General features: G+C 63.9%; 40 protein-coding genes, 17 pseudogenes and 1 other annotated feature. Of the genes and pseudogenes, 26 read left to right on the top strand and 31 right to left on the bottom strand.

Translation table 11 applies throughout. The features are described from left to right. Positions 1–79 precede the first annotated feature (79 nt). Entirely contained in the window at positions 80–1,588 is a 1,509-nt protein-coding gene (locus QR64_RS07090) for a sigma-54-dependent Fis family transcriptional regulator (RefSeq protein ID WP_228044734.1), read from the top strand. Between the two features lie 327 nt (positions 1,589–1,915). On the opposite strand, the pseudogene QR64_RS07085 reads toward QR64_RS07090, so the two are convergent. After that, positions 1,916–3,080: pseudogene (locus tag QR64_RS07085) on the bottom strand (serine hydrolase domain-containing protein); the annotation flags it as partial. Positions 3,081–3,207: 127 nt separating this feature from the next. Here QR64_RS07085 and QR64_RS07080 point away from each other — a divergent pair. The 5 genes from QR64_RS07080 (at position 3,208) to QR64_RS07055 (ending at position 8,089) form a co-directional block, all read left to right on the top strand. Next, positions 3,208–4,104: an alpha/beta hydrolase fold domain-containing protein gene (locus QR64_RS07080; protein ID WP_039584680.1), complete on the top strand. Its 897-nt coding sequence runs from the start codon at positions 3,208–3,210 to the stop codon at positions 4,102–4,104. A 14-nt stretch (positions 4,105–4,118) separates the two neighbouring features. Then, entirely contained in the window at positions 4,119–5,207 is a 1,089-nt protein-coding gene (locus QR64_RS07075; protein WP_037215951.1) for a helix-turn-helix domain-containing protein, read from the top strand. Between the two features lie 891 nt (positions 5,208–6,098). Next, positions 6,099–6,713, top strand: coding sequence for a TetR family transcriptional regulator (locus QR64_RS07065; protein WP_039584677.1), 615 nt, complete (start codon positions 6,099–6,101; stop codon positions 6,711–6,713). Between the two features lie 459 nt (positions 6,714–7,172). Next, complete coding sequence (locus QR64_RS25675) at positions 7,173–7,703, top strand: MarR family winged helix-turn-helix transcriptional regulator (RefSeq protein ID WP_072740544.1); 531 nt, start codon at positions 7,173–7,175, stop codon at positions 7,701–7,703. A 26-nt stretch (positions 7,704–7,729) separates the two neighbouring features. Continuing rightward, a complete protein-coding gene (locus tag QR64_RS07055; protein ID WP_255312755.1) occupies positions 7,730–8,089 on the top strand; it encodes a DUF5313 family protein in 360 nt (119 codons plus the stop codon). A 275-nt stretch (positions 8,090–8,364) separates the two neighbouring features. Here the strand turns inward: QR64_RS07055 and QR64_RS07050 are convergent, their stop codons facing one another. The 6 genes and pseudogenes from QR64_RS07050 to QR64_RS26470 all read right to left on the bottom strand — a co-directional run. Then, positions 8,365–9,699 (bottom strand): alkaline phosphatase family protein, encoded by a 1,335-nt coding sequence (locus QR64_RS07050; RefSeq protein WP_039584674.1) that lies wholly within the window; start codon positions 9,697–9,699, stop codon positions 8,365–8,367. Continuing rightward, positions 9,696–10,241 (bottom strand): adenylyltransferase/cytidyltransferase family protein, encoded by a 546-nt coding sequence (locus QR64_RS07045; RefSeq protein WP_006553299.1) that lies wholly within the window; start codon positions 10,239–10,241, stop codon positions 9,696–9,698. Before QR64_RS07045 ends, QR64_RS07050 begins: the two co-directional genes overlap by 4 nt. After that, positions 10,238–11,314, bottom strand: coding sequence for a selenide, water dikinase SelD (gene selD / locus QR64_RS07040; protein ID WP_039584672.1), 1,077 nt, complete (start codon positions 11,312–11,314; stop codon positions 10,238–10,240). Before selD ends, QR64_RS07045 begins: the two co-directional genes overlap by 4 nt. After that, positions 11,311–12,561 carry an acyl-CoA dehydrogenase family protein gene (locus QR64_RS07035; protein ID WP_039584671.1) on the bottom strand — a complete coding sequence of 417 codons (1,251 nt, stop codon included), beginning with the start codon at positions 12,559–12,561 and terminating at the stop codon, positions 11,311–11,313. Before QR64_RS07035 ends, selD begins: the two co-directional genes overlap by 4 nt. A gap of 22 nt (positions 12,562–12,583) precedes the next feature. Further along, the gene (locus QR64_RS07030; RefSeq protein WP_006553302.1) at positions 12,584–13,222 is read right to left on the bottom strand and encodes a TetR/AcrR family transcriptional regulator; all 639 of its coding nucleotides are present in this window, start codon (positions 13,220–13,222) and stop codon (positions 12,584–12,586) included. Between the two features lie 1,593 nt (positions 13,223–14,815). Next, positions 14,816–15,133 (bottom strand): annotated as a pseudogene (locus QR64_RS26470) (helix-turn-helix domain-containing protein); the annotation flags it as partial. Between the two features lie 109 nt (positions 15,134–15,242). Between QR64_RS26470 and QR64_RS07025 the strand changes: the two are divergent. Beyond that, a complete protein-coding gene (locus QR64_RS07025; RefSeq protein ID WP_039584670.1) occupies positions 15,243–16,556 on the top strand; it encodes an IS256 family transposase in 1,314 nt (437 codons plus the stop codon). A 7-nt stretch (positions 16,557–16,563) separates the two neighbouring features. Here QR64_RS07025 and QR64_RS07020 read toward each other — a convergent pair. Both QR64_RS07020 and QR64_RS07015 read right to left on the bottom strand, forming a co-directional pair. Then, a pseudogene (locus QR64_RS07020) lies at positions 16,564–17,247 on the bottom strand (cupin domain-containing protein); the annotation flags it as partial. 355 nt (positions 17,248–17,602) lie between these two features. Then, complete coding sequence (locus tag QR64_RS07015; RefSeq protein WP_230826513.1) at positions 17,603–18,778, bottom strand: carbon-nitrogen hydrolase family protein; 1,176 nt, start codon at positions 18,776–18,778, stop codon at positions 17,603–17,605. A gap of 1,268 nt (positions 18,779–20,046) precedes the next feature. On the opposite strand from QR64_RS07015, the gene QR64_RS07010 reads away from it, so the two are divergent. The 3 genes and pseudogenes from QR64_RS07010 to QR64_RS07000 all read left to right on the top strand — a co-directional run. Next, entirely contained in the window at positions 20,047–20,709 is a 663-nt protein-coding gene (locus tag QR64_RS07010; protein WP_006554888.1) for a ParA family protein, read from the top strand. Beyond that, positions 20,709–21,623: pseudogene (locus QR64_RS07005) on the top strand (ParB/RepB/Spo0J family partition protein). Before QR64_RS07010 ends, QR64_RS07005 begins: the two are co-directional and overlap by 1 nt. 150 nt (positions 21,624–21,773) lie before the next feature. Beyond that, positions 21,774–22,115, top strand: a pseudogene (locus tag QR64_RS07000) (IS5 family transposase); the annotation flags it as partial. A 20-nt stretch (positions 22,116–22,135) separates the two neighbouring features. Here QR64_RS07000 and QR64_RS25665 read toward each other — a convergent pair. Beyond that, positions 22,136–23,374: pseudogene (locus QR64_RS25665) on the bottom strand (IS110 family transposase). An 89-nt stretch (positions 23,375–23,463) separates the two neighbouring features. Between QR64_RS25665 and QR64_RS25660 the strand changes: the two are divergent. Further along, positions 23,464–24,144: an IS5 family transposase gene (locus tag QR64_RS25660; protein WP_081263418.1), complete on the top strand. Its 681-nt coding sequence runs from the start codon at positions 23,464–23,466 to the stop codon at positions 24,142–24,144. 126 nt (positions 24,145–24,270) lie between these two features. Here QR64_RS25660 and QR64_RS06980 read toward each other — a convergent pair whose 3' ends face one another. The 5 genes from QR64_RS06980 to QR64_RS06960 form a co-directional block, all read right to left on the bottom strand. Continuing rightward, positions 24,271–25,227, bottom strand: coding sequence for a 3-carboxyethylcatechol 2,3-dioxygenase (locus tag QR64_RS06980; RefSeq protein ID WP_039584686.1), 957 nt, complete (start codon positions 25,225–25,227; stop codon positions 24,271–24,273). Positions 25,228–25,363: 136 nt separating this feature from the next. Then, the gene (locus QR64_RS06975) at positions 25,364–26,233 is read right to left on the bottom strand and encodes an alpha/beta fold hydrolase (RefSeq protein ID WP_006551096.1); all 870 of its coding nucleotides are present in this window, start codon (positions 26,231–26,233) and stop codon (positions 25,364–25,366) included. Further along, a complete protein-coding gene (locus QR64_RS06970) occupies positions 26,230–28,134 on the bottom strand; it encodes an FAD-dependent monooxygenase (RefSeq protein ID WP_039584664.1) in 1,905 nt (634 codons plus the stop codon). The genes QR64_RS06975 and QR64_RS06970 overlap by 4 nt, the downstream gene beginning before the upstream one ends. 1 nt (position 28,135) lies before the next feature. Continuing rightward, positions 28,136–29,503, bottom strand: a complete 1,368-nt coding sequence (locus tag QR64_RS06965; RefSeq protein WP_052227225.1) for an MFS transporter — start codon at positions 29,501–29,503, stop codon at positions 28,136–28,138. 370 nt (positions 29,504–29,873) lie between these two features. Next, positions 29,874–30,614: a GntR family transcriptional regulator gene (locus QR64_RS06960; protein ID WP_006551093.1), complete on the bottom strand. Its 741-nt coding sequence runs from the start codon at positions 30,612–30,614 to the stop codon at positions 29,874–29,876. 264 nt (positions 30,615–30,878) lie between these two features. Between QR64_RS06960 and QR64_RS06955 the strand changes: the two genes are divergently transcribed. The 3 genes and pseudogenes from QR64_RS06955 to QR64_RS06945 all read left to right on the top strand — a co-directional run bounded on the left by QR64_RS06955 (position 30,879) and on the right by QR64_RS06945 (position 33,998). Further along, positions 30,879–31,952 carry an LLM class flavin-dependent oxidoreductase gene (locus tag QR64_RS06955; protein WP_006551092.1) on the top strand — a complete coding sequence of 358 codons (1,074 nt, stop codon included), beginning with the start codon at positions 30,879–30,881 and terminating at the stop codon, positions 31,950–31,952. Between the two features lie 29 nt (positions 31,953–31,981). After that, positions 31,982–32,602, top strand: coding sequence for a cysteine hydrolase family protein (locus QR64_RS06950; protein ID WP_039584661.1), 621 nt, complete (start codon positions 31,982–31,984; stop codon positions 32,600–32,602). A gap of 158 nt (positions 32,603–32,760) precedes the next feature. Continuing rightward, positions 32,761–33,998: pseudogene (locus QR64_RS06945) on the top strand (IS256 family transposase). 66 nt (positions 33,999–34,064) lie between these two features. On the opposite strand, the gene QR64_RS06940 reads toward QR64_RS06945, so the two are convergent. The 12 genes and pseudogenes from QR64_RS06940 to QR64_RS28655 form a co-directional block, all read right to left on the bottom strand. Next, the gene (locus QR64_RS06940) at positions 34,065–34,505 is read right to left on the bottom strand and encodes a DUF1931 family protein (protein WP_174556302.1); all 441 of its coding nucleotides are present in this window, start codon (positions 34,503–34,505) and stop codon (positions 34,065–34,067) included. Between the two features lie 13 nt (positions 34,506–34,518). Continuing rightward, on the bottom strand, positions 34,519–36,240 hold the full coding sequence (locus QR64_RS06935; protein ID WP_039584658.1) for an FAD-dependent oxidoreductase: 1,722 nt from the start codon (positions 36,238–36,240) through the stop codon (positions 34,519–34,521). Then, positions 36,218–36,484, bottom strand: coding sequence for a UBP-type zinc finger domain-containing protein (locus tag QR64_RS25655; protein ID WP_072740546.1), 267 nt, complete (start codon positions 36,482–36,484; stop codon positions 36,218–36,220). Before QR64_RS25655 ends, QR64_RS06935 begins: the two co-directional genes overlap by 23 nt. Beyond that, positions 36,481–36,933, bottom strand: a complete 453-nt coding sequence (gene trxA / locus QR64_RS06930; RefSeq protein WP_033097415.1) for a thioredoxin — start codon at positions 36,931–36,933, stop codon at positions 36,481–36,483. Before trxA ends, QR64_RS25655 begins: the two co-directional genes overlap by 4 nt. A gap of 14 nt (positions 36,934–36,947) precedes the next feature. Continuing rightward, the gene (clpB, locus tag QR64_RS06925; protein WP_039584656.1) at positions 36,948–39,578 is read right to left on the bottom strand and encodes an ATP-dependent chaperone ClpB; all 2,631 of its coding nucleotides are present in this window, start codon (positions 39,576–39,578) and stop codon (positions 36,948–36,950) included. Beyond that, entirely contained in the window at positions 39,560–39,889 is a 330-nt protein-coding gene (locus tag QR64_RS06920) for a chaperone modulator CbpM (protein WP_039584654.1), read from the bottom strand. The genes clpB and QR64_RS06920 overlap by 19 nt, the downstream gene beginning before the upstream one ends. After that, a complete protein-coding gene (locus QR64_RS06915) occupies positions 39,886–40,818 on the bottom strand; it encodes a DnaJ C-terminal domain-containing protein (protein WP_039584652.1) in 933 nt (310 codons plus the stop codon). The genes QR64_RS06920 and QR64_RS06915 overlap by 4 nt, the downstream gene beginning before the upstream one ends. 5 nt (positions 40,819–40,823) lie before the next feature. Then, entirely contained in the window at positions 40,824–41,348 is a 525-nt protein-coding gene (locus QR64_RS06910) for a nucleotide exchange factor GrpE (RefSeq protein WP_039584651.1), read from the bottom strand. Positions 41,349–41,356: 8 nt separating this feature from the next. Beyond that, positions 41,357–43,237 carry a molecular chaperone DnaK gene (gene dnaK / locus QR64_RS06905; RefSeq protein WP_039584650.1) on the bottom strand — a complete coding sequence of 627 codons (1,881 nt, stop codon included), beginning with the start codon at positions 43,235–43,237 and terminating at the stop codon, positions 41,357–41,359. A gap of 3 nt (positions 43,238–43,240) precedes the next feature. Further along, a pseudogene (locus QR64_RS28820) lies at positions 43,241–43,761 on the bottom strand (general stress protein). Positions 43,762–44,202: 441 nt separating this feature from the next. Then, positions 44,203–44,310: pseudogene (locus QR64_RS26465) on the bottom strand (ATP-binding protein); the annotation flags it as partial. Beyond that, positions 44,298–44,746: pseudogene (locus tag QR64_RS28655) on the bottom strand (IS21 family transposase); the annotation flags it as partial. The pseudogenes QR64_RS28655 and QR64_RS26465, both read right to left, overlap by 13 nt. 136 nt (positions 44,747–44,882) lie before the next feature. Between QR64_RS28655 and QR64_RS06890 the strand changes: the two are divergent. The 4 genes and pseudogenes from QR64_RS06890 to QR64_RS25640 all read left to right on the top strand — a co-directional run. Then, a pseudogene (locus QR64_RS06890) lies at positions 44,883–45,179 on the top strand (transposase); the annotation flags it as partial. A 162-nt stretch (positions 45,180–45,341) separates the two neighbouring features. Then, positions 45,342–46,302, top strand: a pseudogene (locus QR64_RS06885) (IS110 family transposase); the annotation flags it as partial. Positions 46,303–46,425: 123 nt separating this feature from the next. Continuing rightward, positions 46,426–46,547: a sequence feature (AL1L pseudoknot), on the top strand. Between the two features lie 46 nt (positions 46,548–46,593). Then, entirely contained in the window at positions 46,594–46,983 is a 390-nt protein-coding gene (locus QR64_RS28815) for an IS3 family transposase (RefSeq protein ID WP_081263343.1), read from the top strand. Next, positions 46,980–47,459 carry an integrase core domain-containing protein gene (locus QR64_RS25640; protein ID WP_081263344.1) on the top strand — a complete coding sequence of 160 codons (480 nt, stop codon included), beginning with the start codon at positions 46,980–46,982 and terminating at the stop codon, positions 47,457–47,459. The genes QR64_RS28815 and QR64_RS25640 overlap by 4 nt, the downstream gene beginning before the upstream one ends. 114 nt (positions 47,460–47,573) lie before the next feature. On the opposite strand, the gene QR64_RS06875 is transcribed toward QR64_RS25640, so the two are convergent. Next, positions 47,574–48,584, bottom strand: coding sequence for a carbon-nitrogen hydrolase family protein (locus tag QR64_RS06875; RefSeq protein WP_039584647.1), 1,011 nt, complete (start codon positions 48,582–48,584; stop codon positions 47,574–47,576). 391 nt (positions 48,585–48,975) lie between these two features. Further along, complete coding sequence (locus QR64_RS25635) at positions 48,976–49,407, bottom strand: helix-turn-helix domain-containing protein (protein WP_084222295.1); 432 nt, start codon at positions 49,405–49,407, stop codon at positions 48,976–48,978. Positions 49,408–49,440: 33 nt separating this feature from the next. On the opposite strand from QR64_RS25635, the pseudogene QR64_RS27630 reads away from it, so the two are divergent. The 3 pseudogenes from QR64_RS27630 to QR64_RS06865 all read left to right on the top strand — a co-directional run. Continuing rightward, positions 49,441–49,656: pseudogene (locus QR64_RS27630) on the top strand (IS1380 family transposase); the annotation flags it as partial. Position 49,657: 1 nt separating this feature from the next. Beyond that, a pseudogene (locus QR64_RS06870) lies at positions 49,658–50,713 on the top strand (IS1380 family transposase); the annotation flags it as partial. A gap of 222 nt (positions 50,714–50,935) precedes the next feature. After that, positions 50,936–51,283, top strand: a pseudogene (locus tag QR64_RS06865) (transposase); the annotation flags it as partial. Positions 51,284–51,303: 20 nt separating this feature from the next. Here the strand turns inward: QR64_RS06865 and QR64_RS06860 are convergent. Continuing rightward, positions 51,304–52,529, bottom strand: a pseudogene (locus tag QR64_RS06860) (IS110 family transposase). 241 nt (positions 52,530–52,770) lie between these two features. On the opposite strand from QR64_RS06860, the pseudogene QR64_RS06855 reads away from it, so the two are divergent. Continuing rightward, positions 52,771–53,235, top strand: a pseudogene (locus QR64_RS06855) (IS5 family transposase); the annotation flags it as partial. 188 nt (positions 53,236–53,423) lie between these two features. On the opposite strand, the gene QR64_RS06850 reads toward QR64_RS06855, so the two are convergent. Then, positions 53,424–54,413, bottom strand: a complete 990-nt coding sequence (locus QR64_RS06850; protein WP_064060065.1) for a hypothetical protein — start codon at positions 54,411–54,413, stop codon at positions 53,424–53,426. A 440-nt stretch (positions 54,414–54,853) separates the two neighbouring features. Between QR64_RS06850 and QR64_RS06845 the strand changes: the two genes are divergently transcribed. Genes QR64_RS06845 through QR64_RS25630 form a run of 4 tightly spaced genes read left to right on the top strand, consistent with a single transcriptional unit; the run spans position 54,854 to position 57,493 of the window. Next, positions 54,854–55,678 carry an IclR family transcriptional regulator gene (locus QR64_RS06845; RefSeq protein ID WP_033097545.1) on the top strand — a complete coding sequence of 275 codons (825 nt, stop codon included), beginning with the start codon at positions 54,854–54,856 and terminating at the stop codon, positions 55,676–55,678. A 35-nt stretch (positions 55,679–55,713) separates the two neighbouring features. After that, a complete protein-coding gene (locus QR64_RS06840) occupies positions 55,714–56,508 on the top strand; it encodes a 2-keto-4-pentenoate hydratase (RefSeq protein ID WP_006551054.1) in 795 nt (264 codons plus the stop codon). After that, positions 56,505–57,293, top strand: coding sequence for a 2-keto-4-pentenoate hydratase (locus QR64_RS06835; RefSeq protein WP_037216937.1), 789 nt, complete (start codon positions 56,505–56,507; stop codon positions 57,291–57,293). The genes QR64_RS06840 and QR64_RS06835 overlap by 4 nt, the downstream gene beginning before the upstream one ends. 2 nt (positions 57,294–57,295) lie before the next feature. Next, positions 57,296–57,493 (top strand): tautomerase family protein, encoded by a 198-nt coding sequence (locus tag QR64_RS25630; RefSeq protein ID WP_006551052.1) that lies wholly within the window; start codon positions 57,296–57,298, stop codon positions 57,491–57,493. The last annotated feature ends 178 nt before the right edge of the window (positions 57,494–57,671 follow it).

Here is a 57,671-nt window from a genome sequence, read left to right as displayed (position 1 = left end):
CGAAGACCTCGATCTTCGCCGACGACTGGTGCGATGCGCCCTGCCGATCCTCGATCGGCTCCATGACGACCTGTCCGACATGTCCCTCAGTGTCGCGTTGAGTGACGAGCATGCGCGTGTGCTGGTCCGGCGGGACAATGATCCCGTCCTCGCCGCGAAGCTGGACAAGGTGTACTTCGCTCCCGGGTTCACCTACGCCGAAGAGCTCGTCGGTACCAATGGAGTGGGCACAGCCCTCGAGACCGGGATGGCCGTCTACGTCGACGGCGCTCAGCACTATCACGAATCGATCCAGTATTTCACCTGTGCCGGCGCGCCCATTCACAACCCCACCACCGGCCGTGTCGAAGGACTGATCGACATCACAGGCTTGACCCACACATCGAACCCGTTGATGCGCCAGCTCGCCCTTGGAGCGGCTCGTGATATCGAGTCGGCTCTTCGCGCCACGGGATCGATCAAGCAACAACTCGTGCTCGGCGAGTTCCTCGTCGCCTGTCGGCGCCGGCAGACGGCGGTGTACTCACTCAGTTGCGGTGTTTTCATGTCGAACGAGATCGGCTCGCGCCTTCTCGACCCGATCGACGAGGCTTTTCTCCGCGAGGAAGCACAGTCGATGCTCGATCCGTCACGAGTTGCCCAGTTCGACCTGCGCCTTCCGTCCGGAGGTAGCATCACCGTCAAGCGCACTCTCGTCGAACATGGCGGCGACATCGCCGGCATCGTCTTCGAAGTCGAGGCGACATCGTGTCCCACGAAGATCATGCAACCCCGGCGCACGGTTCCCGTGTTTCCGGGGGTGGCGGGGTCTTCGCTCCAATGGAACCGGTGTCGAGGGGAGTTGACGTCCCTCGCCGCGACAGATGCCAACGTGATCCTCAAAGGTGAACCAGGAAGCGGCAAACTCACTCTCGTTCGGGGCATGCACCTGTACAAGAATCCGCAGGCCCCGATTGTCGTCGTGGATTGCTCTGCTGAAAAGTCCGCTCACGAGGAATTGCGCACTGCGCTCGACTCCGCGGCGACCACGATCGTCCTTCGTCGCATCGACCGACTCGACGCGAGCACCGATGAGCTCTTTGCCGACCTCATATCCGCCGACCAGCACCGGTACCCCGCTCGGTGGATCGTCGCGACCACATCCACTGATGGGGAAGCACTTCAGGATTCTGCTCTCGCCGAGCATTTCATCGCCACCGTCGAGGTCCTCGCATTGCGTCATCACCCCGATGACATCCCGGACATCATCCGAATGCACCTTGCACCTCACCGCGAAACCGCTTTCAGCGACGACACGATGCGAACCCTGAAGAAGTACCACTGGCCCGGCAACGTCCGTGAACTGGTCGGCACTCTCAATCACGTACTTCGCGCCAAGCCCGCGGGAACGATCGCAGTAGCTGATCTGCCTCCAGCGCTCAGCTCCGCGCCTCGCCGGACGATGACGGCAATGGAAAGAGTCGAGCGCGATGCCATAGTGGCTGCGCTACGGGACAGCGGTGGCAATCGTGTCGCCGCCGCGAAATTGCTGGGGATCGCAAGGTCGTCTCTCTACCGCAAGATCGACACGTTCGGCATCCACGTGTGATCGCGCAGAATGCGTGATCCGAGAGTCGTCCTATGGCCTTGCGTGCGGTAGCGGTGACTGTCGGAAGGTGCGGCCCTCGCGGCAAGCCCGTGGGAGACGACGGTGTTCGCGCTCGACCTGTTGCACCCAGACCTCGAACAGCGTGGCAACACCACACCGCTGCGGGTGTTTCGACACCCGCAGCGGTGTGGTGTCCGTGCGTCGGGTGGGGATTTCACCCGATCTCGTTGATGTCGTCGTGTGGCTGTTCGGCGAGCGCGCCGGTTACGCGAGCGGTCAACGGATCGAGGTCGATGTCCGGTGCCGCGGCCCGGGATGGAACCGGGGTCAGGAAAGGGCTCGGTAGACGGCGGTCTCCATGTCGAGGTAACCACCGAGCGAGCTGGGGTCGGCGAACGGGAAGATCTGCGTCGCCCAGTAGCCTCCGATCTTGTTGTGCCGGTCGATCCAGTAGTAGAGGTTGGCCAGGCCTGCCCAGGCGAGAGAGCCTGCGGGACGGCCCGTGGGTGCTTCGGTTTCGTTGGTCATGAACGTGTAGCACCAGCCCTTGCGCTGGCCAGGGAAGAACTCGGCGTCGTTCGACAGAGACCTGATGACACCCGGAAGCATCTTCACGGTCAGGTCGCCGAGGTCGTTTCTGGTCGCCCACTCGACGGTGTCGGGGCGGAGGATGACGGTGCCGTCGTCTGCCTCGCCGTCGTTGAGCCACATCCGGATGAAGGCGAGGTAGTCACCGACGGTGGAGAACAGTCCGTGCCCACCCATGTCGACCTCGGGCGGGGTGGGGATGACGAAATCGGTGGCCTGGAGTCCGTCGTCGGTGCGCTGGTGCATGGTCGCCAGACGCGCGCGCATGTCGTCGGACGGAGTGAAGGACGTCGATGTCATGCCGAGGGGGTCGAGGACTCGTGTCTTCAGCGCCTCGCCAAGGCGGGTGCCGACGATGCCTTCGATCACCTGGCCTGCCCAGTCGATATTCGAGCCGTACTCCCACTGGGTGCCGGGATCGAACAGCAGCGGTGTCTCGAGCGCGTCCTTGGTGGCGGTGACGATGCTGGGCTGACCGTGGTTCTCGGCGAGGCGGTTGTACGTCTCGTTGAAGAAGTCGTATCCGAAGCCGGCGGTGTGCAGCAGTAGTTGGCGGGTCGTGATGTCGGTCTTCGGTGCTCGCAGCATCGGCTCGCCGTTCGAGTCGAAGCCCTCGATGACCTGGAGTTCGCCGATCGCGGGCGCGTACTCCTCGGCCGGGGAATCCAGGTCGAGATCACCGGATTCCACGAGTTGCAGCGCCACGGTGCCGGTGAGGGCTTTGGTGGTCGAGAAGATGCTGAAGACGGTGTCATCGGTCATCGGTTGATCGTTGTCGACAGACCGTACCCCAGCGGACTCGATGAACAGGGTTTCCTGGTCGTTCGTCATGCCCGCTACTACTCCGGGCACGGCACCGCTGTTCACCGTGGTGTGGATGACTTCGCGGGCTGAGTCGACGACGNGGGTCCCTCGGTCGAGCGGCCGCCGTATCCTCGATGCGAGTCTTCGAGGAGGTGACGATGGCCCGAGCCGTGCCCCGTCCACCATTCGATGCCGAACTCAAGGCGGGATTGGCTGTGGTAGGCGGTATGTTCCCTCCGACCATCACTGCGGACCTGATCGAGTTCATGCGTACGTCCTATGCGTCCCCTCCGATGGACGAGGAATTCGACCGCCGACGGATCGCGGTGAACGACGTGACCTTCCCCGGGGGTGATGGCGCTGCCGTCAACGCTGCGGTGCTTCGTTCCCGGGACTTCAGCGGGCCCCGTCCTGCGGTGCTGTACGCGCACTCCGGAGGATTGATGTTCGGAGACATGTTCAGCGGCCTGGACCTGGTGCTGGACTGGGTGACCGAACTGGGGGCGGTTCTTGTCACGGTCGAGTATCGTTTGGCCCCTGAGTATCCCGACCCCTACCCGCGTGAGGACATGTATGCCGCCCTGGAGTGGTTGGCTGCGCATGTCACCGATCTGGACGTGCGGGCGGACCGGATCCTGGTCGCAGGTGCCAGCTCCGGTGGCGGACTGGCAGCCGGTCTCGCGCTGGCTGCGCGGGACCGCGGTGGTCCCCGGTTGTGTGGGCAGGTGCTCGACTATCCGATGCTCGACGACCGGTGCACGACCGCTTCGATCGAGCAGTTCGACGGTATCGGTGTGTGGGACCGGATCAGCAACGAAACCGGCTGGACCGCCCTGCTGGGTGAGCAGCGGGGCACCGACCTTGTCTCGCCGTATGCAGCCCCGGCCCGCGCGCAGAATCTGCGCGGATTGCCGCCGGCCTTCATCGACGTCGGTGCGGCCGAGATCTTCCGGGACGAGGCGATCGGCTATGCCAACAGGATCTGGCAAGCCGGTGGCGATGCCGAGTTGCACGTATGGTCCGGCGCCTTTCACGCGTGCGACATTTTCGCCCCGCACACCAGCGTGGGCCGGTCCATGATCCGGACCCGCAACACCTGGGTCGAGAAAATCCTTGCGGACTGAGGGCAGGAACGAATATGCAAGAGCTACTCGGACGGATCGCCCGCCTCGATCCCAGCGCCAGTTTGGGTCTGCGTGTCATCGCGTGCTTCGACGAGTTGATCGTCGGCAACGTCAACACCCGTGCCCTGCTCGCAACCGCTGCCGCGCTGGCCGGTTGTACTGCAGGGTTCCGGCAGAGCGTCCCGCCGCGGACTCTACGAGTCACTCCGAAAGGTGAAGCAGTGCAGGGTCAATCGCCGACAGATCCTTCGAACCTGCACGTGGCGTCGGAGGACGGCATCGACGTCTGGCTCGAACGCGACGGTGCTGCTGGGCCGAACGACGCACTCATCCTCGAGCGCTTGGCACTGGCTGTGCGGATCCGGAACGGGCGTGGAGCCCGGGAGATCGACAATCGCCGCCACCTCGGCATACTCACCGGTCGCGAGAGCATTCCCGACGAGCGCTTGACCGCGGCGAGTGCGCTCGGATTGTCGGCAACGGGCCTGTATCGCCTCGTTGTGGCACCGCTGTTCGCGGTGTGGCGCAATCATCCCGCCGGCCCGGAGGACGTGATCGCCACCCCGTTCGGTCCGGTCCACGCCATCGTTGTGCCGGAGCGGTACCCGCCGTTCGGCGCTTCGCCGTGCGGTATCGGAACAGCCACGCCGCCGGACTCGTTGGATCGGTCGTTCCGGACCGCGATGGTCGCTCTGCGCCTGTGCCGAACCCCGAAGGAACCCCAGGTTGTGGCCGACTCCTACGGGGGTCTGATCGAACTGCTTGCCGACGCCGATGAGCACGCTCCGCACAGCGACGCCGACCGTGTCGAGGCCATCGCACACTACGCCTGGGGGATGGAGACGATCGATGCCGTCGTCGCTGCGCAGTCCGTTCGGGAAGCGGCGCGACTGCTCAACATCCACCACAGCACGCTTCAGAGCAGGATCGATACCATCACTGCGACACTCGGTTTCAACCCGTTCGAGGGATTCGGGCGCAGCCGGCTCGGGGCAGCGTTCCTGCTGCATCGCTTGCGTACGTCGACGGTCCTCGACCTGCCGGCGGCTGCGGCACCCGGCAATGTCGCCGTGCTCGGTCCTGCTCGCCGCGCGACGGTATGAGGCCGTCAACGCTTCATGATGTGGTCTCGGTCATCTCGGTGCCGGTTCGGTGCGTTGGCGTGTCGGTGATCGCCGGAAGCGGCACAGCGTTGTGCGGGTGATGTCCCTGCGACGTCAGCTCCGGGCGACGGAGCCGTCTTCATCCCAGCCGGGCAGGGCCGGCACTCGGGTGGCGAGGGCGGTATCGGCGACGATCAGTACGACTGCGATTGCGCGAGCCAGAGGCCGGATTACGAGGCTGGAAATCATCAGAGAACGGTCTTCCTTGGTCGTATGTCGTTCGGTGGAGCCGAGGCGTCCCGTCGGGAGAACGGGTCTGCCGATCGCGATCAGACCTGCCATCTACGTGCCGGAGGTGATCGTCCGGGCGGTTCAGCTCGGACGACAGCAGCGGTAATCGAGCATTCAACTATAATTATGCTACCCGGTTCCGAAAATCAAGTCGATCATGCCCGGCGCCGAACGAGCAGTCGGACTCCCGAATCGGTCTCTGTGAGCGGCACTGCCCTCGTTCGTGGGAAAGCGTAAAGAGGATTCCGATAAGGGAGAGCGCTCCGACGGTGGGAGCGATCGGCGTACCGGCTGTCCCGCAAGCAAACGCCGACGAACGGCATCGATGGGGCATGGCGGGCCCCTCAATCGAACGGATAGGACACAACCCGCCCTACACGGGTCGGTGTGGAAGTTCCCGGANTGCCCGTTGGAGGGGGGACAGGCAGGGCATCCGGGACGGGGTCGGTTCACCGACCGGGAACCACGGTCCGCCTACAGGGGGTGACGGATCGTGGTGGTGTTGCAAGATCATGTTTATCGGTCACATCGCGCGTCGCCTATATTTACGGTACCGAGTACCCAAAATCAAGTCTCGGGTCGAAAAGAGGGGGGAATGCGATGGCTACCGGCAGACGTGGGCGTCCTCAGGTGTCGTCTCGCGCGCAGGTCGAGGTCGCCGCGTTCGAACTGTTCCTCGAACGAGGCTATGCGGAGACGTCGATCATGGATATCGTTGCGGCCGCGGGGATCAGCAAGACCACCTTCTTCCGGTACTTCTCCAGCAAAGCGGCACTCGTGTGGTTTCCTTTCGAGGAAAGTACCCGCGACCTCCAGCGCTCCTTCGGCACGGTTGACGACGAGGTGCCGGTCATGGAGGCGATCCGGGTCGGGGTGATCGATACGGTAGCGGCCCGACTCGACGACGAGGGCGTCTGGACCGCCCAGATTCGGATCCTCGACGCCTCACCGGAATTGCAGGCCGAGGGTGCTCAACGGTGGTTGGTGTGGTCCGAGGTCGTCTCGACGTTCGTTGCGTCCCGTATCGGTACGCGTCCGGCGGCGGTGGTGCCGGCTGCTGTCGGGGGTGCGGTGCAGTCCGTGGTGCTCGCCGTCCTGCGCGAGGGAGTGAGGTCTCCCGCATCCCCCGGTGAGGTGTTGACCACGCTCGATAAGTCGTTGACTTCGCTGGGGTACAGCCTGCAGAAGTGGATCGACGAACAACCTTACAAGTAAGGCGCATCGGCCTCCTCTGCAGTGGCGGACCTACGTGCGGGATGTACCCGAGGTCCAGTGACGTGCGCATCATCGATGTACCGGATCGATGTACCGGATCGATGCACCGCCGGTGGCGGTGGTGGTCTGCCCCCGGACGGGACCCACCGTTTCCCGACCCGTCGCCGTCCGGAATGCCGGCCGTCGATCGTGAGGCGCCGCATCGTGCCGACCCGCAGGCCAGGCAGGGTTCGTCGCCGCTCGACCCAATGGGAACTGATGAAGTATCTGGCCGGTGATGCGCGTGGCGCCGTTGGGTTCGGTATTCGCGACACTTCGAGGGATCGGAGTGGGTGCGCAGGTGCGAGGCGCACTTGTTCGGATATCGAACTGCATCGCAGGTCGTGCCGGTGATGCACATCTCAAATATTGCTCGCACACGATTCGTTCGCGCACGACTGAGTCCGGTATGCTCGTCCTGTGACCACAGGTGACCTCGCTTCGATCGGGAACGACGACCTCCTGGCGTTGGACCGGCAGGTCTGCTTCGCGCTTGCCGTTGCCAACCGGGCCGTCCTGGCTGTCTACCGGCCTATCCTCGAGCCTCTAGGCCTCACTCACCCGCAATACCTGGTGATGTTGGCGCTGTGGGAGAAAGCTCCGATGTCGGTCAAGGCGATCGGCGAAGCGCTGGCTCTGGACTCGCCCACGCTCTCGCCTTTGTTGAAGCGCCTCGAAGCCTCACAGCTGATCACTCGTTCGCGCAGTCGTGTAGACGAACGTCAACTGGTCATCGATCTCACTGCCCAAGGTCGAGCCCTGCGGAACGAAGCCCAGAAAGTCCCGGTCGCCGTGGTCGAGAAGCTCGGTGTTTCGCCGGCGGAGCTCCAGGAGCTGCATCGGGCACTGACCCTTCTCAATGATGCTGCAGCACATGCAATAACCAGTTCGGATCGACGTCCGTCCCGAGATCCATCCGAGCCACCGGATACAACGAAGGGAACGCTGTGACGACCCCACTTCGCACACGACCTACCGTGATTCAGCGCCTGGCCTATGTGGTTGGCCGCCCCTTGCCTCCGCAGATGCAGGACTGGGTCCGTAACGACATCCTGGGGCCGGGTGGCGTGCGCCGATATCTTCTTCGGTGGAATGTGCCGGTCATCCCGCTGCTGCTGTTGTTCCTGCTGATCCCGGGACCGGTATGGATTCCCGTCTCGATGATGATGTTGCTGCTCTTGCCCTGGATGTACTTTTCTGTGGCGTTGATGAGCATCTGGCAACGTCATCGACTCCAGCAACACGGTCTCGATCCGGATCTGCTCAGTGCGAAGGCACAGGCGCGCGCCTCGCGTGAACGCGAGGATTACGAACGCCGGTTCGGTCGCGCAGCCTAGACAGTATGGGCAGCTCTGAACGCGGAGTCAGGGTTGCGGACCGGCGCCTATCTCACCCACGTTGGCGGATTGCCGGGCGGCAGGGCCCCTGCCCGGCTTTTGCGGCGGTGGTGGGATGCCCCGGCATCGAGGCACGACCGCACGGTCTACGGCCGATTTCGGTACCGCACACGGTGCACGAGGGGCGTCCTCGTGTAACCGGTGAGTGAGTGGTGCACGTGGCGGCGACAGTCGTCGTTCGGCGTAGCGGTGCTGTGCAGACAGGGAAAGGAAGGTCAGCCCGCCGGCATCGCGGCAGGGCTATCAGGCAACGCGAGGGTCTGTCGCGGAGTTGCTCGGTGGCCGAGGAACACCGGCCGATTCGCGTGACCGAACAACAGGGGAAGCAGGTCGCGGGCAGCGACGGTTCCGTACCAGCCGCGGTGCGCGAACGATTCCCCGAATCGAGTGACTGCGTCGGGCCGCACGGTGGGGCCGACGACGAGGAGCGGGGTGGGGTCGGCGGTGTGCAGGACGCCGTCGACCGAGGGAGTGGCGTGATCGCCGGTGATCGCGATAACGGCGCGATCCGACAAGGACTCGAAGCGTTCGAACGCCGGGTCGAGCGCTTCGAGGACGTCCAGCTTGGCGCGTGGCTGTTTGGTGTGCCCGGCCTCGTCGGTGGCCTTGGTGTGGATGTGGACGAAGCGTGCACCCTCGTCGATCAAGTGCTCGGCCGCCTCGATACGTGTGGTCATATCCACACCGTGATCGGTGGCGGGAGGCAGGTGATGGTGCCGCATCCCGAGGAGCCCAGCGATGCCCCGATAGAGGCAGGTGCTGGTGACGGCAGCTCCTGCCACGCCGGCGTGGGTGAGGAAATCCGGCACGGGTCGCCGGCTGCCCGACCATTTGGTGGTCATGACGTCGAGAGCGGGGCGTCCGTCGGCGGCGCGTACTGCGTTGACCGGACTCGTGAGGAGATGACGCCGGGCGGTCAGCAGCAGTTCGTTGAGGTGTTCGGCCAGATCTGTCGCCTCCGGACCGGCCGATGTGACCTGCAACCAAGGGTGGAAGTCTTCGAAGAAGGGGTCCGAGTCGGTGACGTCGCCGCGGGTGTGGTGCGGGAGGACGAGCACCGCTTCCCCTCGACCGACCGGATGAAGCTGCGCGTCGGCCTTGTCGAACAGCGGTGCCAGTTCCTCGAATAATCGATCGGCGTCGGCAGCGTCGTCCTTACCTACGCGCCCGGTGATCCATACCTGTCCGTTCTGGACGCAGGACGTGCGTAGTGCGGCAAAAGTGGTCGCGGCGTCGAGCGGTAGGTCGATGCCCGCGCCGACTCCTTCGAGGACGGCACGTCCGGGAAACGGTATGTCGGAGTATCCGAACATGGCCCAATGGGCCAGTTCGGAGGCGGGGGCGCGTCCCCATCCGAACGGTATGTGCCACCCGCTGCTCCCGCGGGCGGTCAATCGGTCGAGGACGGGGGTGCGTGCCGCCTCAGCGGGGGTCCGGCCCGACAACTCCGGGACGGGTCGGTCCCCGAGCCCGTCGAGAGTGACCAGGATGACGGGCATCCGATCGTCGTCGAGGCGGGGCTGGGTTTCGCCGTAGCCGGGCATCCTCATGGCTGTTCCTCCAGCACGCTCGTGGCGATGAGCTCGCTGAGCAACGCCACGGTGGCTGCGGGCACGTGGTGTCGCCAGCTGTCGTCACCGGCCAGCATCGCCTGGCGGATGTCGGTCGCGTTCAGCTTGGTTACCGGGTCGCCGTCGACGACGGTTACCGCGTAGCCGGCCTGCGCGAGCCATCTGGCTTTGTCGTGTTCCCAGTCGCTGAAAACCCGCACGAAATGCCGTGCCGAGTGGGGTACATACTGCGGCCAGAGCTGCGGTTGGGTCAGGTCGAACGGCACGATGGTCACTCGTCCGGCCCGGACGTGGTCGGTCAGGGCAGCGTCGAGCAGGCGGGCCCGCTCGAAGTAGGTGAACGGATTGGCCGCCCGGGTGTGTCGGTGCGCCGAACTTGCTTCTTCGTGGTGTGCGCTCGGATCCGGGTTGGTGATCGCCACCACCAGGTGATCGCACTCGTTCAGGGCGATCTCGAACAGTTCCATGTGCTGATTGTGCACAGGCTGGAATCGGCCGGTGACACAACCGAATTCGGTCATCGTGTGCTCGTTTCAGCAGTGACGACGCCGGGACGGCCGTCGTCGACGAAGTCACCGATCACGCAGGCATGGGCATCACCGCCGGCGCGCAGAGCGGCAACGACCGAGGCGGCATCGTGGGGTGGAACGGCCAGAAGCAGCCCCCCGGAGGTTTGGGCGTCGGCCAATAGGAGCTGCTGCTCCTGCGGGAGCGAAGAAGGCTCGAACCACCCTTTCCGCAGTGCATTGACCAATGTCCTGCGGCTTCCGTCGGGAGAACAGCCGTCGGCGATCAGAGCCGTAACTCCGGGCAGAAGAGGAACTCGGTCGATGTCGATGCGAGCTCCGAGGCCGGCCGCGGCCGCCATCTCGTGCAGGTGGCCGATCAATCCGTAGCCGGTGATGTCGGTCGCTCCTTTCAGCCCGGCCTCACTGGCGATCCGGCTGGCCGAGGAGTTCAACCTGGTCATGCTCGCGACTGCAGCGGTACGTGAGTTCTGCGGGGCTTGACCACGTTTGATTGCGGTACTGATGATGCCGACCCCGATGGGTTTGGTCAGCACCAGTAGATCGCCGGGGCGAGCGCCACCTTTGGTGAGGATCTTGTCGCGCTCGACCTCACCGATCGCGACGAGGCCGTATTTGGGGATGGGGTCGGTGATGCTGTGGCCGCCGACGACCAGAGCGCCGGCGGCGGAGACAGCATCCGCGCCGCCGTGGAGAACCTTGTTCAACATGTCCGCGCCGAGGTCGGTGGGCCAGGCAAGGATGTTGAGGGCGATCAGGGGGCGGCCGCCCATCGCGTACACATCGGACAGGGCATTGGTGGCGGCGATCCGGCCCCAGTCGCGGGGGTCATCGACGAGGGGAGTGAGGAAGTCGGTGGTGACGATCCATGCCTTCGTGTTGTCGATGGCGTAGACGGCAGCGTCGTCAGGGGTGTCGAGTCCGATCAGCAATCCGGACTCGTCCGACTGGGGAACTCCGGCCTGTCGCATCATGGTGACTACGTCGTCGAGCATCGACTGTGGGAGTTTGCAGGCGCATCCTCCGCCATGGGAATACTCGGTCAGGCGGCGCATCGTGGTGGTCATGACACTGCTGCTTCGCGGAGTAGGCCACGGGCGATGGCGTTGAGCTGCACTTCGGAGGTGCCAGCGGGGATCCGCAGGTTGCGGGCCACTCGGAAGAGTTTTTCTTCCGGGGAGCCACGCAGCAAACCGTTGGCGCCGTGGACCTGGATTGCACTGTCGGCCAGGCGGTAGAACGCCTCGTCATTGATGATCTTGAGGAGGCTGATCAGGCGCGGCGCTTCCTTGTGCAGTGGGATCTCGAACGCGCCCCACTGGTCGAGTTCGGCTTGTGCGACCAGGGAGGTCGAGCGTGCTTGGTAGAACTCGAGAGCCATGCGGGCGATCAGGTGCTGGATCGATTGCAGATCACCGATGGGGCGGCCACCGGATTTGCGTTCCTGCGATCGGGAGATCGCTCGTGTGATGAGCCATTGGCCCCATCCGGAACACATGCCACCGCGGCACAATCGCCGCCAGTTGATCCAGGACATGGCCAGGGCGAAGCCGTCGCCCACCTCACGGACGATGTTCTCCGCAGGCACCCGCACATCACGGAATTCGAGTTCGCCGGTGAGTCCGTCGTCCATCATGGTCGGCAGGTCGGGGCCGCGCTCGAGACCGGGGGTGTCGGCATCGACGAGGAACATCGTCAACGACCGGGTTCCGGCGCCGGGTTCGGTGACGGCGACGACCTGGTATACGTCGGCGAAATGGGAATTGGTGATCCATGCTTTGCGGCCGTTGATGATCCAGTCGCTGCCGTCTTGTTTCGCCCAGGTCTCCATACCCAGGACATCAGTGCCGACATTGGGTTCGGTGTTGGCGAACGCAGCAGTGATCTGACCTTTGATCAACGGCGTGAGATACCGCTCCCGCATCGCTTCCGACATGTGCTCGCTCGCGGGGTTCGGGCCCTCTGTCCATGCAAGGGCGGCCAAACCGAGCCCGAGACCGGAATGGCGGTAGACGAATTCCTCGACGTGGTGCATCTCCACGCGGTTGAATCCACCGCCGCCGAGTTCGGCACTGATGTGTGGGGCGTACAGGTTCAGGGCGCCGGCGCGCCGTTGCACCTCACGGCGAGCCTCCCACACGATCGGGTGCATTCGGCCTTCACTGTCGAGCTTCGGTTGTCCGGCAGTGCCGACGTTGTGCTTCGCGAGTTCCTCTTCGAGTGGAGGGACGTCCTCGTCGAGGAACTCGCGAAAACGGTCGGTGTACTCCTGCACCCGGGCGGTAGGAGCGATCGACATGGAGTGTTCGGTCATCGTCTCTCGATTCTGTTTCAGGTCATAGCCTTTGGTGCGTAGCCACCATCTTCAGGTAGCTGTCGAGCATGGCTTCGGCGTCGTCGCGGACCGATTTCACGCGACCGGTTTTTGTCATCAGGAGCAATCCGAAGACCCAGGTGGCATGGACCACCGCGAGGTGGTGTGCAGTCTGCTCGGTTGCCAGTCCGTCGGTGATCAGACCATTCGCGATCAACGTCATCACTTGGTCGAACAGGGTGTTCAGTTCCTCGTCGAGCTTCTTGTTGAGGCCTGCAGGGCGGACTCCGCCGTACAGATAGAAGCCGAGTTCGAAGTCGGCGGGATGGGTGTCGTAGAAGGACCACAAGCCGTGCAGTGCCGCGGCCGATGCCGGCCTGTCGGGTGAGGTTTCGACGGTGGTGGCCACTTCGGACTGCAGGGCGTGCAGGGAGTCTCGCAGCACTTCGGCGTAGAGCTCTTCCTTGGTGTCGAAGTAGGTGTAGATGGCTCCCGTTGTGTAGCCCGCGGCCTGGGCGATCTCGCGCATCGAGGCGGCGTCGATGCCGCGTTCGGCGAAGATGCGCTTCGCGGCATCGCGTATCAGTCCTTTCTTGAACTCCCGCACGGCACCGCGCCGTGACCCGGATTCGCGGACCGTGTTCTGAGCATTGATCGACATGTCATTTTCCATAACATCGTTCAGTTTCCTTAACTGTAGTTCTCTTCTGTGAGGGGCGTCAACGGTTCCAGCTTGCCGGACCCACTGTCGGGGTTGTTCTGAGTGGTACCGGCATCAGGCCTGCGTCTCAGCCGTCGCCGATACCGAGCGACCGAGCGCGTGGATCCGGCGTCTGAACGAGACCCGGTGTACTCGGTCGGCCGAGGTGAGGACGGCCCCACAGTCGACAAGCTCGTGCACCGTCGACCACTCGCGCTCTGCGTCCACACGGATGCACCCACCATCGATGGTTCACATGATGCTCATGGCAACCTCAGCGATGCCCGACGGCATGCTGAACAGGCGATTTTCTCGCTGCCCGCCGCAGTAGCAGGACATGCTGCAGGCGCTGGTGACCGACGGCGTCATGGCACGGCCCGACGCTGCGGGCTGCACACTCCGATCCGGTCGTCGGAGATGCACCAGCGCCTGCTCGCGGCTTCCGGATCCGAGTCCACCTGCTCGGCGCCAAGCCCCGGTGTGTAGGCGGCTCGAACTTTCCCGTTGATGTGACCCTCAGCTGGGTGCACGGTGCGGTCCGGTCGGCAATGGGGTGGCTCGGCAGCCGTCTGTGCCGTCTCCTTCCGGGCGATCCTCGGTCGTTCTGTGTCGTCACTCTGTTCGACCTGAGGGAGGGAAGGGTGGTGTGGTCGAAGGGGTGGTCCGGTTCGGTCAGCTGGTGACCGAACCGGGTGATCGATTCCGGTAGGACTCCGACGTCGGTGACAGCCGGCACCACGTTCTGGCGGTGGACGAGATCGCCGTCGAGCCACCGACTACAGTGCGCTGCACTGCTGCTCGCAGCGCCTGTCCACCGAACGCCCGCAGCGACATCTGCGGATATATGCCGGCAGCTGTCAGCATCGGTACGCAGGGGAGACGACGCGAGGTCGGCTCCATAGCCGTTCGATACCACCGAGACCACGGCTGCGATCACAGCGGCGACGGTGGCCCCGGTCCCCGTGCTCGACGCACGTGCGATGTTCCCACTCGGCTCGAGTACCGCGGCGACCCCGCGCTGACACCTGTCGGAACGGGTGCTACTCATCCGGTGGTCAGCACTTCACCGATCGGATCGGCTTCACCGATGGAGGGCCGGCTCGGCGAATCGCAAGGCTCTTGACCCAGCCGGGGGACTGGTTACGTACCGGCACGCGAACACTCGGTGTGGCTGATGTACGGACAGGACGATGGACACCTAGCGTGCTCGTCCGCCGATCCGGTCACCGGCCGGGAGCGTTGCGGCGGCACACCGGGTCCCGACTCTCGGTCGGCAGGCGCGAATTCGACCGACCGGTCCAGGGGTCACGCTGGCCGTCGTCGCCGGTGGGTCCTGCCGAGCACTGGCCTCGCGGCCCGGATGCATCGGGGCAGGTGCATACCGATCGCGGACACCAGGCCGGAATGGTCCTGGAGGTCACCAGCGGTGCCCCCGGACAATCCCCGAGCGATCGAATTGCGGAAGGAAGCCAACCTGCCGGCTCCGGCTTCATCGGAAGTGACGGACCGAACGGTGTGCAAGCGAACAAGGGTAGGCCGGATACCGGGCTCTTTCTACGAAGCCTCCGTCGGTGGTGCTGATGCAGAAGCCGCCCACTCTCGGGCAGTGATGCCGTAGGCGTCTTTGAACGCGCGTGAAAACGTTGAGGGATCGAGGAACCCCCATTTTCTCGCCAACGCGCTGATCGTATATCGCCGACTCGTTGGGTCTGCCAGCTCAGTCTTGATGCGCTCGAGTCGGAGGGTACGGATGTGTTCGGCCACGCCCTGTCCCGTGGCCGAGAACAGTCGGTGGAGGGTCCGCACAGAGACGTTGTGCTCCGCCGCGATCTGTGAGGCACACAGGTTCGGGTCGGCCAGGTTCTGAGCAATGATCAGAACCTGTGGATCCCGGGAGGGCGTGCCTTCCCGGAAGATGATCTGCAAGGAACCTGAATTCTGATCAAGACCAGCGCGCCAACGCTGGCGGGAAGGCACGCCCGTGCTCACGGTAGTGGACAACAACGACGACTCCAACGACACCCGTGTTGGTGCGGATCCGGGAAGGTCGCTGCTCGACGAGATCGTCCGTGACGGGGCCCGGCAGATGCTCGCCGCAGCGTTGCAGGCCGAGGTCGCCGACTATATCGCCCGGCATGCCGGTGAGGTCGACGACAACGGCCACCGTCTGGTCGTGCGCAACGGCTACCACGCGCAGCGCGAGGTGATCACCGCTGCTGGTGCCGTGGCGGTGAAGGCACCGCGGGTCAACGACAGGCGCACCGACCCGGATACCGGTGAGCGCAGGCGGTTCTCGTCGCGTATCTTGCCGGCGTGGGCTCGCAAGTCCTCGCAGGTGTCGGAGGTGCTGCCGCTGCTGTATCTGCACGGATTGTCGACCAGCGACTTCGGGCCCGCTCTGGAGCAGTTCCTCGGCAGTGGTGCCGGCCTGTCACCGGCCTCGATCACCCGACTGACCGCGCAGTGGCAGCACGAGGCGACCGCGTTCGCGAAGCGGGATCTCTCGCAGGTCGACTATGTGTACCTGTGGGTCGACGGCATCCACCTGAAGGTCCGGCTCGAGCAGGAAAAGCTCTGCCTGTTGGTGATGCTCGGGGTGCGGGCGGACGGCCGCAAGGAACTCGTCGCCCTGGCCGACGGCTACCGAGAGTCCACCGAGTCCTGGGCGGACCTGCTGCGGGATTGCCGCCGCCGCGGGATGCGCGCGCCGGCGCTCGCGGTCGGGGACGGAGCTTTGGGATTCTGGCGGGCACTGCGGGAGGTGTTCCCCGCCACCCGCGAACAACGCTGCTGGTTCCACAAACAAGCCAACGTTCTTGCTGCACTCCCGAAATCGGCGCATCCGGGTGCGTTGGCGGCGATGAAGGAGATCATCGGGGCCGAGGACATCGACAAGGCGCAGTTGGCGATCGCAGCGTTCGAACGTGACTACAGCGCGAAGTACCCGAAAGCGGTGAAGAAAATCGTCGATGACGCCGACGTGCTGCTCGAGTACTTCCGGTATCCCGCCGAGCACTGGGTGCATCTACGCACCACGAACCCGATCGAATCGACCTTCGCGACGGTTCGGCTTCGGACCAGGGTGACCAAGGGCCCGGGATCACGGGCGGCGGGCATGGCGATGGCCTACAAGCTGATCGAAGCAGCGCAGTCGCGGTGGCGGGCGGTCAACGCACCACACCTGGTGGCGTTGGTGCGGGCCGGCGCAGTGTTCCACCAGGGCAAGCTCCTCGAACGTCCGGTCGACATCACCCCGGAACCATCGCCCGACACCCCAGTGTCCGAGGTCGCCTGACAAACCCAGATCCACAGGTATTGACAATTCCTCCCAGGTTCTGTCGGATATACGCAAGCACGCACTCGAGTAGGCCGTCAGAGGCGGCGGCTTGATCGGCAAGCTCGGTCCGTATCGCCGCTGACAAAAGATCGACAGCACTGTTGTGGAGTGAAGCTACCTCCGCCAAGTCTCCTGCATCGGTCGCATCGTTGATGCTTGTCATGAAGGATGACACCACTCGTCCGATACCGCGATCGCCCCCGACATTCACCGCGGTCATCCTACCGATGAAATCTTCGGTGAAGCCGAAAGAGTATCGCGGGAACTGGAATACGCTCATTCTCCAGTCTGTCGGGAACAGGATGTCGTAGGGATGGCGAGTGTCCCAGAAAACCAGTCCACCGCGACCGACTCGTGCAGTTCTGCCGTGCTGCTGCACGAGTGCATGGCCGGCGGACTGCACCCCAACCATGAGGTACTCACGCTCGTCCTGGCTGATCAAGCGACGAGTGCGGGTGATCTGCTGGGGCAGTGACGAGGACGTCGCGATACGTACCGTGCCCAAGTTGCCCGTCGAGACCGTACCGATGAAGGGTTGCTCGCTCGTGAGGGTGATGTTGAGCGGGACATAGCTGCGGCAGATGACATCGTGCCAGAGCGCGACGCGATCGGGTGCCGAGACCTGGTCAGAGGAGAAGAAAGTGTTCATCGACCTACCTGGTGCTAACCCCGTTCATTGTTCTTTTCAGGGTAGCCGTAATCGCGATGCCGGGCTCGGTCTCGATGTCGGCTCTCTGCGGTGCGGCGAGAAGGTCATCGCGACATGGGGTGGTGGGCGCCTTCAGCTCAGGGACTCTGGATGTCGATACAGGCCACGACGACCTCGATTACCCCATGTCGATAAGGTGTGACCGGCGGGGATACGTGGGGTGGACCTATCGGGGGTTACGGGCGGGCTGACTCGCTGCGATCGACGATGCGTTGTACTCGGTGATCCTCCGATTCCCCTGTCTCGCCCCTTCACACACCCGTGGCGCTTCGGAGGCGCCACGGGTGCTCCCGAGTCAGATGGTGGCTGTCGCCCGGTCCGTCTCGTCGGAATGTGTGGAGGGCAATGCGCGCTGTTCGTCCGCTCCGTTGAGCTCACGGACGCCGTCGAGTGCCCCGAACTGCGGCACGAACGTGTGCGTGGCATGGATGGTGGAAAGTGGGGTGTTGACGGGCGTGGTGCGGCGCTGGTTGAAGTTCAGCGACAGCACATCCGGCCGTGAGTAGTGGCCTACGGGGTCGGCGGCCTGCTTCGCCAAGGTGATCGCAGACAGATCGATGTCGGCGTAGAGGATCCCCTCCTCATCTTCGGCGAGAGGAGTTGCGAGATCGCGGCCGTCGGGCCCGATGATCCGCGCGAAACCTCCGCCTCGGCCGATCAGCTTTCGCTGTTCCTCGTTCTCGCAGAAGAACTCGTGGGCCTCCGGCGTGACCACCTGGGTGGTGCAAACCACGAAGGTTTGTCCCTCGAGTGCATACATACGCGTGGCCGTGAGCTGGGCATCGACACCGAAGGCGGGGACCTCCGGCTGGTACAGCGACATGCCAGGCCAGCTCGCGACGTGCACCTGCTCGTGCATCGAGTACATTGCGTACTTGGTGAGCGTCTGGAAATGCTCCCAGCAGTTGAGCGCGCCGAGCCGCGCGAAAGGCATGTCGTACACGGAGATATCCGAGCCGTTTCCTTCTCCGTATACCGAACGCTCGACGTGGGTGGGCTTGAGCTTGCGGCGTCGGGCGACCAGCTGCCCATCGGCGTCGATGATGAGCTGGGTCATGTACAAGCTGCCGCCATCCCGCTCGCTGATTCCCACCACTACGGCGATGCTGTGGTCGCGGGCGGCATCGAGCAACCGCTGTACGTGCGGGCTATCCATCGTCAGGGAATTCTCGTGGTAGCGCACGGCGAACTTCGCCATTCCGGCGAGCGGGCTGTCGACCCAGATGTGGTACGGGTACCCCGGGATGAATACCTCGGGAAACGCAACGAGCTCGCACCCGTTCCGGGCTGCTTCCGCGATGATGGACACGGTCTTGTCGACCGTTTTGGCCGCGTCGAACCACACAGGCTGTGCCTGCACCGCAGCAACTTTGAATGTGTTTGTGTATTCGACCATGTCCGTACCTCCGTTGCTTGTGTTTGGCAGGACAGTACGAGGTGAAAAGGCGCATGAATTGACGTGGAATGACACGGGTCCTGGCATTCTGCGCCACCCGTGTAGGGGAGTTCATCTAGCGGTTCGGCCGGGGGTCCGAGGCGGCTCTTCGCCGTTTCGATTCGTCGAAGGACTGGCCGGGCACGTTGAAGGATGTTGAGGCGGTAGTTGTCGGTGTCCTTCTGTGGAACGGCGGATAGGTCGAGGTCTGCGTCGGCTGTGCGTCCCCGTTTCTGGTTCGATCGTCGAGTAGCGGGGGATTGATGGGTTTGTGGTAGTCGTTCGGTAGGGACTGTGTCCACGCCGCAATTGCGTGCTCTCCGTGAGAGTAAGGGCGTGATTGCACTCCGCGAAGTCGGTGGTAGCATGCTCTCGATGCACCACATTACTTGTTGGACAGCGACTTCCGAGACGATCAGGTCATGTGGTCGACTGTAGGCGATGTAGGTGCTTTGCAAAAGTAATAGTTCGATCCGGGGCGAAAGTTCGGGTTCCGCTGCTCCCGCGTGTCTGAGGGTGTGGATAAGCCTTCGGCTCTGGAGTTCTCGGCCAACGGGATCTGAATAGCTAGCGGTGCGGCCTTGGGTGCACCCGTGAATTCTGATCGTGACAATGCGCCCCTGCCGACGGTTCGAGGTGATCTCTGGTTTACCGCGGTAAACCGCAGTGGGGTTCATAGCGGTTCTCAGTAGCGCGATGGGTTGCCAGGTCGTGTGACTAGTGGCGGGTTCGACTAGTCGCGGGTTCGCTGTCACAGTGACGAAAGTGATGCGCGGTTCAAGGTAACGCGATCAGCGCTCGACCGTCAGGGCTTGCCTGCATCATCTCGCCAACCTGCATTCTTGAACCCCGGCACGCCACCGATCAGGCCGAGTTCGGCGCGGTATAGGGAACCCGTATGTTTGCGGAGCCGTGTGGGACCGTTTCCGCATCGACAGTGTCAGGGAGATAGCAGGATTGAGGTAGTTACCATGTATTCACTTGGTGCAGAATGTCTTTGAAGAGAAGATGTGCGGTGGCGCTGGAGGTGGCGTTGACTCGGTCGGCGCTCTCACGTGAGGGTGAGAGCGCAAGGCATCTGAGATGATACGGCGAAAGCTTGTTCGGTAGACCCGTAAGGGTCTATCGTACGTGTTGCGCGTCTCGCGGAGATTACCGTGGTGCAGGCGCAATCGTCATCTCCGCCAAGAGATGACGACGCGAGTCCGAAGTAGCCCCACCCTGGGGTGAAGCATACGGAGGTAACCTGTGGCTGTTCATGTGATGCTCAACCAAAAGGTGGCGTCGGAAAATCGACGCTCACTATGAACCTTGCCGCTGTCAAAGCGGATGTCCTCACCGCCGCGACCGCTGGTGCCGATGACGATGTTCAGTCCCCGGTCGCCGCGATCTCCGTCGACCCGCAGGGCTCCGCAGTCTGGTGGGCTTCGCGCGTCGAGGAGTTGCCGTTTCTGATCGATCAGGTTCACGACAACCTCGACGTGCTGCGTAATCTCGACAAGCTGCCCGGCATCAAGCACGTCTACGTCGACACCCCGGGCTGGATCGACCTGTCCGGTGCTGATGACGGTACCGATGTGCTCGGCACCGGCAGTTCCGCCGACGCCCTGCGAGCGGTGCTCGAGGTCGCTGATCTGGTCATCGTTCCGATCGAACCCGAACCGCTGTGCTTCGATCCCACCGCGCGCACCATCAAGCAGGTCATCGAACCTCTCGGCAAGAATTTCATTGTCGTGGTGAACAATTGGGATCCCCGCGACGGCAAGGTGGACCTCGAGCAGACCCGCGAGTTCGTCCAGGCCAACGGATGGCCGCTGGCGCGAACGGTGGTGCGGCACTACAAGGTCCACACCCGCGCCGCTGCCGAAGGCCGCGTCGTTACCGAGTACGAAGCCAGCCGCGTCTCGTTGCAGGCACGGGAGGATTTCTACAAGCTCAGCCTCGAGCTCGCGGATGGTGGTCGCTGATGCCGCCCAAGGGTGGGCGCGCGAACTTCGCCTCCCTCGTCGGAGCAGTCGGCGACAACTCTCCGGTCGACCGTAAGCGCACCCCCGCACCCACGACGACGAAGACGACGATCGAGCCGCTCGAAGGTCAACTGCTCGCCGATGTTCCGGTCGATCAGCTCATCGCCAACCCCCGCAACCCGCGCGACGAACTCGGGGATCTGTCGGATCTGGCGACGATCGCCGACCGGCAGCTGCAACCCGGCACCGTCGTCAGCCGCACAGCGTGGTTGAAACTGTGACCCGAGGATGAAGACGATCTCGGTGCAGCGCAGTACATCGTCGTCAACGGCAACCGCCGGCTCGCTGCGGCCCAGAAGTACGGCCGTCCCGGTCTCGATGTGGTGCTGCGCGACAGCATCGCCGTCGACAAGGGTGAAATCCTGTGGGCTGCAACGAGTGAGAACATCGACCGCCGTGACTTCGACGTCCTCGAAGAAGCCAAGGCTGTGGAGTTGATGGTCTCCGAGTTCGGTAGTGCGGATGTGGCGGCGAAGAAACTCGGTCGCTCCAAGGGCTGGGTGTCGCAGCGTCGCGCCCTGCTCAAACTTGCCCCCGAGCTGCAAGCAGCCCTGCGTGCAGGTGATCTCGCTGTGCGCCAGGCCCGCTCGCTGGCCCGGGTTCCGCTCGAGGAACAGGTCGCGGCGTGGGAAGCAGCCCAGAACCCTGATCCGGAACCCGAAGCCGACGCAGAGACTGCCGAGCCTGAGGCGCCGCAGCCGAAAGAGCCTGCGAGCAAGCTCGAGCCGGTGGACAAGGTGGCTCAGGCACTCAAGCGTCTGGGAGCGGATCCGGATGTGCTGGCCGCGGCGGTGCGGAAGCACTTCACTGACGACGAGCGTCGCAAGCTCATCGATGCACTCGAGCTCCGGTAACCGCGATCCAAAGCCGATAGCGTTGCTTCACAGCAGTTTCCACTACTCAGCCTTGCGTAGTGATGTACTTGGAATATGGGCCCGGCTGGGAAGAGTGACTAGAGCGTGTCCTGTGAATCGGTGAACACCCCCCCGTGATACGCATTCGGGGTGGTAGGACGCGGTGAGCTGACCGACAAGGCCTGGACGCAGATCGAACCGCTACTGCCCGCTTCAGGACGAGGCGGACAGTGGCGCGATCACCGACAGGTGATCAACGCGATCTTGTGGAAGCTGCGCACCGGCGCACCCTGGCGGGACCTGCCCGAACGCTACGGACCGTGGAAAACGGCGCACGAGCGGTTGCGTAAATGGACCATGGACGGCACCTGGGAGAAGATCCTCGATGCCGCGGTCGTCAAAGACGACGCGGTCGGGGCGGTCGAGTGGATCGTCTCGGTCGACTCGACCGTGGTACGGGCACACCAGCATTCGGCCGGTGCCCGGAAAAAGACATCCCAGGAGCTTGAGAGTCAAGCAGCAGCCTGCTCGGGGTGAGGTGACCAGGCGGTCGTCTCGTCGTAGCAGGTGCGGGTCTTGAGGCATCCGTGCAGGATGCCGACGAGTCGGTTGGCGAGCTGCCGCAGGGCAGGACGGTGACCGAGACCGCGGTCGCGCTGTTTGTCGTAGTAGGCGCGGGCACCGGAGGAAGCTTGCAGTGCCGAGAATGCCTGTGCGCTCAGGGCATCGACGAGCCGATCGCCCAAGGACGAATCGTGCCATAACTGTTTTCTTCTTGCCGGAGGCTCGGGTGATCGGACTGGTTCCGGCGTAGTTCTTGCGCGCTTTGGCGGTAGCGTAGCGGCTGCGGTCGTCACCGAATTCACCGAGCACCCGGGGACCGAGCAAGGATCCGAGTCCCGGCTGGGACAAGATGATCTCAGCGTCCGGGTGTCGGCCAAAATGGGCATCGACCTGCTTCTGCAATGTCGTGATCTCGGTGTTCAGCGTGGTCAGTACGGCCACGGCGGAGCGGGTGGTGGTCGCGTATGCGGTGGTGATCACCGCTGCCCGACCCAGGTGTTCACCGCGCAGCACGGCCTGGATCTGGTCGGTCTTGGTTTCGATGTCGCGACGCCGAGCCTTGCGCAGTGCCGCGGTGATCTGACCGCGTGTCAGTCGCGCTGCCGAGGTCGGGTCGGGTGCTTTGCCGAGTAACTCGAGGGCGTCGACGGCGTCGAGGGCGTCGACGGCGTCGAGGTCGTCGAACGCCTCCAACGCGGCCGGGAAGTACTCGCGCAACGCATGCCGCAGCCGCTGGGTATGGCGGGTGCGTTCCCAGATCAAGGTCTTGTGGGCCCGGGCCACGACCTTGATGGCCTCGGCCTCGGGGCTGTCGCCGGCCACCGGCCGCAGTTGGTGCGAATCGGTCCGCACCATATCGGCCAGCACGTGCGCATCTGCGGCGTCGCTCTTGGCGCCCGAGACTCGTCGACGATCACGAAACGAGATGCCTGCAACGGGTTCACCGCGAACACCGTGTAGCCGGCAGCGACCAACGCCGCTACCCAGGGGCCGTGGTCGGTCTCGATTCCGATGGCCACCTCGGACTCGTCGACGTTGTCGCCCAAGTGGTCGCCGACCATTGTATGCAACCGCGCGATCCCGGCCACTCCTTCCGGCAACCGAGCCTTGCTCAACCTGCGCCCGGATGCATCCATCAACTCGATATCGTGATGCTCTTCCGACCAGTCGTCTCCGACAAACAACATCAGCCTCGTCACCCGCCCTTGCTGTTCAACGCCACTACATCCGGCAGCATGCGGAAGAACGATCAGCAACCTAATGAAGCAGTGCTCCGGTGGCACGACATCCCATCAGCGATTCCGTTCTCCCGGCGGACGGGCAGGGGCACGGTCTTTTTTCAGGACTCGGTGTCCAGGGGGCTCGAGTGCTCACCTGCCCGCCGCTACCAGTGACGAGTCTGCCGCATCGCAGGACCCGCCAGCTCTCATTAGGGGGCTGCACACCGGCAGTCGAAGCGCTCGCCGTCGACGGAGAATGCCTCGGACGTTCCCGAGGAGGACTGAGCAGCAAGATTCATCTCGCGGTCGACGGACGCGGTATGCCGATGAGTGTGATCCTTACCGCCGGCCAGGCCGGTGACAACCCGCAGCTGGTTCCGCTGCTCGACAGGATCGAGGTCGCCCGCCTTGGGGGTGGACGGCCGCGATCCCGTCCGGATGCGGTGGTGGCGGACAAGGCGTATTCGCATCCGAGTACCCGTGTCCTGCTACGGGGGCGCGGGATCCGGTTCACCTGTCCGGAACGGGCGGATCAGAAGGCCGGCCGGGCGGCGAAAGGCTCCCGTGGTGGGCGTCCACCGGCGTTCGACCGGGCCGAGTACGCAGGCGGCAACGTCGTCGAGCGCTGCATCAACCGGCTCAAACACTTCCGTGACCTGGCCACTCGTTACGCCAAACGAGCTGCCTATTTCCGATCCGAGTTGATCATCGCTGCGATCGTCTTGTGGCTTCAGTGATTCACAGGACAGGCCCTAGTGGGCCTGTAGTAGTGCACTGCTTGATAACCGCGGCGGTGCGGTTATGGTCGCGCTCAGTTGGACTTGTCGAAGACGGCAGACCTTTTCTTGGGGTGCAGCTGCCGGTCACTTCATGTGGTTCGAGGATCGAGTGAGGGCTGTCGTGATTCCGAATCCTGCTATCCACTCAGGTATTTCGCGGTAGAAGCTCGACGTGACCTGGTAGGGGCCGTTTGCGTGGAGCGCGGCGTAGGCGGCGATCCAGGTGCGCACCTCATGGGACGAGTGGCCGGCCTGCTCGACGAACCAGTCATTGGTCCACGTGTCGATTTGTTCGAGTTCGCAGGATGCCAGAATTTCGAGAAGATGCTGGTCCCAGTGGGGGTTCAACGGCTGAATGGTGGCGGTACCGGCAGCGAAGTCTCGACCTGCGGTGATGACGCGTTGTTCGCGGGCCTTGCGTTCGGCGTCGCTCGGATTGCGGCCGTCGATCAACCGTTCGCGCACCTGCTCAGGCGAGCTGGTGAACTGCGGAATCGGTGGGTCGTGGGAGAGCCCTCCGGATCCGACGAACAGGACGCGTTTGTCCAGTTTGTTGGCTGCTCGTCCGACAGCTTCGCCGAGCAGCCGAACTCGGCTGACGGGGCCGAGGGGTTCGGCGACGGAGTTGATGAAGATCGGCACGGTCGGTACTGCGATGATCGATCCGACGAGTAGTTGTAGAGCCTGGGCGAAACCGTGGTCGACGTGCATGCGTTCGGAGAACGCGGCGTCGATACCGCTGTCGAGTACTTCGCGCGTAATAGTGCGGGCGGCGTCGCGGTCGACGTCGAGGGGGCCGGCTTCGGTGCCATAGTCGCCGACGGACTGCGCGCCGGCTCCGATGCAGAACGGTGGCAGCAGGTCGTAGAAGACCCCGTTGTAGTGGTCGGGGGCGAAGATCACGATCAGATCTGGGGCGAAATCGGCGATGAATCGGCGCGCGTGGTCGAAGGCGGCGTCGACGGCGTCGATGACTTCTTGATCGGGGTCGTTGCGTCCCATCAGGGGGGAGTGCGACATCGCGCACAGCGCCACAGGCATCGCGGAGCCTCCTTTCTGGTACTTCACGGCCTCTGCCCGGATGGTTCGAGCGAGAGCGGATGAGGTTCGTCGGATGGGTGCGTCCGGCCGGTGCCGCCAGGGGTTTCAGGGGAGGGCGGCACCGGCTGCATCTGTGTCAACTGCGATCGAGGAGAAAATCCAGGTGCAGTTTGTTGAAGGTGTCGGGGTCTTCGTACTGGGGCCAGTGTCCGCAGTTCTCCATGACCGCCAGCTTGGCGCCAGGGATGTGGGAGGCGATGCGCTCTGCTTCGTCGACCGGACCGGAGGGATCTTTGGTGGTCCACAGAACCATCGTTGGCACGGTGATGCCTTGGAGGGTGGCATCGGTGATCATGTTCCGTTTGCGGGTTTCGAGGTCCTGCAAGGCCATGTTCATTTCGCATGCCTTGAGCCAGTCCGGTTGTTGGAAGATGGCCTGGCGGGTGCGGATGAGGTCGTCGGTGACCATGTTCGGGTCGGCCATGAGCCATTCGAGGCGTGCTTTGACGCGTTCCCAGCTCGGGTCTTTCGCCGCTTCCATCGACAGGGTGTAGAGCCGTTCCATTACCTGTGGGTTGGCCATGGTGCCGCCCATGGTGTTGAGCACGATCCGCTCGACTTTGTCCGGGTGGTCGTGAGCGAACTGGGCGGTGACCCATCCGCCCAGCGACTCGCCTGAGAAGGATGCCTTCTCGACGCCGATGGCATCCATAAGGTGCAGCACGTGGTCGATGTAGTGCTTGATCTCGAGGGGGTGATCGGGTTTGGCGGAGTAGCCGTGGCCGATGAAGTCGATGGCCCACACATTGAAATGCTCGGCGTGTGAACGCAGATTGCGGACATATGCTTCGGCGTGGCCGGTGATGCCGTGTAGGAGAATGAGTGTGGGCTTGGAGTCGTCCCCGGCGTGCAAATAGCGGGTGCGGTATGGGCCGGCCTGGATGAACCCCTGGCTGAACTCGACCTGGTTCAGATCGTCCCAGACGCTGGTGTACGGGCGGGTCATGCGTGTGCTCCCTCGATTGGTGTGATGCTGGCTGTGGAGGCTGATGTTGCGTCGTCGGCGGTGACGTGCGGGACGACGATCGGTACGGCGTGGATGCTGTACTGGGGCGTACCGCCGTTCCCGGCGGTTGGGGTCTCATGCGGGGCACGGTCGAGGACGATGCTGAGCGCGTTCTCGAGGTGGGTGAGTGCTTCGCTGTCGCCCCATACCGGAGCGCTGTACCGCCAGGCGACGTAGCCGTCGGGGCGCACGAGAAGAGCCCCGGCCTCATGGATTTCACGGAGCTGCCGCCAGTACCCGTACGAGTCGTTGATGCCCGCTTCACCGATGACTACGGTGCGCAGGAACGGTAGGTCCAATGTGGCAGCGGCACGTTTCCATGCCTGTCCGCCGATGCCGGTGAGCAGGGTCATCTGTCCCTTGCCGGTGACATCGAGGGTCGAGACCCGGGTACCGTGCGGGCCGACCAACCAGGCGTGTGGCAGCTTGGCGCCAGGACGAGTGGTGGCCTGCAGGTACAGTTCCCGGTCGCGTCCCCATACCTCCTCACCGGCTTCAAGGTCGGGGACCACCGCAGACGAGGCGTAACGCTGGTTGAGTTCGACGCCGTGGGCATTGAACTCGGTGTTCTTGACCTCGAGTGCCTCGTATAGGCGCTCACGCAGTGCCGCGCCTTCGGAGGAGGGAGCTTTGAGTTTTGCCAGGCCGGCGGTGACCGGGTCGTCGCTGGTGGGATCGAACCACTCGCGCAGACCGGCGTAGTCCTTGCGGGACTGGTTGGCGCGCGCGACGATCTGCCTGCCGACCGGAACCCGCTCGGGGGAGTAGGACTCGAGCAGTCCCGGTCCCGCGTATCCCTTGGCGGCGTAGGCGATCTTCCAGGCAAGGTTGAATGCATCCTGCATGGAGGTGTTCGAGCCCAGGCCGCTGCTCGGCGGATGCCGGTGTACGGCGTCGCCGCCACAGAACACCCGGCCGGATTGATAATGCTCGGCCCACTGCTGATTGACGTACCAGAACGAGCGCGACACGATGTCGATGGTCAGCTCAGGGTCGCCGACAAGGGTACGGATCTGTTCTAGCACAACGTCATCGGATATGTCGGGTTCACCTTGGGACATGTCGAAGCCCCATCCGGCGATCCACTGGCCCCAAGGTCTGATCGCCCGCAGCAGACCCATGCCGATCTCACCGAAACCGGCCTTGGAGTTGAAGATCCAGTGCAGAATGCTCGGCCGGTGAGCGACGTACTTGCTCAGATCCGCGTTGAACAGGATGTAGGCGGTGCCGGCACGGGCGAGCTCGCCTTCAAAGGGCAGTCCGATCTGTTCGGCGATCTTCGAGCGGGCACCGTCGAAGCCGAGCAGGAAGCGCGCTCGCTGGGTGAACTCGGTGCCCGAGCGCACATCCCGGAATCTCACCGTGACACCGTCCTTGTCCTGGCTGTGATCGAGGTATTCGGTGTTGAAACTGATCAACGCGCCGCGTTCGGCCGCGTTCTTGATCAGTACCGGTTCCATCAGGGGCTGAGGGATGTCGAGCATCGCGCACGGGCTGCCGGCGAGATAGTCGCCGTACCGGGCGCCGGTGCCCCATGTTTGCATCCGGACGATTTCTTCACCGGCCAGACTGGTGGTGAACAGGGTGTCGCCCATCTGGTCCCACGGAGTGGCGTATGTGCGGGCTTCGTCTTCGACGCCCAGGTCGCGGAGCACTTCTACGGCGCGTTGGTTGGTGATGTGCGCGCGGGGTGAGTTCGCCACCCAGGGGAACATCGAGACGGCGTGGACGCGCACACCGTAGGTGGCCAGGGCGAGAGCGGCTGTGCCTCCAGCGGGACCGAGTCCGACGACGATGACGTCGGTGTCGTAGGTGGGGTCGTGGTCGTTCATGGTGGTCACTTCACTTGTCCAGGGTCCGCACGGACCGTGCGGCGTCGGTGGTGGGCGGAGTCGAAGAAGCTGCGGTGGCAGTTGCGCTCGGTGTCGAGGTGCGCTGGTCGGCATCCAGTTGGCGTGTCGCGCCCTTGCGTCCCCAGCCGCCGGGCAGCAGGACCACCGAGACCACCGAGATGGTCGAGACGATCAACAGGTAGAGCACTATCGAGTTGCTGGTGTTGGTGGAGGCGTACAGGGCGGTCGCAATGGTCGGGGCGAACGCCGAGCCCGCGACCTGGGAGATCGTGTAGCCGATCGAGACGCCGCTGTAGCGCACATCTGCATCGAAGATCATGGTGAACAGCGATCCGGTTACTCCGGCGGCGGGGGCCATGGCGATGCCGAAGACCAGTACCTGCGCGGTCATGAAAAGCCAGGGGTTTCCGGTGTTGATCAGCGCGAAGGCCGGGCCGATCGCCACCCCCATGGTGACGGCGCCGAGCAGGTACATGGTCTTGCGGCCGCAGGTGTCCGACAGGGCGCCGAAGACAGGATAGAGGAGGACGGCGACGAGGCCGGCGACGAACACGCCGGCCAGGGCGAAGGTGCGGCTGATTCCGGCGACGGTGGTGCCGTAGGAGACGAGATACGCCATGCAGATGTAGGCGAACACTCCCTGGGACAGGTAGGTGCCGGCAATGAGGAAGATTTCTTTCGAGTGCTTTCGGAATGCGACGGCGATCGGCATCCGCACTACAGCACTGTTGGCTTTGATCTCGGCGAAGTCGGGGCTTTCGGTCAGGGACAGGCGGATGAACAGGCCGATTACGATCAGGACCGCGCTGAACAGGAACGGTAGCCGCCAGCCCCAACTGAGGAACTGCTCGTCCGGGAGCTGAGAAGCGGCGAAGAACGCCAGGGTCGCAATGCTCGTCCCGGCGGGAGCACCCATCTGTGAGAAGGAGCCGAAGAGTCCTTTCTTCGCGGTGGGGGCATGCTCGACGGCCATCAAGGTGGCGCCACCCCATTCACCGCCTACGGCGAAGCCTTGAACCAGGCGCAGCAAGGTGAGCAGGATCGGAGCGGCGATGCCGATCTGGGCGTAACCGGGCAGCAGTCCCATCAGTACTGTGGCGGCACCCATACCGACGAGAGAGATAACGAGCATCTGTTTGCGGCCGACCCGGTCACCGAAGTGGCCGAAGACGATGCCTCCGAGGGGTCGGGCGAGGAATCCGACGCCGAAAGTAGCGAAGGACAACAGGATTCCGATAGCAGGTGAGACATCGGGGAAGAACAAGGTGGGGAAGACCAGTGCGGCCGCGGTGCCGTAGATGAAGAAGTCGTAGTACTCGACGGTGGTCCCTACGAAGCTGGCCAGGGCCACCCGCATCGGGGAGGTCTTCGTTGCGGAAGTCGGCGCGGTGGTCACGGTGTGGTTCCCCCGCTGCGAGGGGCGGGGCAGGCTGGCACTGCGAACAATGCTGGGTGCGAGGCGGTCATGGCCGCGCCTTTCGTCTGAGATTCGTCGGGAGGTCGAAGAGGGCCACCGCAGAAAGGGGCCGAGCAACTGGAATGCTAGACGTCTAGTTGCGAAGCTACTCCAGCGCGAATGGTGACGCAAGTCTCTGTCGGAGGAGGGTGGATCGCTCTGTGGCGATCAATGTGATGCTGCGCTGCCTGAAGATACAGCGCCGCAGGCGGGGCGGAAGCCTGTAGGCCTGTCCGGTGGCACAGAACCCGTTACAGCGAGCGGCTCACCATCAGCGCGATGGCTGAGCACTCGATTCGTCGCGAATGACCGCAATCGTGCCGACGATATGGCGCTCCATCGCCTCACGCGCCGCAGCGGCATCGCGATTTCGGATCGCCTCGGCGATCTCGTGATGGTCGTGCTGGCGGTTGGGTAACGCACTCGCGAGCGGGTTGGTGATGCCGGCGGTGTTGATCAGGAAATCCGACAGATCCCACATCCGCTGACTGGTCTCCTCCATGATCCGTGAATGCGCCATCGCATGGATGGCGGCATGGAATTCCCTGTTGTGAACTCGGTATCCGTGGGCGCGGACCTCGGGGTCGTCGGAGGCGATCAAGGCATCGACGCGTGCAGAGATCAGATCCAGCTCCCGCACCTGCGCCTCGGTTCGCCGTGTGGCCGCCACCGCAGCAATGGCTCCTTCGAAACCACCGAACAGGGTGAAGAAGTCCTCGACCTCACGCGGGGTGTAGGAAACGACCTCGCACCCGACCTGGGGGACGATGTAGACCAGTTTGTCGCTCGAGAGGCGACGCAGGGCATCCATGACCGGCTGTTTGCTCACCCCGAATTCCTGCCGAATCGACTCGACGACGATCTTCTCGCCAGCTGTATAGCGGCCTTCGAGCAATCGGGTCTTCAAGATGTCGTAGAGCGCGGAGGACAGGCGTGCCCCGGAGGTGCGGACGTGCGCGAGGAGGGCGGCAGCCTCGGTGCTAGCCGTCGGGCCGGGATCGGTCGAGGTCATCGGCTCAGGCTTTCCGTCGGTTATCGGGTGGTGCTGGGAGTTGAAGGCAGCGACTTGCATTCTAGTACTTGTGGTGTGAGTCACTGTGAGCTACGTTCATCTGGAACGCTAGCATTCCAGTTCGCGATCAGTGGGCAGCATCCCCGATTGCGGAATCCACTCCGGAGGCATGCACACCCGTAGTGAGGCCGTCGGACACATCCCCGCTACGACGGGTAGGACGAGCCAAGTGCACACCCCTGGGCCCCGTGCAAGGAGAAACTTATGGAATTCTGTATCGGCACCTGCGCCAAGATCGACCAGGTCGCGATGGTGAAGCAGGCCGAGGACCTCGGGGTCACTCACTTCGGTGTCGGCGAAGGCCCGTTGCTGTTCTCCGATCCGTACCAGTTCCTCGCCCTGGCTTCGCAGCAGACCACCGGCATCCACCTGGGCACCATGGTCACCAATCCATTGACCCGCATCGCCCCCGTCACCGCGAACTCCATGGCCACTCTCAATGCCCTGGCGCCAGGCCGAACCTTCCTCGGTATCGGTACCGCCAACAACGCGCTGCGTTCCATGGGTAACCGCACCGCGAAGATCTCCGAACTGTCCCACGCCATCGAGGTCTCCCGTGAACTGATGGCAGGCCACCGGGTCAACCACACCTGGCTCGGACAGTCCCGGGAAGTGGAGTTCCTCGACAAAGAAAGTGGCTTCTACAACGTCACCGACCACATCCCGATCTGGGTTGCTGCCGGCGGGCCCCGCGGTCTTGCCGAAGCAGCCAAATACGCCGACGCCGTCGTCTACTGCCTCGGACCGAACATCGACATGATCCAGATGATTCGTAGGCTCCTGGACAAAGCCGTCGCCGATGCAGGACGAGCCCCAGGCTCTGTCAAGCTCGTCTCGTTGTCCTGGTTCTACCAACTCGGCAACGGAGAAACCTGGGAAGACGGCGTCACCAACGGCTTCGGATCCGGACCGATCAGCTCATGCATCACCAACGCCGGACTGATGGACCAACACCGCGACGAACTCGGCGACTCGATCGTCGACGCCTCACTCACCGCCGCCCAGCAATACCTCGGCGACCCGAAATCCGCGGACCAACCGCACTATCTCGACGTCTGGGCGAAGTACCTGCGCGGCCTCGACCCCCGGCACCGTCCGATCATCACCAAGGAACTCGTCGACTACTGGTGCCTGTACGGCTCTCCTGCCGAGCTACGAGAAAAAACAGCCCTGATGCGCGAAGCCGGCGTCGACATCCTTCAAGTCTTCCTGTCCAACCCACGCACAGCCGCCCGCGACATCGACAACATCGGGCATTCGATCCTCGCCCACGTCTGATCCTTCCCCGTTCTGCCCAGGAGATACTGATGGAACTCGACCCGCGTACCACTGCGCTCGTGGCTGTCCACTGTCAAGGCGACGTCGTCGAAGCTACCGGCGCCTTCGCCGACTTCTTCTACCAGCAGGTGACCGAGCGCAAGGTCATCGACCGCATAGCCACGCTCATCACCGCCGCCCGTACCGCCCACACCACGATCGTCTACACCCGGGTCGCATGGAAGCCGGACTTGTCCGATCTCGACGCCAACTCGCCCCTACTCGGCATCGTCGCCCAATCCGGTTGCCTCAAGGAAGGCAGCGAACTCGCCGAGATCATCGAACCCCTCACGCCGCATGATGAGGACACCGTGCTCACTCACCAGCGCATCGGAGCCTTCGCCCGTACCGACCTCGATACCATCCTACGCAGCAAAGGCATCACCACCCTCCTCTTCGCAGGTGTGGCCACAAACGCCTCCGTCGAGGGAACAGCCAGGGTCGCAGGCGATCTCGGATACCGAGTGGTGATCGTCGAGGATGCATGCTCTGCGGCCACTCTCGCAGCGCATCAAGCCAGCATCGACTCCCTCGCGCTACTGGCCGAGATCAGCACCGTCGACGAAGTCCGCGCTGCTTTGGCTACGACGATCACCGGCACCCCGGTTTGACCGCCGACACCAGTTCTCGGGCACAGCGCGTCGATGCCTATCCGCCCTCACATTGCTGATCTCAGACGGGACTGTAAGAACAACGGTGTAACTCTGAAAGGAGATGCACCACCGTGACCGATGTGATTGATCGTGAGGACGAATCGAACTCGGCACCTGTGGGTGTCAGCGATGCCCGGCTGCAGGAACTGGTGGATCAGGCGCGGGCCGAAGGCCTCCAGCTCACCGGCGAGGGCGGGTTGCTGGCGAAGTTGACCAAGCTGGTGGTGGAGTCCGCCCTCGAGGGCGAGATGGACGACCACCTCGGCTACGGCAAGAATGACCCGGCCGGCAGGGGCAGCGGCAACTCCCGCAACGGCAGACGCGCCAAGACCGTGCTGACCGAGGCCGGCCCGGTCGAGCGCGACGTACCCCGGGACCGGGAGTCCTCGTTCGAGCCGAAGATCGTGGCCAAGCGGCAGCGGCGGCTGACCGGGGTGCAGGACATGGTGATCTCGCTGTCGGCCAAGGGACTGACCACCGGTGAGATCTCTGCGCACCTGGCCGAGGTCTACGGCGCCGAGGTGTCCAAGCAGACGATCTCGACGATCACCGAACGGGTGATGGACGGCATGGCCGAGTGGCAGAACCGGCCGCTGGACCCGGTGTATCCGGTGCTGTTCATCGACTGCATCCACGTCAAGATCCGCGACGGCAACGTGGCCAACCGGCCGATCTACGTCGTGATGGGGGTGACTGTGGACGGCACCCGCGACATCCTCGGATTATGGGCCGGCGAGCACGGCGACGGGGAGGGGCGAAGTATTGGCTTCGGGTGTTGTCGGAGCTGAAGAATCGTGGTGTGCAGGATGTGCTGATCGTCGTGTGCGACGGTCTGAAGCATCTGCCCGACTCGATCGGGCAGGTGTGGCCGCAGACCATCGTGCAAACCTGCGTGGTCCACCTCCTCCGCAATACCTACGCCTACGCCTCCCACAAGGACTGGGCCGAGATCGCCAAGGACCTCAAACCGGTGTACACCGCGCCGTCGGAGCAGGCCGCGCTGGACCGGTTCGCCGAGTTCAGCGACAAATGGGAGAAACGCTATCCCGCGATCATCCGGCTCTGGACCAACACCTGGGCCGAGTTCGTGCCGTTCCTGCAGTTCGACAACGCCATCAGACAGGTCATCTACACGACCAACGCCATCGAAAGTGTCAACGCCCGAATCCGCAGGGCCGTCAAGGCCCGCGGTCATTTCCCGACCGAGGCCGCGGCCCTGAAATGCGTGTACCTGGCCATCATGAGCCTCGATCCCAAAGGCACCGCCCGCCAACGCTGGTCCAACCGCTGGAAGGCAGCACTGAACGCCTTCGAGATCACCTTCGACGGACGCCTGTCCGCTGGACGAAAGTAGCTACAGTTCAACCAGTTACACCGTTAACTTGACAGACCCCCATCAGTGCCCGGTCGCTGGCTGGGTTCAGAGGAGTTGATGGAAGATGTCGAGGGTGACGTTCCACTCGGCGGTCCCGGGGTTTTTGCGGTCCGGCTGGATAGTGACGAAAGTGCGCGCCAGCGCCACGCTCAAGCCGCCGGCAATCAGCGGTAGCCGCTGCTCGGTCTCCTCGGAGAGGGCTACGTCCAAGGGCGGTCGGGCCGCCAGTTGGTCGAGCAGAGGTTGAAGTTCGATCTCCTCGTCCAGCTTCTCGAATCGGTCGATGCTCTCCTGCAGCCCCTTGGTGATCGGCAGGTCCCACGGTTCGATCACGTCCCGCAGGTTTGCCTTTGCCGAGGCCTTGCCGATGAGGATCACGTCGTAGATCTTGTCGTCGATGAAATCCGTATAGCGCTTGAGGTCGTTCCGGTCGACGTGCAGTCCAGCCGCTACCCGGAAGAACCGCTGGAATTTCACGGTGCCCATCACTGGCATGTCGTCAGCTCCTCTCGAAGTATTCATGGATTTGGCGAACCGCCATCGCTCCTTCACCGACAGCGGATGCGACCCGTTTCACCGAGCCGCTGCGGACGTCACCCGCCGCGAACAGACCGGGCCGGCTGGTTTCGAGCGTCCTCGACAACCCGGCGCCGATCCGCCGGTCGCCGTCCCCTCGGGCGCGGACCGCGTCCAGGCCCGTGAGTACGAAGCCGTGGTCGTCGAGTGCGATCGCGTCGGCCAGCCACCCGGTATGCGGCATCGCCCCGATGAAGACGAACAGGGCGTGCACCCCGATCGTGTCCTGTTCCCCCGTGCGATTGTCCTCGACCACAATTTCTTCGAGGTACTTCTCACCGTGGACCGTACGAACCTCGGTATTCCGGTGCACGGTGACGCGCGGATGGCGCTCGATCTGGTCGACCAGGTATCGGGACATACTTTTTCCGAGGTCGTCGCCGCGGATGAGCAGGTGAACGTGGGAGACATGGTCGGCGAGGAAGACGGTGGCCTGTCCGGCGGAGTTTCCGCCGCCGACGATAGCCACCGGGTCGGTGCCGCACATCCGCGCTTCCTGATGGGTTGCGGCGTAATACACGCTCGTCCCCTCCAGTGCCTCGATTCCCGGAACCGTCAACTTGCGATATCGCGCCCCGGTGGCGAGCACGAGGGCCCGGCCGCGGATCTCGCCGCCGTCCGCCAGTTGGAGCACATGGTTCCCGGCCTCGGATCCCAAACCGGTCACCTCCGCCGACACGAGAAGGCGGGTACCGAACTTCCCGGCCTGAATCACGGCCCGCTCGGCCAATTCGGCACCGGAGATCCCCGCCGGAAAGCCCAGGTAGTTCTCGATCCGGGAGGAGGTACTGGCCTGGCCGCCCGCGGCGATCGACTCCAGTGTCACCGTGTTCAACCCGTCCGAGGAGCCGTACACGGACGCGGCCAGACCGGCCGGTCCCGCACCCACCACGACGAGGTCGCACACGTCCTGGGCCGCGTCCGGGACCGGGACCGGAAGCCCGACGATGCGGGCTAGTTCCGCATTCGTCGGATTGCGCAGCACCTTCTCGCCGTGCCAGATCACGACGGGAGTATCCTCTGGGGCGACACCCAGGCTGCGCAGCAGCTGCTCCGCCCGTTCGTCCCGCTCCAGATCGATCCACCGGTGGGGCAATCGGTTGCGCATCGCGAACTCCCGAAGCCGCAACGTATCCGGGGAATAGCAGGAGCCGATGATCCGGAACCCCGAACCGAGCCCGATCAGCAGGTGCCGGCGCACCAGGTAGGCCCGCAGGATCAGATCGCTGAGCACAAGATCGTGGGCCACCAGCGCGCGCACCCGCTCGGCCGGGACGACGAGCACCTCGCCGTCCTCGATCACCTCGGCGGTGAAGAACGCCACCTGGCCATCCAGCAGTCCGAGCTCGCCCAGGAAGCGGCCCGGGCCGTGCACGCGCAGTATCCGGCGTTCGCCGTCCACGGCGCCCTCGTCGATGACCGCGACCTTGCCGGAGAGGATGACGAAGAAGTCGTTGCTGGGCGCGCCCTCTCGGATCAGCACCTCGCCGGTGTGAACCGATCGACGCGTGCCGCCGACCTCGAGCGTCGCGACCTGGTCGTCCGTCAGCCGTGGGAAAGCACCTTCCTCGTCCGGAGTCTCGTCGTCGACCGGCGGACTGTCGGGGACGGGTGCGGCGTCCTCAGACGAAGTTCTGGTCGACATAACACCACCGCCAATCCTCGCCGGGTTCCATCGACTGGACGATCGGATGGCCGATGCTGTGGGCGTGCGCGCTCGCGTGCTTACCCGGCGAGGAGTCGCAGCAACCGACGTGTCCGCACGTCAGGCACAGCCTCAGATGCACCCACGGGGTTCCGAGGCGAAGACATTCCTCGCAACCCTGCGGAGTCCGGGGCGCCACGGGCCGGATCGCGATCACATGTGGGTCCGCGTGGGCAAAAGTCATGAGTTCGCCTCATTGCCTGCTTTTTCCGAGAGCGCCTGATCGAGCCATGTGCGCAGCTGGGGTACCGGAGCGGCGCCCGCCTGACGAGCGAGGACCTCACCTCGGTCCATCACCAGCAGCGTCGGTACGGCGCGGACGGTGAACCGTTCGGCCGTCTGGGGTGCAGCATCCACGTCGACCTTGACGAGCTTGATCTGACCTGCGCGTTCTGTGGCGAGCTGCTCGAGCGCGGGGCTGACCATGCGGCACGGAGCGCACCACGTCGCCCAGAGGTCAACGAGTACAGGCACCGAGGATTTCTCGGCGACCTCCGCGAAGTCGCCGTCCCCGGCCGAGGCGATCCAGGGCAGCGGCTCGTGGCAATTTCCGCAGCGGGGTCTCCCGTTCCCGGCCGCCGGTACCCTGTTGACCTTGCCGCAGTGTGGGCACTTCACCGTGTCGGATCTCATGACGACACCCCTTCTCAGGCCGCGATGGCGGGTTCCGTATATGCGACGGACAGTTCGCCGTCATCGACCGTGACATCGATGGTGCCGCCCGGTTCGATTTCGCCGCGCAACAGCGCACGACCTATCCTGGTTTCGACCTCATGGGCGATATACCTGCGCAGGGGTCGTGCACCGTAGACCGGGTCGAAACCGTGTTCGGCGATGAGCCGGCGTGCTTCCGGTGTGATATTCAAGTGTATCTGTCTCTCTGACAATCTGTTCCGAAGGTCGGTGAGTTGTAGCTCGACGATATGTTCGATCTGGGGCAGTGTGAGCGGGGTGAACAACACGATGTCGTCGATCCGGTTGAGGAACTCGGGACGGAAGTGCCCGCGCAGTTCCGCCAGCACCCGCGCCCGGGCGTCCGGCTTGATCTCGCCGTCGGCTGTGACTCCGTCGAGGAGATGCTGGGATCCGATGTTGGAGGTCATGATGATCACCGTGTTCCGGAAATCGACCTGCCTGCCTTGGGAATCGGTGATCCGGCCGTCATCGAGCACCTGTAGAAGGGTATTGAAGACGTCGGCGTGGGCCTTCTCGATCTCGTCGAAGAGCACCACGGAGTACGGCTTGCGGCGCACCGCCTCGGTGAGCTGACCCCCCTCGTCATACCCGACGTACCCGGGGGGTGCACCGATGAGTCTGCTCACCGTGTGCCGTTCCTGGTACTCGCTCATGTCCAGGCGCACCATGTTGTCTTCGCTGTCGAAGAGGGCACTGGCCAGCGTCTTTGCGAGTTCGGTCTTCCCCACACCTGTCGGGCCCAGGAAGATGAACGAACCGATCGGCCGGCGCGGATCGCGGATACCCGACCTTGCTCTGATTACCGCGTCTGCGACCAGTTGCACTGCCTCGTCCTGACCGATGACTCTCTCGTGCAGGATCTCGTCGAGCTTCAACAGTTTCTCCCGCTCGCCTTCCTGCAGTCGAGCGACCGGGATACCCGTCCATGCGGCCACGATCTCGGCGATCTCGTCTTCGGTGACCACCTCGCGCAGCAACGGATTGCGGCCTTGCCTGGTGGCCAATTGCTCCTCCGCCGCCTTGAGTTTGCGTTCGAGCTCGGTGATCTCGCCGTATCGCAGCTCGGCGGCCCGATTGAGGTCGTAATTGCGTTCGGCCTCCTCGGCTTCGTGGCGCAACCGTTCCAGCTCTCCCCGTAGCTCCTGCACCCGACGGATCGCTTGGCGCTCTGCCTCCCACTGCGCGTGCCGGGCGTCGGCCTCGGCCCGCAGATCGGCCAGCTCCTTGCGCAGCTCGTCGAGACGCGCCTTGCTGGCCGCGTCCGTTTCCTTGGACAGCGCGGCCTCCTCGATCTCCAGGCGGGTCACCTTCCGGGTGAGCTCGTCGAGTTCGGCGGGCATCGAATCGATTTCGGTTCGTAGCCGCGCACACGCCTCATCTACCAGATCGATCGCTTTGTCCGGCAGGAAGCGGTCGGTGATGTACCGGTGCGAGAGGGTCACGGCGGCCACCAGTGCGCCGTCCTGGATCTTCACGCCGTGAAACACCTCGAGGCGTTCGCGAAGTCCGCGCAGAATCGAGATTGCATCCTCGGCACTGGGCTCGTCGACGAGAACGGTCTGGAATCGACGCTCCAATGCTGCATCGGATTCGATGTGCTTGCGATACTCGTCGAGAGTGGTGGCACCGATCATGTGCAGTTCGCCGCGGGCGAGCATCGGTTTGAGCATGTTGCCGGCGTCGAGAGATCCCTCGCCGCCGACCGATCCTGCGCCGACGACGGTGTGTAACTCGTCGACGAACAACAGGATGCGCCCCTCGGCCGCTTTCACCTCGGACAGCACCGCCTGCAGCCGTTCCTCGAACTCGCCGCGGTACTTCGCGCCGGCCACCAGGGAACCCATGTCGAGCGAGAAGATCGTTTTGTCGCGTAGGCCCTCGGGCACGTCGCCGCGGACGATCCGCTGGGCGAGGCCCTCGACGATCGCGGTCTTGCCGACGCCGGGGTCGCCGATCAGCACCGGATTGTTCTTCGTTTTCCGGCTCAGGATCTGCGTTACCCTGCGGATTTCGGCGTCTCGCCCGATGACCGGATCGAGTTTGCCTGCTCGGCCCTCGGAGACGAGGTCGCGTCCGTACTTCTCGAGCGCCTCGTACGCACCCTCCGGGGTGGCCGAGGTGACGCGCTGGTTGCCGCGCACTGTGGTCAAGGCGGCGAGGAAGGTCTCTCGTGTGACCCCATGACTGGCGAGGACCCGTCCGGACGCACTGGCCGATCCCTCCTCGGAGAGGGCCATCACGAGATGCTCCACCGACACGTAGGAATCCTTGAGTCGCTTCGCCTCCCGTTCCGCGGCGTCGAGCAGCTTGGCCAGGCGCTGGGTGATCATCACCTGACCGGGCGTCGCGCCGGGGCCGCTGACCTTCGGCCTGCGCGAGAGTTCACGTTCCAGATCGGAGCGTAGGGCGTCGACGTTCGCGCCGGCCTGCTCGAGCAGTCGGGGTACCAGCCCGTCCTGCTGATCGACCAACGCGAGCAGCAGGTGCTCTCCGTCGACCTCGGTGTGACCCATTCTGGTCGCTACGTTCTGGGCTTCCTGCAGGGCTTCTCGTGACCTTTCAGTCAGGCTGCCGGTGTCCATGGGGGTGTCCTCCTTCTGCGGGACGCTGCTTCGAGTTTCTCGATTCGATCCAGCAGATCGAGCACGAGCCCGATTGCCGAGTAGTTCAGGCCTAGACCCGTCCGCAACCGTTGGATGCGGGCAGCGTGGGCCACTGCTGACGGTTCGAACAATATTTCGCCGCCGGGGTCGCGGCGTGCGTCGATCAGGCCGAGAGCCACGAGTTTTCTTGCCAGGTCGGGGTGCAGCCCGGTACGTTCGGCGAAGACATCCAGCGACATTCCGGTACGGCGAACCAATATGTACTGGGTGACCGGGGTGGGGGTGCTCATGGCTGTTTCCTCGGGTCGAAGTTCGATTCGGCGGCCAACTGTTCGAACAGCTCGCGTTCGCGTGCTGTCGGTTTCGATGGCACCATCACCTTGATTTCGGCGTAGAGGTTGCCGTTGGAGCCTCGCGGGTTGGGCATGCCTTCTCCGCGCAGGCGCAGCTTCCTACCTGTCGACGAGCCCGGTACGACTTTGACTTTCGCCTCACCGCCGGGAGTGGGAACGGCGACCGTCGCGCCGAGGGCTGCTTCCCAGGGGGAGACGGGAAGGTCGACGTAGATGTCCCGGCCCTGTACGCGGAACCGGGCATGCGGTTTGATCCGGACCACGAGGTACAGATCCCCGGGCGGTGCGCCGCCGTTGCCTCGGCCCCCTTGCCCGGCCAGCCGGATTCTTTGGCCGTCGAGGACACCGACCGGAATGTCGACGTCGTATCGTCGTCCGTCCAGACGGAGAGTGCGTTTGCCGCCCCGGTACGCCTCTTCCAGGGTCAGTTCCAGTTCCGCTTCCTGATCGGCGCCGGGAATCGGGCCGTACGCGCCACCGCCGCCGAACATCTGTCCGAAGAGGTCCTCGAAGTCGACGCCGCCCTCGCCACCGAAACCTTGACCGAAGTGCACCCTTCTGCCGCCGGCCCCGCCCCCGCCGCCGTACCCACCGCCGCCGTACCCGCCTGCGCCGGCCCGGACCCGTTCGTCGTAGTCCTCGGGTACCCGCCGGAAGTCGTCCCCGAATCGGTCGTAGCGTTTCCGGGTGTCCGGGTCGGACAACACATGGTAGGCCTCATTGATCTCTTTGAACTTGTCTTCCGCAGTGGGGTCTTTGTTGATGTCGGGGTGATATTTGCGGGCAAGTCGGCGGTAGGCCTGCTGGATTTCGTCGGTGTCGGCGCTGCGCGGGACCCCGAGCGCTTCGTAGTAGTCACGCGCCATGGCGCTCACTCCTCAGGTCGGCTGACGACCACGGTGGCGGGACGCAATTGCTGTCCGTTTTCTCCGTAACCTGGCCGCAAGACCTCGATCACGGTCCCGGAGGGAAGGTCGGGTTGGGCCACCACACTGACTACTTCGTGGAGTTCCGGGGTGAACGGCACACCGACCTCGTCGTGGCGCTCGAAGCCGAGCCGTGACAGCACCTGCACCGCCTGATCCCGGATCGCCTTCACACCCTCGACGACGGCCTGAGGATCGCTATCCGCATGGGCCAGCGCGAGCTCCAAGTTGTCCAGGACAGGCAGCCACGCCGCCGATACCCTCGCTGTCTCCGCGGCGCGTTCACGGTCGAGATCTTTGGCATACCGCTTGCGCAGGTTGTCCAGATCTGCGAGTGCTCTGCGCCAGCGGTCCTCGAGTCGAGCCAGCTTGGCTTCGGTATCGGTGTGATCAGGCCTCGTCTCGGTCTGGTCCGTGTCAGTATGGTCGGTAGCCTGCTCGGTCGTCGAATGATCAGCAGATCTGTCCATCAGGTGCCTCAACTCCGATCGAACTCGGCGTCGATCACGTCGTCGTCATCCGACGACGCAGCGTCTCTTCCGCCGGTCTGGTATCCCTCGCCGCCGTTTTGAACCGCTGCAAGCCCGTAGAGCAACTGCTGCAGCTCCGAGGTCAGTGGCTCTACCTCCGAGGGTGGAGCACCGTCTTCTACAGCCTTCCTCGCGTCGGCGATCAACATCTCGGCACGCGCTTTCTCGTGCGGTGGCGCACTGTCACCCAGTTCGGCAAGTCGCCGTTCCACCTGGTAGGCAACCGAATCGAGGGCGTTACGTGCGTCGACCGCCTTGCGCAGCTCCTCGTCCTCACGCCGGTTCCGTTCGGCCTCGGCGAGCATGCGCTCGACCTCGCTCTGGTCGAGGTTGCCCTGTTCGCTGATCGTGATGCTCTGCTCCTTGCCGGTGTCTTTGTCACGGGCGGTGACGTTGAGAATGCCGTTGGCATCGATATCGAATGTGACTTCGACCTGCGCCTCGCCGCGTGGCGCAGGTCGGATGTCTTCCAGCCGGAACCGGCCCAGCACCCGGTTGTCGGCGGCGCGTTCGCGTTCGCCCTGCAGGACTACGACGTCCACGGCGGACTGATTGTCTTCCGCTGTGGAGAACACTTCGCTGCGTCGGGCGGGGATCGTCGTGTTGCGCTCGATGATCTTGGTCATTACCCCGCCCTGCGTCTCGACGCCGAGGGACAGTGGGGTGACGTCGAGCAACAGTACGTCGGAGACCTCACCTTTGAGCACGCCTGCCTGGACCGCGGCACCGAGCGCCACGACCTCGTCCGGGTTGACGCCCATGTGGGGATCCTTACCGCCGGTGAGCCGGCGAACGAGTGCCTGTACCGCCGGAATGCGTGTCGAACCACCGACCAGGATCACCTCGTGGATGTCGTTGGCGGTGATCTTGGCGTCACTCATTGCCTGCTTTACCGGACCGAGGCAGCGTTCCACCAGATCTGCCGTCAGATCCTCGAACTTCGATCGCATGATCGTGGTGGTGAGGTGTTTGGGGCCGTTCGCGTCTGCGGTGACGAAGGGCAGGTTGACCTGGGCTTGAGTTACCGAGGACAACTCGACCTTGGCCTTCTCTGCCGCCTCGAAGAGTCGTTGCAGCGCTTGTGGATCCTTGCGCAGATCGATGTTCTCCGCGCTCTGGAACTCGTCGGCGAGGTAGTCCACCAGGCGCCGGTCGAAATCGTCTCCGCCGAGGTGGGAGTCGCCGGCCGTCGAGCGAACCTCGACTACTCCCTCGCCGACATCGAGCAGGCTCACATCGAACGTGCCGCCGCCGAGGTCGAAGACCAGTACGGTCTCGTGGGTCTGTTTGTCCATGCCGTACGCCAATGCCGCCGCGGTCGGCTCGTTGATGATCCGCAGGACCTCGAGGCCCGCGATCCGGCCGGCGTCCTTGGTGGCGTTGCGCTGCGCGTCGTTGAAGTAGGCCGGAACGGTGATGACCGCTTCCTTGACCTTCTCGCCAAGGAACTTGCTGGCGTCGTCGACGAGTTTGCGCAGCACCAGGGCACTGATCTCCTCTGGTGCGTACTTCTTACCTCGCACGTCGAATCGTGCCTCACCGTTGTCGCCCGGTACGACGTCGAAGCTGACCGCTTTGGCCTCCTCGGAGATCTCGTCGAAATGACGTCCGATGAAGCGTTTCGCCGAGTAGATCGTGCCCTTCGGGTTCAGGATCGCCTGTCGTCGGGCCAGCTGACCCACCAGGCGCTCGCCGCTATCGGTGAATGCCACCACCGACGGCGTCGTCCGCGCACCCTCGACATTGGAGATCACCACCGGTTCGCCGCCTTGCCAGCTTGCGATGACCGAGTTGGTGGTGCCCAAGTCGATGCCTACCGCAGTTGCCATGATTCATTCCTTTCGATTGGTCCGGCCGGTGAGTCGGCGGACGGCTTGGTCCGCGACTTCGACGTCGGCGAGGACTTCGGAGTGCCGTGGTTGTGTAGGGACATGGTCGTAAGGACTGGGAACGAGGTGAAGTCGCGCTGGCTGCCCTGTCCTGTGATGCGTGCATGAGCAGGCCGAACGGAGCGCCGACAACGGCACCGAAGATCGGCGCGTAGAAGCTGAGATCGAGGCGTGTACACGGCGGCCGGCCTCGGTGGAGTAATCCAAAGATCCAGCCTAATGGTGTAGCTGTCCACGCGCCCGCGGCGGCGCGGGCGCGGCCCAGCGGTAGTTCAGTGTGCCGATGACCTATTCGACCGGCTCGATGTCCTGGCGCGCGATGGCTAGTTTGCCTACTGCGAAATGCTGGCCGGAGAGGTCGTCGACGGCGTTTTCAGTTTCGGCGAAGTTGGCGAACGTTACTATATTTGAGGGGCAGATCGGTGCGGACGTACCGTGGTAGTCCCGCCACTGGACTCTGACATCACCTCCCTGCCTGATGGGTTGGCCGGCCAGAATATCTCCGTGTGGTGCCGCTGCCGCGGATGCCTGGGGTTTTGCGTAGGGGCAGTCCCAGTGTCATCCGATGCGGTTCGGCCGCAGTGAGAATTGTCGCGTCAGGATTGCGTGAGTCCTGCATGTACCTAGCCTCTACTCGGTCCGGGGCACTTCTCAGTATCGCCCAGAACGGTGCCTACCGTCATGGAATGGGGGAATCGACGCGGCGGGCTCAAGTATTGGTCGTAACCCTGCTGATTGGAGAGAAGTGTGCGGATGGGACGAAGAGAGCAAGACGGGAGTAGAGTGTCGACAACGCTTGAATTCGAGGCCGATGCGACGGTGGAGAACGAGAGCACCGTGTCGGTGTGTGGCTAGTCTGCCTAATTCTCCATTCTGATCCTGGGAAGACTGTCGATTCCGCGTCCTCAAAGGCGGTAGCTGGCACCTTTGAGCGTCAACACGTCGGCGTGATGGACGATCCGGTCGATCATCGCGGCGGCGACGGCCTGATCACCGAAGACTCGACCTGACCTTCGTCGCCCGGCGGGACCGCTCCGCGGGGCATCGTGGCTTTCGACGCCGCGACCCGTTCGGCGAATCGCGCCGAAATATAGCGACGCACAGTTGATTCCGATACCGGGACACCGTGGTCGTCGCGCAGTCGTTGGGCGATCGTTGCTACGGTCACCGACTCGTCGAGCTGGCCTTCGATCCAGGTGTGGTGGGCGGCGATCGCCGGCCAGGTCACCGCCCGCGCCGTTGGGTCCACCACTTAGGGGAACCAGGCCCCGATCAACTCGCGCCACAGGTTCTCGTCGAATCTGTGGCCGTCGCCGGGGGCAGCCCCGCCGCCAGTGCCAGGGCCAGGTACTTGCGGATGGTTTTGCGGTCGAGTCCCAGGGCTGTCGAGATCTGCACCTGGGAGCGGCCGGCATGCCAATGCCGGAACAACTCCGTCAGATCGGTCATCGTCCGCGTTCTCCTTGCCACCGCCGGGCCCCTTCCCAGGTCCTCGGTGGACCTCGGGAAGAAGCGAACCTGCAGCAGCACCCGCGCCCCGACTGAATCGCCCCGGGTCTGTCGGAGGCTCTCGAACCTGTGAAGGATGAAGAGCATGGCAGCACCACGGAAGTACAGCGTTGAGCTGAAGGAACGAGCAACGAGAATGGTCGTCGAAGCCCGCCAGGATCCAGCGACACGGCCGGGAGCACTCAAACGGATCGCCGATCAACTCGGTGTGCACCCCGAAGCGCTCCGGACCTGGGTCAAGCAGGCCGAGGTCGACGGCGGCGTGCGCCTCGGCACCACAACCAGCGATGCCGAACGGATCGCACAGCTCGAACGGGAGAACCGCGAGCTGCGGCGGGCGAACACGATCCTCGAGCAGGCCTCGGCTTTCTTTGCGTCAATGCCATCCTGAACAGGCCCGGCGGGACTCGCTCGTTTCTTTGCTGCCCCAACCTCGGTTGGTGGCTTATCCCGATGTGCGGCCCGCCGGGCCCCGGATGGTCGTCCGCGTGGCTTGATAGAAGCGTGCCGCTGATGCCCGATTGAGGCGTGCCCAATGACGACTGCCCGGGCGCCCCGTTCACCCACGGATCGGAGTCGTCAGTTGATCATCATCGGAGTCGATGCTCACAAATCCACCCACACCTTCGTCGCAGTCGACGAGGTCGGACGCAAACTCGGACAGCTGACCGTCAAGGCCACCACCGACGGTCACCTGTCCGCGATCGAGTGGGCCTCCCAGTGGCCGCAGCTGCAGTTCGCGCTCGAAGACTGCCGCCACGTCACCCGACGTCTGGAAGCGGACCTGCTGCGCCGCGGACACTCGGTGGTCCGGGTGAAGACCCAACTGATGGCGGTGCACCGACGCAGCGCCCGCGAACCGGGCAAGTCCGATCCGATCGACGCACACGCGGTCGCGATGGCCGCGCTACGGGAACCGAACCTGCCGATCGCACGACTGGACGGCCCCGCTCGCGAAGTCAAACTTCTGAGCGATCACCGGCACGACTTGGTATGCGAGAGAACCAAACTCATCAGCCGACTGCGCTGGCACCTACACGAACTCGACCCCGAACTACACATCCCGCTCCGCGGTATCCGACGGTACCGTGTGATGGACGAGCTTGCCGACCGGCTTGCACAGTTCACCGGTGTGGTCGCCCAGATCGCTGGTGAACTCCTGGATCGGTGTCGGCAGATGACCCGTCAGATCAACGACCTCGAACAACGGATCCGCGACCGTGTCCGCGCCTTGGCACCGTCGTTGCTCGACATCCCCGGCTGCGGAGTTCTCTCCGCAGCGGTCATCATCGGCGAGACTGCCGGCGCGCACCGCTTCCACTCCAAGGACGCCTACGCGAAGTTCAACGGCACCGCCCCGATCCCGGTCTGGTCGGCCCAAGAGCGGGTGCGTCTGAACCGGGGTGGCAACCGCACCGTCAATGCGGCCCTGCACGCCATCGCCATCACCCAAGTCGCTCGCGGTGGTCCGGGTAAGGACTACGTCGCCAAGCTACNGGGAGGCGGTGCGGTTGCTCCGCCGCCGTATCTCCGACCGAGTGTTCCAGATCTTGCGTGCCGACGAAGCCGAACTCGGAAAGGTCGCGAACGCATCGATTTTGGCGGCGGCTTGACATAGAAGCATCGCGGAGATCGACCGCCCACAGCGCTGATCGTGGAATTCATCGCTGCTCACCGCGATGAACACGGAGTCGATCCGATCTGCGCGGCCCTGCGCGAGACAGCTGCCCAGATCGCTCCGTCCACGGTCCGAGCTCACCTGAGTCCCCAACGAACGGAATCGGCCCGTGCGGTGCGTGACCGTCAGGTTCTGTCCGTCCGAGATCCGGAAGGTTCATGCCGACAATCTCGGCGTGTACGGGGCCCGCAAGGTGCATGCGAGTCTGAAACGAAAGGGGATGGCAGTGGCCCGATGCACCGTGGAAAGATTGATGAAAATCGATGGGTTACAGGGAATACCACGATTGAAGGGTCGGAAGACCACACACAGTGACGGCGCCGAGACTCCGCGGCCGGCAGATCGAGTACAGCGGCGGTTCGTCGCCGACGCACCCAACGTGTTGTGGGTAGCGGATCTGACCTACATTCGCACGCACTCGGGGTGGGTCTACGCCGCATTCGTCCTCGACGTGGGGGCACCTCCCTGGACGAAGTCCTTGGGGGAGTCTCCCGGATGATCGTCGGTTGGCAGGTCTCGGCGTCGATGCGCACCGATCTGGCCCTCGACGCCTTGGATATGGGGTTGTGGGCGCGCCGACGGGCCGGCCAGGATGTTGCCGGGTCGATTCACCACAGCGACCGCGGTGTGCAGTATCGAGCGGTGCGCTACACCGAACGCCTCGATGAATGCGATGCGGTCTCTTCCGTTGGTTCCAAGGGTGATTCGTATTACAACGCGATGGCGGAGGCGTTCAACTCGTTGTTCAAGGCCGAGTGCATCGGCAACCCTGTGATGCGGCCACACGGGGGCTGGCGGGGCGTTGAAGAGGTCGAGTGGGCGGTCGCCGAGTACATCGACTGGTTCGATCACCGCCGCTTGCATGGCGAGATCGACCACGTTCCGCCTGCCGAGTACGAGGCGACCCACTGGGCGAATCACACGGCGGCTGACTACGGTGAGACACCGGTCCTCGCTGAGGCCGGAACCAGATAGCCGAGCCTCCGCCGAACTCGGGGCGATTCATATCACACCGAGCGCCTATACCAAAGAAAACAAGTCCGCCGGCCGACAATACGGTTTGAGTCTCGACAGGCAGACTCGCCACTGTTAGCGGACCACTTCAACCGATCCGACTCGATTCTCTGCCGCGGCATCAAGGCCGGCCCGTCGACCGGCACGACGGTAGTAACGCTTGGCACATATGTTCTGGTGGTGCCAGTATGCGCGTAACGCCAAGGGAAGCCTGGGCATCCAGAACGTTTCTTCGATGGTTTCTGTCGGCTGCTGCGCACCGATCATGATGTCAGCGACGACGATGCCGGCGCCCTCGGCGGTATTGCGCGAGGCCAGGATGTTTCCTTCGGCATCGACAATTTGTGTTGCTCCGACGTAGTTGGTGTCGTACGGAGCTGTCATCGATGTGCCAGGCAAAAGCATGAAGTCGGTGCGGAACTGCCCGCAATGGGATGCCTGCAGGACTGGAGCTCCGACTCGGCGGGCAAATTCGGTGGGAGCATTCTCCGAAAGGTACCTGTTGTATTGCGACAACGGACCAAACATGCGGTCGACGAGACCACCCCAATTGTTGGGGGTTGTCCACCAGTGTGTGCCGGTCATGACGACATCGACTCGGCCAACGAGCCTGCGGGCGGTCTGATTGCGGATCAGCTCCCAACAGACGGCCGCACCCATGCGGCCAAGGCTGGTTTCAAATGCTCCATCGTCGTTGCCGGGGCCGTAGAAAGCGTTCTCCCACATCGTGGGCAGATCTTTGTCGTGCAGATGGGTTGTGCCATCGGGCTCAAACAGGTGGTAGCGATTGTAGATGTTGTCGTCCTCGGCGATCAGCATTGAGCCACCAATGTGACAGCCATACCGTTTTGCCGCTGCCTTGAACATGTCGACGGCCGCGTTTTGGGGCGGGAGAACGCTTCGATGCGCTTCACTGCGAAACGGCAGCGGAGACGTAGCAAACTCTGGAACCCCAATGAGTTTAGCGCCCTTGCCGGCCGCTTCGGCGATCATCGCATCCAGTCGGCGCATGTTCTCCGCGACGTCGCCAGGGACCCCTTCGAACTGGATGGCCGCGGCCTTCGTGGGCTGCGCTGTGTCGCTCACCGAATCTCCTGAGGTCTATGACGGGATTGTTGAGTTCCCGGCAGGCACGTCGCTCCCCTTATCCTGCAGAAGCGAACTTTACCTTGCGATCATATGGTTGCTCGGCGTCGGCCTGTCAAGGAACCTTGGGATATGGAGCTATCGCGCTTGCCGTGATTCGGTTGGTGTACTTGTTCATACGCAGTGGATGATGCGCTTGCGGAGTAGGTCGGAGTGTGCACCGCTGCCATGATGAGCCCGCGAACTGCTGCGGAGCCGTCGAGAAGCAGCATGGCGGATTGCCTACGCTGCGTCTGCCTGAGACGGATTCAACCACATTCATCCGAGACGGATATTGCGGCCTGTGTCTCCACGGCATGCTCTGCACGCTCGGATCGTGGGGAGGATCTGTCTATGCGCGTGGAGCTTTGCTGGGCGCTGCTTGGTCGCTCTCTTGATCGGCGTTTGGTCCGGCATTCAATGCGTACAGAAAAGCCGCCGTGTCACGTGGACGCCGGACATCAAAACCGGTAAGTTCGCGTAGTTTCTCCAGCCGGTTCAGAACGGCGTTTCGGTGGCAGTAGAGCTGGTTCGCCACCCTTGACACTGTGCCGTCGCCGTTGCAGTATGCGAGCGCGGTTTCGATGAGGGTCGATGCGTCCGGGATACTTTGGAGGGCGCCGAACAACTTGGACGCCAAAGCGTTCACGACGAGCGGTGTCTGCGCTGCAGCCACTGCGAGCCACGCGTCTTTTAGCCTGATTCCACCGAAGGATCGGCTGCACAGCAGCGTGTCGAACTGAAGAAAGTGCCCCCTGAACTGGGAAGATTGGAGTTCGCACACAACAAATCCGCCAGTTCAGGAAAGGCACTTCCGGTGAAAGTGTCCCACAAGTTCATCGACGGCTCGGCCGTGTTCGACGAGGACAACCTCGTCTCGTGCGCCGGCCTGGTCCCGGTCATGGCCTTGGCCGAACACACCCGCCTGCCGGACCTGCTCGCCGAGAAGGTTTCGATCACCACCACGAAGGTCGCGTCCGGGGCGGCGAACCCGGGCCCGAAACTGCTCACCCTGATCGCCGGGATGTGCGCCNAGCTCGAATCCGTGCTCCGCGAACACCTGATCGCACTCACCGCCCGGGTCGAGATCCTGCCCGGCCTGGCCGAGCAGGCGTTCATCGACATCGACTCGCTACTGCGCCCGGTCTACGGACACGCCAAACAAGGCGCGAGCTACGGACACACGAAAATCGCCGGCAGACAGATCCTGCGCAAAGGCCTGTCCCCGCTGGCGACGACACTCAGCACGGCGGACTCCACGCCGATCATCACCGGGATGCGACTGCGCGCCGGGAAAGCCGGATCCGGTAAAGGTGCAGGTCGGATGGTCACGCAGGCCATCGTCACCGCCCGAACAGCGGGCGCAACCGGTGCCCTCGTGGTACGCGGTGATTCCGCCTACGGCACCCGCTCGGTCATCTCGGCATGCCTGCGCGCGAAGGTGTGCTTCTCGCTCGTCCTGGCCAAGAACACCGCGGTCCAACGCGCGATCGACTCGATCCCCGACGACGCGTGGACCCCGGTGAGATATCCCGGTGCCGTGCGTGACCCGGACACCGGAGCGTGGATCTGAAGATGCCGAGGTCGTCGAAACCGCCTACACCGCTTTCGCTTCGACCAAGACTCCGGTCACCGCCCGGTTGATCGTGCGTCGCGTCAAAGACGCCCGCTTCCCCGACGCGTTGTTCCCGGTGTGGCGATATCACCCGTTTTTCACCAACACCACTACCTCGGCCGCCGACGCCGATGTCACCCATCGCCGGCACGCGATCATCGAAACCGTCTTCGCCGACCTCATCGACGGTCCGCTGGCGCACATGCCGTCGGGGCGCTTCGGGGCGAACTCCGCCTGGGTGCTCTGCGCGGCGATCGCCCACAATCTGCTGCGCGCCGCCGGTGTTCTTGCAGGTGGTGGGCATGCTCGCGCCCGTGGGGCGACGCTACGCCGCAAGATCGTCAACCTTCCCGCCCGGTTGTGTCGACCGCAACGAAAACCGATCTTGCGGCTTCCCATGCACTGGCCCTGGTCGGGCGCATGGCTTCGATTGTGGACCAACACCATCGGTCACAGTCCGCCAGCTATCGACTGAACACAGATCGACCCGCCGAGACGGCACGACCGGGACCGCATCGTGGAAAAGCTGGGCAGACCAGCGGTCACCGCATGCCCGCAACTGCTCATACATCCACTCGCCCGGCCGGAACGGGCATCGGCATCACGTCGGTGGATTCAGGTTTAGGAGTCCAGGCGACGTTTGGTTGAGAGCATGTCTCTTATGGACTAGATCGTTTGTGCGGCATAATGCACTGTCGTGGTCGATGCGTTGTCTTCCCGGCTGGTGCCGGATGCGTTGTGGGAGATCGTCGAACCGTTGCTGCCCGGCTTCCGGGCGCGGCCGCAGGGCGGAGGCCGGGCGGCGATCGATGATCGGGCGGTGTTCACCGCTATCGTCTATGTGCTTACCAGCGGCTGTGCCTGGCGGCACCTGCCACCGTCGTTCGGGGTCAGTGTTCCGACCGCACACCGCCGCTTCACCGCCTGGGTTCGGGCCGGGGTGTTCGACGAGATGCACCGCCAGGTCCTCGATCGGCTCGGCGCCGGTGGGGACCTGGACTGGTCCGCCGCGATCCTCGACGCAGCGCACGTGCGGGCGAAGAAGACATCCCAGGAGCTTGGGTGTCAAGCAGCAGCCTTCTCGGCGTGATGCGCCCAGGCCGTCGTTTCGTCGTAGTGGGTGCGGGACTTGAGGCATCCGTGCAGGATGCCGACGAGTCGGTTGGCCAGCTGCCGTAGGGTGGGGCCGTGATCGAGTCCTCGGGCGCGTTGTTTGTCGTGGTAGGCACGGGCGCCGGGAGAGGCGTGCAGGGCTGAGAACGCCTGTGCGTTCAGCGCATCGACGAGCCGATCATTGTGGACGAACCGGGCCGCGACGACCTTCTTTTTGTCGGAGGCGCGGGTGATCGGACTGGTGGCGGCGTAGTTCTTGCGAGCCTTCGCGGTGGCATACCGTTCCGGGTCGTCGCCGAACTCACCGAGCACCCGGGGACCGAGCAACGATCCCAGCCCCGGTTGGGACAGGATGATCTCAGCGTCTTCGGTGTCGGCCACAATGGGCATCGACCTGCCCTTGCAACGCCTTGATCTCGTGATTGAGAGTGCTCAACACGGCGACGGCGGAGCGGGTGGTCGCGGCGTAGGCGGTGGTGATCACCGCCGCCCGGCCCAGGTGTTCGCCTCGCAGAGCTGCCTGGATCCGATCGGTTTTGGTCTCGATGTCGCGACGGCGGGCGTTCCGCAGCGCCGCAGCGATCTGGCCCCGCGTCAGCCGCGCCGCCGAGGCCGGGTCCGGTGCCTTCCCGAGCAGGTCGAGGGCATCGACTGCGTCGAGGTCGTCGAATGCCTCCAACGCGGCCGGGAAGTACTCGCGCAGCGCGTGGCGCAGCCGCTGGGTCTGGCGGGTGCGTTCGAAAGATCAAGGCCTTGTGCGCCCGGGCGAGGACCTTGATCGCCTCGGCTTCGGCGCTGTCGCCGGCCACCGTCCGCAGCTTGTGTGAATCGGTGCGCACCATGTCGGCCAGCATGTGGGCATCGGCGGCGTCGCTCTTGGCACCCGAAACACCGCTGCGTTCCCGAAAACGCGCTGCCTGCAACGGATTCACCGCGAACACTGTGTACCCTGCGGCTACCAACGCCGCCACCCACGGGCCACGGTCGGTCTTGATTCCGATCGCCACCTCGGACTCGTCGACATCGTCGCCGAGTTGTTCGCCGACCATCGCGTGCAAACGCGCGATCCCGACTACTCCTTCCGGGAGTCGCGCCTTGCTCAGCCTCCGTCCGGCCGAGTTCATCAGCTCGACATCGTGATGCTCTTCCGACCAGTCATCTCCGACGAACAACTGCATTGAGCTTCTCCCATCGTCCTCGAACTCGACCACGTTCGGCAGCGTGCGGAAGAACCATCTGCACCCTAATGAAGCAGTGCTCACGCCGGAGCGNCATCCCATCAGCGATTCCGTTCTCCCGGCGGACGGGCAGGGGCACGATCTTTTTCAGGACTCCACGTTGTCCAGGGGGAGAAGTGCTCACCTGCCCGCCGCTACCGGTGACGAGTCTGCCGTATGATCGTGACCCGCTGACTCTCATCAGGGGGGCTCTCTAACCGGTCCCAGCCCGGTCGATCGAGGTAAGAACGGCTCGAAGATCCACATCCTGTCCGACGCCGAGGGCATTCCCCTCGTCACGGCGGTGACCTCGGTGAACACCCACGACAGTGTCATGCTGCAGCCGATGGTCACTGCGATTCCGGCGGTGCGTTCGCGTCGTGGTCCGCGTCGTCGCCGGCCCGGCCGGTTGCGGGCGGACAAGGGTTACGACTATCCCGTACACCGCCGGTGGCTGCGGGCACGGGGCATTGTTCTGCGGATCGCCCGTCGCGGCGTCGGCAGCAGCGAGCGCCTCGGCCGGTACCGGTGGAAGATCGAACGCACCCTGGCCTGGCCCACCGGCTACCGCCGACTGACCATCCGCTGCGAGCGTCACGGCGAGCACTTCGCTGCTTTCCTCCAACTCGCCGCGGCGTTGACCTGCTTCAAGAAACTCGCCAAATGAGACATTCTCTGAGTCACCGGGCCGATTCCGGCCCGGGATTACGGAGGTCGCGTTCACGTCATTTCGTGAAAGTGGCCTCCGCGTATTGACGGTGTCCGGGTCAGCGGCCGCGGCGAGATCGACTAGCGCCCGCAGTCCGCGGTCGGTGGAATTCGATGCGGCGAGGATCTCCACCTCGGTCTCATCAGTTACAGCACGGCCCTCTGTCGGATCGTGGCGAGCACATGGTCGGCGGCCTCGGCGGCGTCGGGGCCGCCGGTGCGCAGCACATCGCCCGCGGTGATCGGGGGGTCGGCCAACAGTGCCGGTTCGCTGATCGCCGCGGTGCGCCACAGGGTCGGGTCGGCCGGGACCTGCACGGCCAGGGAGTGTTCGGCTTCGGTGGCGGGACTGAAGCCGGCGTCGGTCAGGTCGACGAATCGATCGGTGTAGAGCATCGCCCGGGTCGGCAGCCGCCACGGGGCGTACACATCGGCGGCGGGATCCCCACTGACCAGCACCGGCATACCTTGTCGGGTGCAGAATTCGACCGCGGTGGTGGCCTGTGCGATCACCGGGTCCAGGCCGTACCAATAGGTCACGGCACCACCGGGACCCGGATAGACGGCCAGATACTCTGCCAGCAACGCCTCGGGGGAGTCGGCGAGCCAGCCGTGTTCGGTACGGCGCACCGCCTGGAGCTGTTTGAGGGCATGCGAGACCGCCTGCTGGGAGACCCCCAGCAGCTCGGCGAGCCGGTGTTGGGTCTGCGCGGTGTCCGAGAGTAGCAGGGCGCGGGCGAGTGCCCAGCGCACCCACGGTTTCCGGCCCCTCGCAGCACGAACAGGGGCCGCCGCGGCGGACGCGGCATCGGTCACGTCGTAGCGCTCGCCGGCGAAGACGAGCAGGTCCTGGTTCACGGCGATCACATCGACTTCGCCGTTCGTTGCGAGAGTCCGCAGATGAGCGGTGGCGCGTGGGGTCACCACGAGTAGGCGCCGGGCCGGGTCCGGCTGTGCGAGCAGTCGGGTGAGGATCGTGGGGGTTGGTGGCCGCCGGGATGCCCGCATCCGGGTCGGCAACTCTCGGCCGTCGGGCAGGGTCAGGTCCCAGGCGTCGAGGGAACCGGAGGGCAGCCGGATGCCGGCGCGGCGCAGCAACGCGACGGCGTCGGAGAGAACCTGTGCTGTCTCGTCCATGTCGTCCCCCATTCCCTCGTCGCTGACGCTTTACAAGCGTAAGTGAAAATAGCACCTTATCTTGTATTGCCTGATAAATAGGTGACGTTCTCGAGTTCTATCCCGGCATTCGGCCGTGATAGGCGTGGCGTCGGTGGTGTCCTGCTCCTGAGATGGGCCACGGACGAGGATGGCGGTAGGCAACCGCAGCTACCACATGGTTCGATCCGGTCAGCGGAGACGAGGGAAGCGACACGCGGGCCGAGATATCTGTGCGCCTCGGGGGATCGAAGGTCGCGGTTGGTGGGCTGTCGGTCGTGAACTCGTGCGCTCGAGGTCATTCATTCGTGCGCTTCAGGACATGTTCGTTCTCTGCTCGGCCACCTAGTGTTCCACCTCACAGCGATGCGACGGGGTTGCTCAACCGTCATCCAGATGAACTTTGAAAGGTGGCTGTCGGCGTGGCTGGTCTGCAAACAGTGCAAAAGATTGGTCCGGTGCTCGATCTGTTCACAGTTCAGCGTCCGGAATGGGGTGTTTCCGAAGTTGCAGCGGCCATCGACGTGCCTCGGTCGAGTGCTCATGCATTGCTGGCCAGTCTCGTCGACACCGGGTTGTTGCAGTGCCGGAATCGCGGCCGATACCGGCTCGGCTGGCGCATCGTCGAATTGGGGGAAACACTCCGCAGCACTGTGGACGTACGTTCCTGTTCCGCTCCTGTGTTGGAAGAGCTGGTCGAAAACTATGGAGAAACGACACACCTGGCCATCATGGAACGCTGGAGTGTCCTCTACGTCGACAAGGTGATCGGTACGCACAACATCACCGTGCAGGGGGCTCGAGTGGGCACCCGGCTCGATGCCCACTCCACAGCTGTGGGCAAGGTCCTGCTCGCGCAACTCGACAAGACTGAATTGCAGCGGTACTTGACAGCGCGTCCGTTACGTCGATTGACACCGTCGACGACTACGAGTCCGCATGCGCTCGCCGATGCTCTCGAAATGACTCGCATGGCTGGTGTCGCGGTGGACATGGGCGAGACGGTGTCGGAGGTGCACTGTGTCGCCGCACCGGTACGAGACGACATGGGTTCGGTGGTTGCTGCAGTGAGCATAAGTGTTCCGGCCACCCGATTCGCTTCGCGGCGAGCTCAACTCGAGCGTGCTGTGATCGCTGCCGCCAACAAGATCACTCGCTCTATTGCCGAGGCGGCGGACATCGTTCCACTCGAATCCCGGAACCACCCATCGCTGGAGCCGGTCGGTAGCTGTCCCCGAGCGTCCTGACATCTGTATCAACCGCACGACACAACCGAGGAACTATGGATATTGCTGTTCAGAAGGCAGCGGATCGTCTGCTCGACGCGTATCGCACCGCCGAGCCGATCGCCCCGCTGACGCCCGAGTATCCCGACGCGTCCCTAGAAGTGGCATACCGCATCCAGCAGGCGCAAGTAGAGCAGTGGACATCGGCCGGCGATGTCGTCAAGGGACACAAGGTAGGCCTCGCGTCGCGAGCAATTCAGCGACAGATGGGGGTCGACCAGCCCGACTTCGGGCATCTCACCCAGAGCATGTTTCATCTGGAGCACCATCCCATCGCCAGCGGCACATTTCTGCAACCGCGTATCGAACCGGAGATTGCATTCGTCCTTGGTCGTCCACTGGTCGGCCCAGGCGTGACTGCCGCAGAGGCAGCGCGGGCAGTGGATTTCGTCCTGCCTGCGCTGGAGATTGTGGATTCGCGGATCAAGGATTGGAAGATCGGAATTTTCGACACCATCGCCGACAACGCTTCATCCGGCGGGGTCATACTCGGCAGTTGCCCGGTCTCGTTGGACCAGCTGGATCTGCGTCTGGCTGGCTGTAACCTGCACATCAACGGCGAGCTCGTCGCAACCGGTGCCGGTGGCGCAGTTCTCGGGTCACCGCTCAGTGCGCTGGTGTGGCTGGCCAACACGGTAGGTCCGCTCGGCGTGACCCTCGAGCCGGGGCACGTGGTGCTGCCCGGCTCGATGACCGGTGCGTATCCTGTCGCACCCGGCGATTCCATCGTTGCGACTATCAGTGGGCTCGGCACCGTCACCGCCGTGCTCGGCGGAAAGGACGAACAGTGACCGAGCAACTATGGAGCCCGGCCAAAGTGGCCGATGTTCTTATACGAGCGGAGGATAGCGGCGTCGCGCAGACGTCGATTCTCGCAGAATGGGACGGTCTCGATCTGGCCGCGGCATATGAGGCTCAAGATATTGCGCTGCAAATGCGGATCTCGCGGGGGGAGAGGGTCACCGGTGTCAAACTGGGTGTGACCTCCAAGGCGAAGCAGCGTCAGGTGGGAGTCGACTCGCCGTCGACGGCGTGGTTGACGGACGCGATGATCCTTCCGATCGGTGAGCCGGTGCCCCGGGAGAAGATGATCCACGCGCGTGCCGAACCGGAGATTGCGTTCGTCATGGGACGTCGACTCGAAGGGCCCGGGGTCTCGGCGGCGACTGCGCTCGCGGCGGTCGACCATGTGGTCGGTGCGATCGAAATCATCGACAGCCGGTTCTCGGGTTACAAGTTCTCCATGATGGATGCTGTCGCGGACAACAATTCGTCCGGCCGGTACGTCACCGGTCCCATCAGTGTGCGGCCGGACTCGCTGGACCTCGGTCTCGAAGCCTGCTTGCTCGAAGTGGACGGTGAGATCGTCGATTCGGCGACAGGAGCTGCTGTGCACGGCCATCCCGCGGAGGCGCTGGCTTTCGCGGCGAACACCCTCGCCGAGCGTGGCCTGGCGATCGAGCCGGGCTGGGTGATCCTCACCGGGGGGATGACGGATGCGGTTCCGGTCCGGCCGGGGGCGCGGATCGCTGCTCACTTCACTCATCTCGGTACCGTAAATGTGTCAGGAGGCTGATGATGCCGTTCATCGAGGTGACTATTTCCGCAGGGCGTTCGCCCGAACAGCTCCGCGCACTGATACATGAACTCACCTTTGCCGCCCAGCGGGCCGTGGACGCGCCGTTGAGCAACATTCGGGTGGTGCTGCGTGAAGTTCCGGCTACTCACTTTGCCGCCGGTGATGTGACGATTGCAGAACGATCTCCTGCTCAATGACTTTCGTTTGATTCTCCCGAACGATTCTCGTGTCAATGCAAGCGAGTCGGGACAAGACGATGAGTGCAAGGGACACGTAGACCGGAGTTGGGGCGGACTGCCCTGTTCCTTTTCTCGTTCGGGGAGTCGCTATGACGGCTCTTCGCAGTTAGCAGTGGTACTGGTGCCGGCTGGGTGC

This window comes from Rhodococcus sp. Chr-9, assembly GCF_000801125.1.
Taxonomy (GTDB): Bacteria; Actinomycetota; Actinomycetes; order Mycobacteriales; family Mycobacteriaceae; genus Rhodococcus; species Rhodococcus pyridinivorans.
This window is presented reverse-complemented; position numbering and strand designations above follow the sequence as displayed.

What these genes read in the sequence shown, in the direction of transcription:
- QR64_RS06920 (WP_039584654.1), bottom strand. Translation starts at nt 39,889, where the DNA reads ATGAGCACCCCCACCCCGGTCACCCAGTACATATTGGTTCGCCGTACC.
- dnaK (WP_039584650.1), bottom strand. Translation starts at nt 43,237, where the DNA reads ATGGCAACTGCGGTAGGCATCGACTTGGGCACCACCAACTCGGTCATC.
- QR64_RS07090 (WP_228044734.1), top strand. Translation starts at nt 80, where the DNA reads ATGTCCCTCAGTGTCGCGTTGAGTGACGAGCATGCGCGTGTGCTGGTC.
- QR64_RS07065 (WP_039584677.1), top strand. Translation starts at nt 6,099, where the DNA reads ATGGCTACCGGCAGACGTGGGCGTCCTCAGGTGTCGTCTCGCGCGCAG.
- QR64_RS06910 (WP_039584651.1), bottom strand. Translation starts at nt 41,348, where the DNA reads ATGGACAGATCTGCTGATCATTCGACGACCGAGCAGGCTACCGACCAT.
- QR64_RS07045 (WP_006553299.1), bottom strand. Translation starts at nt 10,241, where the DNA reads ATGACCGAATTCGGTTGTGTCACCGGCCGATTCCAGCCTGTGCACAAT.
- QR64_RS06840 (WP_006551054.1), top strand. Translation starts at nt 55,714, where the DNA reads ATGGATATTGCTGTTCAGAAGGCAGCGGATCGTCTGCTCGACGCGTAT.
- QR64_RS06850 (WP_064060065.1), bottom strand. Translation starts at nt 54,413, where the DNA reads ATGGACGAGACAGCACAGGTTCTCTCCGACGCCGTCGCGTTGCTGCGC.
- trxA (WP_033097415.1), bottom strand. Translation starts at nt 36,933, where the DNA reads ATGAGATCCGACACGGTGAAGTGCCCACACTGCGGCAAGGTCAACAGG.
- QR64_RS06915 (WP_039584652.1), bottom strand. Translation starts at nt 40,818, where the DNA reads ATGGCGCGTGACTACTACGAAGCGCTCGGGGTCCCGCGCAGCGCCGAC.
- QR64_RS25655 (WP_072740546.1), bottom strand. Translation starts at nt 36,484, where the DNA reads ATGACTTTTGCCCACGCGGACCCACATGTGATCGCGATCCGGCCCGTG.
- QR64_RS07030 (WP_006553302.1), bottom strand. Translation starts at nt 13,222, where the DNA reads ATGTCGATCAATGCTCAGAACACGGTCCGCGAATCCGGGTCACGGCGC.
- QR64_RS07035 (WP_039584671.1), bottom strand. Translation starts at nt 12,561, where the DNA reads ATGACCGAACACTCCATGTCGATCGCTCCTACCGCCCGGGTGCAGGAG.
- clpB (WP_039584656.1), bottom strand. Translation starts at nt 39,578, where the DNA reads ATGGACACCGGCAGCCTGACTGAAAGGTCACGAGAAGCCCTGCAGGAA.
- QR64_RS06950 (WP_039584661.1), top strand. Translation starts at nt 31,982, where the DNA reads ATGGAACTCGACCCGCGTACCACTGCGCTCGTGGCTGTCCACTGTCAA.
- QR64_RS25630 (WP_006551052.1), top strand. Translation starts at nt 57,296, where the DNA reads ATGCCGTTCATCGAGGTGACTATTTCCGCAGGGCGTTCGCCCGAACAG.
- QR64_RS06980 (WP_039584686.1), bottom strand. Translation starts at nt 25,227, where the DNA reads ATGCCTGTGGCGCTGTGCGCGATGTCGCACTCCCCCCTGATGGGACGC.
- QR64_RS06955 (WP_006551092.1), top strand. Translation starts at nt 30,879, where the DNA reads ATGGAATTCTGTATCGGCACCTGCGCCAAGATCGACCAGGTCGCGATG.
- QR64_RS06935 (WP_039584658.1), bottom strand. Translation starts at nt 36,240, where the DNA reads ATGTCGACCAGAACTTCGTCTGAGGACGCCGCACCCGTCCCCGACAGT.
- QR64_RS07050 (WP_039584674.1), bottom strand. Translation starts at nt 9,699, where the DNA reads ATGAGGATGCCCGGCTACGGCGAAACCCAGCCCCGCCTCGACGACGAT.
- QR64_RS06940 (WP_174556302.1), bottom strand. Translation starts at nt 34,505, where the DNA reads ATGGGCACCGTGAAATTCCAGCGGTTCTTCCGGGTAGCGGCTGGACTG.
- QR64_RS06975 (WP_006551096.1), bottom strand. Translation starts at nt 26,233, where the DNA reads ATGACCCGCCCGTACACCAGCGTCTGGGACGATCTGAACCAGGTCGAG.
- selD (WP_039584672.1), bottom strand. Translation starts at nt 11,314, where the DNA reads ATGACCACCACGATGCGCCGCCTGACCGAGTATTCCCATGGCGGAGGA.
- QR64_RS06960 (WP_006551093.1), bottom strand. Translation starts at nt 30,614, where the DNA reads ATGACCTCGACCGATCCCGGCCCGACGGCTAGCACCGAGGCTGCCGCC.
- QR64_RS07075 (WP_037215951.1), top strand. Translation starts at nt 4,119, where the DNA reads ATGCAAGAGCTACTCGGACGGATCGCCCGCCTCGATCCCAGCGCCAGT.
- QR64_RS06965 (WP_052227225.1), bottom strand. Translation starts at nt 29,503, where the DNA reads ATGCGGGTGGCCCTGGCCAGCTTCGTAGGGACCACCGTCGAGTACTAC.
- QR64_RS07010 (WP_006554888.1), top strand. Translation starts at nt 20,047, where the DNA reads ATGAACCTTGCCGCTGTCAAAGCGGATGTCCTCACCGCCGCGACCGCT.
- QR64_RS07080 (WP_039584680.1), top strand. Translation starts at nt 3,208, where the DNA reads ATGTTCCCTCCGACCATCACTGCGGACCTGATCGAGTTCATGCGTACG.
- QR64_RS25640 (WP_081263344.1), top strand. Translation starts at nt 46,980, where the DNA reads ATGATCGTCGGTTGGCAGGTCTCGGCGTCGATGCGCACCGATCTGGCC.